Source organism: Apibacter raozihei (assembly GCF_004014855.1).
GTDB lineage: Bacteria > Bacteroidota > Bacteroidia > Flavobacteriales > Weeksellaceae > Apibacter > Apibacter raozihei.
The window spans coordinates 1326444-1384114 of record NZ_CP034930.1 but is presented as its reverse complement, the minus strand read 5'-3'; the positions used below and the strand labels follow the sequence as shown (position 1 = coordinate 1384114).

General features: G+C 31.1%; 58 protein-coding genes (2 of these 58 cut by a window edge). 26 read left to right on the top strand and 32 right to left on the bottom strand.

The features are described 5' to 3' along the window. A protein-coding gene (locus tag EOV51_RS06275) for a M1 family metallopeptidase (RefSeq protein ID WP_128150995.1) crosses the window boundary here: on the top strand, positions 1-266 show its end. 2212 nt of this gene lie to the left of the window's left edge; 266 of the gene's 2478 nt are visible here — the last part of the coding sequence; the start codon falls outside the window, past its left edge; its stop codon occupies positions 264-266. Positions 267-360: 94 nt separating this feature from the next. Next, positions 361-855, top strand: a complete 495-nt coding sequence (locus EOV51_RS06270) for a dihydrofolate reductase (protein WP_128150992.1) — start codon at positions 361-363, stop codon at positions 853-855. Between the two features lie 26 nt (positions 856-881). On the opposite strand, the gene EOV51_RS06265 is transcribed toward EOV51_RS06270, so the two are convergent. From EOV51_RS06265 to EOV51_RS06250, 4 genes are read right to left on the bottom strand one after another with little or no spacing between them, the layout of a single operon-like run. After that, entirely contained in the window at positions 882-1463 is a 582-nt protein-coding gene (locus EOV51_RS06265; protein WP_128150990.1) for a hypothetical protein, read from the bottom strand. Positions 1464-1517: 54 nt separating this feature from the next. After that, on the bottom strand, positions 1518-1814 hold the full coding sequence (locus EOV51_RS06260; RefSeq protein WP_128150988.1) for a CD225/dispanin family protein: 297 nt from the start codon (positions 1812-1814) through the stop codon (positions 1518-1520). Between the two features lie 50 nt (positions 1815-1864). Continuing rightward, positions 1865-2845 (bottom strand): Gfo/Idh/MocA family protein, encoded by a 981-nt coding sequence (locus EOV51_RS06255; RefSeq protein WP_128150986.1) that lies wholly within the window; start codon positions 2843-2845, stop codon positions 1865-1867. A gap of 33 nt (positions 2846-2878) precedes the next feature. Then, a complete protein-coding gene (locus EOV51_RS06250) occupies positions 2879-3619 on the bottom strand; it encodes an RDD family protein (protein WP_128150985.1) in 741 nt (246 codons plus the stop codon). Positions 3620-3665: 46 nt separating this feature from the next. On the opposite strand from EOV51_RS06250, the gene EOV51_RS06245 reads away from it, so the two are divergent. The 11 genes from EOV51_RS06245 (at position 3666) to EOV51_RS06195 (ending at position 16159) form a co-directional block, all read left to right on the top strand. Continuing rightward, entirely contained in the window at positions 3666-4646 is a 981-nt protein-coding gene (locus tag EOV51_RS06245; RefSeq protein WP_128150983.1) for a stage II sporulation protein M, read from the top strand. Further along, entirely contained in the window at positions 4624-5586 is a 963-nt protein-coding gene (locus EOV51_RS06240; protein WP_128150981.1) for a glycerophosphoryl diester phosphodiesterase membrane domain-containing protein, read from the top strand. The genes EOV51_RS06245 and EOV51_RS06240 overlap by 23 nt, the downstream gene beginning before the upstream one ends. A 15-nt stretch (positions 5587-5601) precedes the next feature. Next, positions 5602-6345 carry a hypothetical protein gene (locus tag EOV51_RS06235; protein ID WP_128150979.1) on the top strand — a complete coding sequence of 248 codons (744 nt, stop codon included), beginning with the start codon at positions 5602-5604 and terminating at the stop codon, positions 6343-6345. Further along, positions 6338-7537 carry a DUF4350 domain-containing protein gene (locus tag EOV51_RS06230; RefSeq protein ID WP_128150977.1) on the top strand — a complete coding sequence of 400 codons (1200 nt, stop codon included), beginning with the start codon at positions 6338-6340 and terminating at the stop codon, positions 7535-7537. Before EOV51_RS06235 ends, EOV51_RS06230 begins: the two co-directional genes overlap by 8 nt. Further along, positions 7538-8521, top strand: coding sequence for an AAA family ATPase (locus EOV51_RS06225; protein ID WP_128150974.1), 984 nt, complete (start codon positions 7538-7540; stop codon positions 8519-8521). Positions 8522-8523: 2 nt separating this feature from the next. After that, complete coding sequence (locus EOV51_RS06220; RefSeq protein ID WP_128150972.1) at positions 8524-9858, top strand: DUF58 domain-containing protein; 1335 nt, start codon at positions 8524-8526, stop codon at positions 9856-9858. Positions 9859-10091: 233 nt separating this feature from the next. Further along, the gene (locus tag EOV51_RS06215) at positions 10092-11324 is read left to right on the top strand and encodes a hypothetical protein (protein WP_128150970.1); all 1233 of its coding nucleotides are present in this window, start codon (positions 10092-10094) and stop codon (positions 11322-11324) included. 164 nt (positions 11325-11488) lie between these two features. Further along, positions 11489-12646, top strand: a complete 1158-nt coding sequence (locus EOV51_RS06210) for an ABC transporter ATP-binding protein (protein WP_128150968.1) — start codon at positions 11489-11491, stop codon at positions 12644-12646. A gap of 23 nt (positions 12647-12669) precedes the next feature. Further along, positions 12670-14004, top strand: a complete 1335-nt coding sequence (locus tag EOV51_RS06205; protein WP_128150966.1) for a hypothetical protein — start codon at positions 12670-12672, stop codon at positions 14002-14004. A 72-nt stretch (positions 14005-14076) separates the two neighbouring features. Beyond that, entirely contained in the window at positions 14077-15471 is a 1395-nt protein-coding gene (locus EOV51_RS06200; RefSeq protein ID WP_164875253.1) for a sensor histidine kinase, read from the top strand. After that, on the top strand, positions 15464-16159 hold the full coding sequence (locus tag EOV51_RS06195; RefSeq protein WP_128150962.1) for a tRNA1(Val) (adenine(37)-N6)-methyltransferase: 696 nt from the start codon (positions 15464-15466) through the stop codon (positions 16157-16159). The genes EOV51_RS06200 and EOV51_RS06195 overlap by 8 nt, the downstream gene beginning before the upstream one ends. Here EOV51_RS06195 and EOV51_RS06190 read toward each other — a convergent pair. Next, the gene (locus tag EOV51_RS06190; protein WP_128150960.1) at positions 16154-16516 is read right to left on the bottom strand and encodes a YraN family protein; all 363 of its coding nucleotides are present in this window, start codon (positions 16514-16516) and stop codon (positions 16154-16156) included. The two genes, EOV51_RS06195 and EOV51_RS06190, sit on opposite strands and share 6 nt — an antisense overlap. An 80-nt stretch (positions 16517-16596) precedes the next feature. Here EOV51_RS06190 and EOV51_RS06185 point away from each other — a divergent pair, with 80 nt between their 5' ends. Further along, positions 16597-17355 carry a hypothetical protein gene (locus EOV51_RS06185; RefSeq protein ID WP_128150958.1) on the top strand — a complete coding sequence of 253 codons (759 nt, stop codon included), beginning with the start codon at positions 16597-16599 and terminating at the stop codon, positions 17353-17355. A 78-nt stretch (positions 17356-17433) separates the two neighbouring features. Here EOV51_RS06185 and EOV51_RS06180 read toward each other — a convergent pair whose 3' ends face one another. The 6 genes from EOV51_RS06180 to EOV51_RS06155 all read right to left on the bottom strand — a co-directional run bounded on the left by EOV51_RS06180 (position 17434) and on the right by EOV51_RS06155 (position 26570). Then, positions 17434-17793: a ribosomal maturation YjgA family protein gene (locus EOV51_RS06180; protein ID WP_228427745.1), complete on the bottom strand. Its 360-nt coding sequence runs from the start codon at positions 17791-17793 to the stop codon at positions 17434-17436. Positions 17794-17817: 24 nt separating this feature from the next. Continuing rightward, a complete protein-coding gene (locus EOV51_RS06175; protein WP_128150954.1) occupies positions 17818-20925 on the bottom strand; it encodes a UvrD-helicase domain-containing protein in 3108 nt (1035 codons plus the stop codon). A gap of 74 nt (positions 20926-20999) precedes the next feature. After that, positions 21000-22007: a cytochrome d ubiquinol oxidase subunit II gene (locus tag EOV51_RS06170; RefSeq protein WP_128150952.1), complete on the bottom strand. Its 1008-nt coding sequence runs from the start codon at positions 22005-22007 to the stop codon at positions 21000-21002. A gap of 1 nt (position 22008) precedes the next feature. Further along, on the bottom strand, positions 22009-23355 hold the full coding sequence (locus EOV51_RS06165) for a cytochrome ubiquinol oxidase subunit I (protein ID WP_128150950.1): 1347 nt from the start codon (positions 23353-23355) through the stop codon (positions 22009-22011). Positions 23356-23512: 157 nt separating this feature from the next. Next, the gene (locus tag EOV51_RS06160) at positions 23513-24928 is read right to left on the bottom strand and encodes a M43 family zinc metalloprotease (protein WP_128150948.1); all 1416 of its coding nucleotides are present in this window, start codon (positions 24926-24928) and stop codon (positions 23513-23515) included. 241 nt (positions 24929-25169) lie between these two features. Further along, complete coding sequence (locus tag EOV51_RS06155) at positions 25170-26570, bottom strand: M43 family zinc metalloprotease (RefSeq protein WP_164875252.1); 1401 nt, start codon at positions 26568-26570, stop codon at positions 25170-25172. Positions 26571-26744: 174 nt separating this feature from the next. Between EOV51_RS06155 and EOV51_RS06150 the strand changes: the two genes are divergently transcribed. Then, on the top strand, positions 26745-27329 hold the full coding sequence (locus EOV51_RS06150) for a glutathione peroxidase (protein WP_128150944.1): 585 nt from the start codon (positions 26745-26747) through the stop codon (positions 27327-27329). A gap of 80 nt (positions 27330-27409) precedes the next feature. Here the strand turns inward: EOV51_RS06150 and EOV51_RS06145 are convergent, their stop codons facing one another. The 12 genes from EOV51_RS06145 to putP all read right to left on the bottom strand — a co-directional run bounded on the left by EOV51_RS06145 (position 27410) and on the right by putP (position 38816). Continuing rightward, positions 27410-28252 (bottom strand): TIGR02452 family protein, encoded by an 843-nt coding sequence (locus EOV51_RS06145; protein WP_128150942.1) that lies wholly within the window; start codon positions 28250-28252, stop codon positions 27410-27412. Further along, on the bottom strand, positions 28249-28764 hold the full coding sequence (locus tag EOV51_RS06140) for an O-acetyl-ADP-ribose deacetylase (protein WP_128150940.1): 516 nt from the start codon (positions 28762-28764) through the stop codon (positions 28249-28251). Before EOV51_RS06140 ends, EOV51_RS06145 begins: the two co-directional genes overlap by 4 nt. A 298-nt stretch (positions 28765-29062) precedes the next feature. Continuing rightward, entirely contained in the window at positions 29063-29944 is an 882-nt protein-coding gene (locus EOV51_RS06135; protein WP_128150938.1) for an ADP-ribosylglycohydrolase family protein, read from the bottom strand. Positions 29945-30060: 116 nt separating this feature from the next. Beyond that, a complete protein-coding gene (locus EOV51_RS06130; RefSeq protein ID WP_128150936.1) occupies positions 30061-31110 on the bottom strand; it encodes a DUF1566 domain-containing protein in 1050 nt (349 codons plus the stop codon). A gap of 416 nt (positions 31111-31526) precedes the next feature. Continuing rightward, on the bottom strand, positions 31527-32825 hold the full coding sequence (locus EOV51_RS06125; RefSeq protein WP_128150933.1) for a hypothetical protein: 1299 nt from the start codon (positions 32823-32825) through the stop codon (positions 31527-31529). 263 nt (positions 32826-33088) lie between these two features. Further along, entirely contained in the window at positions 33089-33640 is a 552-nt protein-coding gene (locus EOV51_RS06120; protein WP_128153303.1) for an RNA 2'-phosphotransferase, read from the bottom strand. Between the two features lie 20 nt (positions 33641-33660). Beyond that, entirely contained in the window at positions 33661-34170 is a 510-nt protein-coding gene (locus tag EOV51_RS06115; protein WP_228427743.1) for a macro domain-containing protein, read from the bottom strand. 44 nt (positions 34171-34214) lie between these two features. Next, positions 34215-35165, bottom strand: a complete 951-nt coding sequence (locus EOV51_RS06110) for an ADP-ribosylglycohydrolase family protein (protein WP_317126980.1) — start codon at positions 35163-35165, stop codon at positions 34215-34217. Further along, positions 35165-35851 (bottom strand): SIR2 family NAD-dependent protein deacylase, encoded by a 687-nt coding sequence (locus EOV51_RS06105; protein WP_128150929.1) that lies wholly within the window; start codon positions 35849-35851, stop codon positions 35165-35167. The genes EOV51_RS06110 and EOV51_RS06105 overlap by 1 nt, the downstream gene beginning before the upstream one ends. Before the next feature lie 20 nt (positions 35852-35871). Further along, complete coding sequence (locus EOV51_RS06100) at positions 35872-36426, bottom strand: NADAR family protein (protein WP_181951014.1); 555 nt, start codon at positions 36424-36426, stop codon at positions 35872-35874. Between the two features lie 11 nt (positions 36427-36437). Beyond that, complete coding sequence (locus EOV51_RS06095; RefSeq protein ID WP_128150927.1) at positions 36438-37139, bottom strand: NUDIX hydrolase; 702 nt, start codon at positions 37137-37139, stop codon at positions 36438-36440. Between the two features lie 165 nt (positions 37140-37304). After that, on the bottom strand, positions 37305-38816 hold the full coding sequence (gene putP / locus EOV51_RS06090; protein ID WP_128150925.1) for a sodium/proline symporter PutP: 1512 nt from the start codon (positions 38814-38816) through the stop codon (positions 37305-37307). 442 nt (positions 38817-39258) lie between these two features. Here putP and EOV51_RS06085 point away from each other — a divergent pair, with 442 nt between their 5' ends. Beyond that, the gene (locus tag EOV51_RS06085) at positions 39259-40539 is read left to right on the top strand and encodes an MFS transporter (protein WP_128150923.1); all 1281 of its coding nucleotides are present in this window, start codon (positions 39259-39261) and stop codon (positions 40537-40539) included. A 157-nt stretch (positions 40540-40696) separates the two neighbouring features. On the opposite strand, the gene EOV51_RS06080 is transcribed toward EOV51_RS06085, so the two are convergent. The 6 genes from EOV51_RS06080 to rsmA form a co-directional block, all read right to left on the bottom strand. Next, entirely contained in the window at positions 40697-41926 is a 1230-nt protein-coding gene (locus EOV51_RS06080; RefSeq protein ID WP_128150921.1) for an MFS transporter, read from the bottom strand. Positions 41927-42313: 387 nt separating this feature from the next. Next, entirely contained in the window at positions 42314-43204 is an 891-nt protein-coding gene (locus EOV51_RS06075; RefSeq protein WP_128150919.1) for a hypothetical protein, read from the bottom strand. Between the two features lie 27 nt (positions 43205-43231). Beyond that, a complete protein-coding gene (locus tag EOV51_RS06070) occupies positions 43232-44341 on the bottom strand; it encodes an adenylosuccinate synthetase (RefSeq protein WP_128150917.1) in 1110 nt (369 codons plus the stop codon). A 62-nt stretch (positions 44342-44403) separates the two neighbouring features. Continuing rightward, on the bottom strand, positions 44404-45333 hold the full coding sequence (locus EOV51_RS06065) for a hypothetical protein (protein WP_128150915.1): 930 nt from the start codon (positions 45331-45333) through the stop codon (positions 44404-44406). A gap of 206 nt (positions 45334-45539) precedes the next feature. Beyond that, entirely contained in the window at positions 45540-45803 is a 264-nt protein-coding gene (locus tag EOV51_RS06060) for a YHS domain-containing protein (protein ID WP_128150913.1), read from the bottom strand. A gap of 28 nt (positions 45804-45831) precedes the next feature. Then, a complete protein-coding gene (rsmA, locus tag EOV51_RS06055; RefSeq protein WP_128150911.1) occupies positions 45832-46593 on the bottom strand; it encodes a 16S rRNA (adenine(1518)-N(6)/adenine(1519)-N(6))-dimethyltransferase RsmA in 762 nt (253 codons plus the stop codon). 91 nt (positions 46594-46684) lie between these two features. Here rsmA and EOV51_RS06050 point away from each other — a divergent pair, with 91 nt between their 5' ends. The 8 genes from EOV51_RS06050 (at position 46685) to EOV51_RS06015 (ending at position 52597) form a co-directional block, all read left to right on the top strand. Next, entirely contained in the window at positions 46685-47584 is a 900-nt protein-coding gene (locus tag EOV51_RS06050) for a cell division protein FtsX (RefSeq protein WP_128150909.1), read from the top strand. Between the two features lie 23 nt (positions 47585-47607). After that, positions 47608-47898 (top strand): DUF3098 domain-containing protein, encoded by a 291-nt coding sequence (locus tag EOV51_RS06045; protein ID WP_128150907.1) that lies wholly within the window; start codon positions 47608-47610, stop codon positions 47896-47898. A 2-nt stretch (positions 47899-47900) separates the two neighbouring features. Continuing rightward, positions 47901-48722 (top strand): undecaprenyl-diphosphate phosphatase, encoded by an 822-nt coding sequence (locus EOV51_RS06040; RefSeq protein WP_128150905.1) that lies wholly within the window; start codon positions 47901-47903, stop codon positions 48720-48722. Between the two features lie 62 nt (positions 48723-48784). Beyond that, on the top strand, positions 48785-49816 hold the full coding sequence (locus tag EOV51_RS06035) for an aminoglycoside phosphotransferase family protein (protein ID WP_128150903.1): 1032 nt from the start codon (positions 48785-48787) through the stop codon (positions 49814-49816). Continuing rightward, the gene (locus EOV51_RS06030) at positions 49813-50238 is read left to right on the top strand and encodes a RapZ C-terminal domain-containing protein (protein ID WP_128150900.1); all 426 of its coding nucleotides are present in this window, start codon (positions 49813-49815) and stop codon (positions 50236-50238) included. The genes EOV51_RS06035 and EOV51_RS06030 overlap by 4 nt, the downstream gene beginning before the upstream one ends. A gap of 16 nt (positions 50239-50254) precedes the next feature. Then, on the top strand, positions 50255-51040 hold the full coding sequence (locus EOV51_RS06025) for a hypothetical protein (protein ID WP_128150898.1): 786 nt from the start codon (positions 50255-50257) through the stop codon (positions 51038-51040). A 28-nt stretch (positions 51041-51068) separates the two neighbouring features. Continuing rightward, positions 51069-51884: a 3-methyl-2-oxobutanoate hydroxymethyltransferase gene (gene panB, locus EOV51_RS06020; protein ID WP_128150896.1), complete on the top strand. Its 816-nt coding sequence runs from the start codon at positions 51069-51071 to the stop codon at positions 51882-51884. A 29-nt stretch (positions 51885-51913) separates the two neighbouring features. Further along, positions 51914-52597: an RluA family pseudouridine synthase gene (locus EOV51_RS06015; RefSeq protein ID WP_128150894.1), complete on the top strand. Its 684-nt coding sequence runs from the start codon at positions 51914-51916 to the stop codon at positions 52595-52597. A 107-nt stretch (positions 52598-52704) separates the two neighbouring features. On the opposite strand, the gene EOV51_RS06010 is transcribed toward EOV51_RS06015, so the two are convergent. Continuing rightward, positions 52705-53955 (bottom strand): oligosaccharide flippase family protein, encoded by a 1251-nt coding sequence (locus tag EOV51_RS06010; RefSeq protein WP_128150892.1) that lies wholly within the window; start codon positions 53953-53955, stop codon positions 52705-52707. 259 nt (positions 53956-54214) lie between these two features. On the opposite strand from EOV51_RS06010, the gene EOV51_RS06005 reads away from it, so the two are divergent. Beyond that, positions 54215-55306, top strand: a complete 1092-nt coding sequence (locus tag EOV51_RS06005; RefSeq protein WP_164875250.1) for a glycosyltransferase — start codon at positions 54215-54217, stop codon at positions 55304-55306. Here the strand turns inward: EOV51_RS06005 and EOV51_RS06000 are convergent. Together EOV51_RS06000 and EOV51_RS05995 are read right to left on the bottom strand one after the other, a co-directional pair. Continuing rightward, the gene (locus tag EOV51_RS06000; RefSeq protein WP_128150887.1) at positions 55276-56166 is read right to left on the bottom strand and encodes a glycosyltransferase family 2 protein; all 891 of its coding nucleotides are present in this window, start codon (positions 56164-56166) and stop codon (positions 55276-55278) included. The genes EOV51_RS06005 and EOV51_RS06000 overlap by 31 nt on opposite strands. Before the next feature lie 33 nt (positions 56167-56199). Continuing rightward, on the bottom strand, positions 56200-56892 hold the full coding sequence (locus tag EOV51_RS05995) for a cell division ATP-binding protein FtsE (protein WP_128150885.1): 693 nt from the start codon (positions 56890-56892) through the stop codon (positions 56200-56202). 149 nt (positions 56893-57041) lie between these two features. Here EOV51_RS05995 and EOV51_RS05990 point away from each other — a divergent pair, with 149 nt between their 5' ends. Beyond that, a protein-coding gene (locus EOV51_RS05990; protein WP_128150883.1) for a M13 family metallopeptidase crosses the window boundary here: on the top strand, positions 57042-57671 show its start. Its footprint extends 1392 nt past the window's final position; only the first 630 of its 2022 coding nucleotides appear in the window; its start codon is at positions 57042-57044; its stop codon lies beyond the right edge, outside the window.

Here is a 57671-nt window from a genome sequence, read left to right as displayed (position 1 = left end):
AATCGCAAGAGGAAGCTAATACTTATTTTGAAATTATCCGAACCATTATGAGCGGAGATTATCCTCAGGAAACAAGAAATGTAATTGATTCTATTGTGAGAATTTATCCACAGGTGAAAAATTACAGCAATTTTACTGAATTATTACGTCATGTTATGGAAGGTGCTTATCAGTTGAAACAACAAGCATTATCCTCAGAACCTGATAATCAAAGTTTAAAAGATCAGGTGGAGTATATTTCAAAAGCAATACCTAAGTTGAAATAATAGCTTTATATTAAATAAAAAATGCAGTAGTTTAAAACTACTGCATTTTTTATTTAGTTTATAGTAACTTTACCGCTGTTAAGTATTAAATAGTATGATAACCATTATTGCAGCAATAGACGAAAATCAAGCCATTGGAAAAGACAATCAGCTTTTATGGCATTTACCTGATGATCTAAAACGTTTTAAGGCTTTAACCCAGAACCATCCTGTCATTATGGGGAGAAATACATTTGAGTCTTTAGGAAGACCTTTACCCAATCGAACTAACATTGTTATTTCTAACAATATGAATTACACTGTTCCGGAGGGGGTTGTTCTTGTTCATTCACTTCAAGAGGCTTTGGATTTAGCAAAAAAGCAGAACCCAAATCCTTACATTATCGGTGGTGGAATCCTATATAATCAAGCGCTGGAATTTGCAGATACCCTAGAACTTACTTTAGTTCATACTAAAGTAAAAGAAGCGGATACTTTTTTCCCAAAGCTTGATTTATCTAAATGGGAAAGTGTGTTTGAAGAATTTCATGCTAAAAATGAAAAGCACTTTTTTGACTTCACATTCCTAACTTATATCCGAAAGAATTAAACATTCTAAACTCTTAAACAAAAATATTATTTATCTTTTGTGACCACCCAGCCTTCTTCTTTTTTATATTTTAAAGTAAATGATTTTGTAATAAATGAACTATGCGGATTTTTATCAGCAGTTAGCTCTGCAAAATCAGTATTAATTTTTTGTAAGGTTACTACAGCATTTCCAGATTTTTTACCTGATAATTCAATTTTTGCTTGTTCTTTTTCGTCCAATTGATATTCGTAGGTTTTAACCTCAACCTTTTCCTTTTTTTGTTTAAAAACAAAAGGTCTGGCTTTATCGGTAAGCTTTACTTCATAAATATAAATACTATCTTTACTTAGAAATTTTTTCTTTTGCTTAGACAATTCAAAATTTATATATCCTTTAGAAGCAAGATTTTTATAGGCAACCAGTTTTTGTTCGTCTCTTTTAATTTTAAAGCGAACTTCTCCAATTTCCATTTCCGTAGTCTCATAAATAGGATACGACTTTAAATATTTTTCAACTGCATTTACAGCTGTGCTTTCAGAAAGTGCTGCCTTATCTCCACAACTCAAAAAACCTGTTAAAACAAAGGCTAAACAAAGTACTTTAGAAATTATATTAAATGTTTTCATATGTTTTTATAATTAAAGTATTAACTCTTAAATCTATCTTTTAGTATATTTATTCTATCTTCTGTATCCAAATATATTATATCCTGTTCCTGCCAGTATACCTATCCAGAAAATAAATCCCAGAATAATGGTCCATACACAAATATGTCGTACGACTACAGACATTCTTCTTGCCTTGGCCTTTTTTCCTTCCTCCCACAATTGGTTTACGCGTAAAGAAAAAAATAATGCAAAAATACCCAAAGGAGCAAAACATACTATAGTACAAACTGTAGCAAATCCTAAATAATTATCCGGAACCTTATCTGCCAAAATCTGCTCATTTTCTTCATTTAAAGTATTCTTATCCATACATTCTAAACTAATTTAACATCAGCAATCATTATTCCAAAATGACATACTTATTTTGCAGACAGTTTATGCTCAATCTGTTCCATTACCTCTAAAGCAACACGTAAAGCCTCCCTACCCTGTTGCAGGGTTACAGGAATCTGTGTATTTTGTTCAATCGAATCAGCTAAAGAATCCAGTTCATCTAAAATAGCATTATTAGAATGTATCTCCGGATATTGAAATAAAATTTGTTTTTTATCCCCTTCTGCATTTTCAATGATCATATCGAAAGGTTGAATTTCTGCGGGAGCATCTTTCATTTTTATTATTTCAGCTTTTTTCTCCATAAAATCTATGGATATATAAGCATCTTTTTGAAAAAAACGACTTTTTCTCATGTTCCTCATAGATATACGGCTGGTAGTTACATTGGCAACACAACCATTTTCAAACTCAATTCTGGCATTTGCTATATCGGGAGTGGTACTAACGACAGCAACTCCACTAGCATGAATTGATTTTACAGGGGATTTTACTACAGAAAGTACTATATCCAAGTCATGAATCATCAAATCCAATACTACCGGAACATCCGTTCCTCTAGGATTAAATTCTGCCAAACGATGAATTTCCAAAAACATAGGATTATCAATAAAAGGCTGACTTGCAATAAAGGCAGGATTAAATCTTTCAACATGCCCCACCTGTCCTTTCACCTGATATTCTTCTGCCCACTGAATAATTTGATCGGCTTCACTCAACGTTCCTGTTATAGGTTTTTCAATAAAAAAATGTTTGTTGGCTTTAATGGCCTTTTCTGCATAATAGAAGTGAGCGAAAGTAGGTGTAACTATATCAAGAACTTCTATTTGAGAAAGTAACTCTTCAAAATTTTCATAAAATTTATACCCTAGTTCTTCCTGTAATTTTTTTCCATTTTCAATATCAGTATCATGAAATCCTATAAAATCATATTTTTCTGATTGATTCAATAATTTTAGATGAATTTTACCCAGATGACCGGCTCCTACTAATCCTGCTTTTAACATATCTATTTTATTGTAAAATTAAAGTTTTCATTTTTATTGTTGCGAAAAGAACTGATAATCTTTAATCACAGTTTCTACATACTCTACATCAGACATTTCAGGTTTATATTCCTGAATAACAGATTCTATTTTCTCTCGTAGCTTCCTGACTAATTGATAATCCGTAGTCGATCTAGCTGTATCCATCGTATTTTTAATCAGATACATATCTTTATCTGAAAGCTGTAAAACCTGAGTGAATTTGGGTTGATAATCTTCTTCTAATTGAGAAAGAATAGTCTGATCTACCTGGTAAGTCTGACGTGTTGATATTACTACAGTTCCGGCTACTAAATCAGCAACCCTCTGTCTGCGGGTATTAGTTGACATAACTATTAATCCTATAACACAGTAAAAACTAGTGTCAACAGGGCTTAGTAACCAACGAATTAGAAAAGTACTGAATTTAGCTTCTGATCCGTCCGCTTTTATAATTTTAAGTTTTAATATTTTTTTACCAAATGTTTGCCCCTGCATAAAATAAGGAGCCCATAAGGCATATGTGAATGCTGGAAGTAATAATAAAACGAGAAGTATTAATAAAAATTCTTCTCCGTCCTGAAAGAATCCATATTCTAACATATCGGTATTTGAAAAGAATAAAACAATTATTATTACTGAATATATCATTACGAATATAGCATCAAGAATATATCCAAATATACGGTTTCCTATATCTGCTAAATTGTAATCGATACTGACGTTTTGCGAAGTATTTATATGAACATTATCCATTCTATTGCATTTTTTTATTATATTGCATCAAAAGTAAGATTTTTTCATGAGAGAAGCTGCTTTCATAAAGAAAAACAAGGAGCGTTGGAGTAATTTTGAAACCGCTCTAAAAAATATTAAACCTCTTGTTCCTGATGAACTCGCTGATTTATATCTGCAGGTAATAAACGATTTAAGTTTCTCGCAGACCTACTATCCGAAGAGTAAAACCACTATATATTTAAATGATTTAGCCAGAAAAGCTCATTTTTCCATCTATAAAAATAAAAAAGAAAATTCCGGACGTATCATAGACTTTTGGAAATATGAACTTCCTTTTCTTTTCAGAGGTTATCAAAAAGATTTATTACTGTCTTTTATAATTTTTTTAGTCTCTGTTGCTATCGGCTTTTTTTCAGTATACCAAAACATGGATTTTACAAGAATTATATTAGGTGATATTTATGTAGACACGACGATTGAAAATATAAAAAATGGAGACCCTGCAGGCATCTATCATTCCTCTTCTGCAATTGAAATGTTTATAACTATAACTATTAATAACATAAGGGTGGGTTTTAACGCATTTGTCAGTGGTATATTAACCCCTGCAGTCCCCATAGCCCTTCTATTTTATAATGGAGTCATGCTAGGTGCTTTTGATGGTTTCTTTATACAGCACGAAGTTGGAATACGGGCAAACTCCATCATCTGGATTCATGGAGTTTTTGAAATTTTCGTTATTGTTGTTTGCGGATCTGCTGGAATAATTCTTGGTAAAAGTGTTTTATTTCCTAAAACTTTTTCTCGTTTGCAATCTATAAAAAAAGGCTTTTACGATGGTATGAAAATTTGTTTTAGCACACTCCCTTTCTTTATTTGTGCTGGTTTTCTTGAAAGTTTTGTTTCACGTTATTCCACCATGTCTTTAGCCGTGGCTTTCTCTATTATAATCGTATCTTTATGCATAATTGTATTTTATTATATTATTTACCCAAGACAAATTGAAAAAAAAATAAATCAATATGATTCCAAAAAAGAAATTTGAATTTTTAAAAATCAGATCGACCACATCGATTATTGGTGACACTTTATCTTTTATACAAGAAAATTTTAAATCTTTATTTTCCGCTTTATTTTATATTTGTGGTCCGTCTTTCTTGGTAACTATTATCGGTTCTGCTCTATTTTTTAAAAATTACTTCGCAATAATTTTCTCAACTATAAACGATCTGAACTATTCAAATGCAGGCCCGGATGTTAATGAATTATTAATGTTGATACCTTATGGCTTGCTGATGTTACTCGGAGTTTATTTTTCCATGTCTTTCGTCATTACAGTTACCTTCTGTTATGTTAAATTATATAAAGATAAAAAAGATTTAACTACATCTTCTGTATGGCGAAGTACGAAAAACTATATTCTAAAAATAATAGGAGGAAATGTTTTAGTTTTAATAGTATTTATAATAGGTTATTTTATCTGTCTTGTTCCTTTATTTATTTTAGCTGGAAGTGATAATTACATTTCAGGTATATTTCTCGTGGTTATTTTAAGTATTGCTTTTATAATTTTCGCCTTTTATCTAAACGTAAAGATCTCTTTTTATCAACATTTCATAGTAGCTGAAGATAAAGGGATCATAGAATCGCTAAAAGCAAGTTATCAATTTACAAAAGGTATCTTCTGGAAATCATTTATAGTTATTCTATTGCTTTCTCTTATAACTTCGGTAATAAGCAATATATTCCAAATGCCCGGCATGCTCCTTATTTATGTAAACCTTATTTTGGGAATGACTAACGGAGAGGAACATTCTCTTCTATCTTCCTTGGGAAATGTATTAACTGGTATTGGGATGACAATGTCTACCCTGGCTTATTGTATTGTCTATATAGGCATATCCCTGACATATTACAGTGTAATGGAAGAAAGATATGGTATTAAAAATTCAGAAGAAATTGATTCAATTGGTAAAGAAGATTAATGTAGAGCAATTCATATGAGAAAAATCGGGTACTTATTACTTATTACAATCAGTAATTTTAGCTTAATTTTAAAAGCTTCCGATTCACTTATATATGACTCTACAAAAATACTTCCTGAATCTTTAGTACAAAGACCTTCAGAAATTTATACCGGTTCTGAGTTTAAATATGAGAAAGCCGTTCAAAATACTTCTGTTATAGAACGTTTTTTTTCATGGATTATAAAAAAAATCATTGAATTCCTTAACGAATTATTTAAACTAAATATAAAAACCAATTCTTCTTCCGGTCTTTCTGCTTTATGGATCAGCTTATCGATAATAGTTATTATTTTACTCGTTATAGGATTTGTTTTTATTTACAGAAAGTATTCTTCAATTATTGAAAGAAAAGATAGCAAAAATATATCTGCTGAAGAAGCAGAAAAAAATATTCATACAGTTAATTTTGAACAATTAATTCAATCAGCACTGGAACAAAAGAATTACCGTTTAGCTCTACGCTTTTATTATCTAAAATTATTAAAAAACCTTTCGGATAAAAACCTCATTGAATATAAGTATCAAAAGACCAACTATGAATATTACTATGAAATACAGCATGAAGAATTAAAAAAGTTATTTAAAGAAGTCTCTTTTGTTTTTGACTATTGTTGGTATGGTGATCACGAAGCACAGGAAAATGATTTTATAATTGCAGAAAATAAATTTAATCAGATTCAGAATTTAATTTTAAAATTAGAGAACAAAGTTGAATAAACGATTATATATATATCTTGGTATTTTTATCTTAGTGATAGGTATAATGGCTTATCTGGATTACTCCAGTCCAAAACCTGTGAACTGGACACAAACTTATTCTACTGAAGACAAGATTCCTTTCGGTTCCTATATTCTTCATAAGGAAATGAAAAAACTATTTCCTGATAAAAATATAGAAATTACTAATTCAACACCCTCTACTTATTTAACAGACGTTGATTATTACTCTCAAGATCAATTATATTTCTTTATAGATAAAAATACAGTTATGTCAGATGTTTCTGCTAATTGGTTATTGGATTTTGTATCTACAGGCAATGATGCCTTTATCATCTCATCTTCATTACCCCAATCATTACAGGATTCTTTACATCTAACCATTAAAACATCCGATTATATACTGAAAGATGAATTCTCGAAAATAAATACATATTTAACTAATCCTGTCTTTAACCATCAAACTTACAATTTCAAAAAAATTCAGGATTATGCATATTTCGAAAAACTGGATAAAGCTAACACTGTAGTTCTTGGAACTTATAAATTAAATAAAGAAAATCATATAAATTTTATCAGGTATAGGTACGGAGAAGGATATTTCTATGTGAATTTACTCCCGGAAGCTTATTCCAACTACTTTTTATTAAATGATTCTGTTTATACTTATGCTATAAGCACTTTAAATTATATAAATAAAAAAAATATTTTTTGGGATGAACGCAACAAATCCGTTAGTACATCACAACCGGGTATTTTGTATTATATATTTAATTCTCCACCTTTACATTGGGCCTGGGTTATACTCATTATAAGCTCTGTTTTTTATGCCGTTTTTTTTGGAAAGCGACTTCAAAGAAAAATCCCGATTATACTTCCGTTAGCCAACACTACTGTTGAATTTACTAAGACCATTGGTAATCTTTATTACAACAAGAAGGAGCATAAGGATATCATCAATAAAAAAATAAAGTATTTTCTATATTTTGTTAAAGAAAAGTATTTTTTGAACATTGACCAGATTGACACAGATTTTTCAAAAAATCTTCATCTTAAATCTGGAGTTTCTCAGGAAATTACTGATAAAATCATATATTTAATACTTAAAAACAGAAATTCCACCCATTCATCTGAAGAAGATTTAAAAATTTTAAATTCAACGATAGATCTATTTTATAAAAATACATATTAAATGGAAAACGAACAGTTCCAATATCAGAACCGAATAGATTTGACTGCATTAAAGAATGTGGCCGAACAAATACGAAATGAAATTAAAAAAGTGATAGTTGGCCAGGACACTTCTATCGATCTTATATTAACAGGACTTTTATCAGATGGTCATATATTGATTGAAGGTGTACCGGGAGTTGCGAAAACAATAACTGCTAAATTAATAGCAAAATGCATTTCCGCCCCTTTTAGCCGTATACAGTTTACTCCCGATTTAATGCCTTCCGATGTGCTTGGAACATCTGTTTTCAATGAAAAATTATCAGAATTTGAATTTAAAAAAGGTCCTGTCTTTTCCTCCATTGTATTAATAGATGAAATAAACAGAGCCCCGGCAAAAACACAGGCAGCCTTATTTGAACTAATGGCGGAAAGACAAATAACTATTGACGGAAATGTTTTCTCATTTGAGCGCCCTTTCATAATTCTTGCCACCCAGAATCCGGTAGAACAGGAAGGCACTTACAGGCTTCCGGAAGCTCAACTTGATAGATTTTTATTTAAAATAGATATCAAATATCCTGTTTTAGAAGAAGAAATAGATATTATAAAAAAACATAATGATTTTCAATCAGAAGATCCTTTAAGATTCATACAACCAGTTGTCTCTGCTCAGGAAATAATGCAGTTACAAAATTTGGTCAAAAGTGTTCATGTTGAAAATTCATTATTTGAATATATTGCCAAAATCGTTGTATCCACACGTACAAATGCCAATCTTTTTTTAGGAGCTTCCCCAAGAGCTTCCATAGCAGTTCTGAATGCAGCAAAATCCTATGCTGCCTTGCAGGGAAAAGACTTTGTTACGCCTGAAGATATAAAGTACATAACTCCTTTTGTTTTACATCACAGAATCATACTAACTCCTGAAAGGGAAATGGAAGGTTTAACACCTATGCATATTATTAAACAAATTATTGACGGAATTGAAATACCCAGATAAACGTGTTAAAATTTTATAAATCTCTTTTTTTAACCGAACGCCTTTTTATAATAATCTTAGGGTTTATAATTGCATTTATAGCCTCTTATTTATCTCTACCGATATTTATCCTGCTAAAATACACTTTCCTTGTATTTCTTTTAGCAATTGTACTGGATGTAATGCTCTTATACCTTACCCCCAAAGGCATAAAATCTCATCGTCTTCTACCTGAAAAATTTAGTAACGGTGATAAAAATCCTGTTCATATCACTTTTGAAAATAATTATAATTTCACTGTTAAACTCAGGGTTATTGATGAAATTCCGTTTCAATTTCAAATCAGGGATTTTCTATTTAAAGTACCTTTACTTTCTCAGGAAGTCAAGGATTATGTTTATCATATACAACCTTTTGAAAGAGGTGTGTATCAATTTGGAAAGCTAAATGTATATGCTGAGAGCCCTTTGGGATTAATTAGAAGAAGATATATATTTTCCGAAGGAAAAAACATTGCCGTATATCCTTCCTTTCTCCAGCTAAAAAAATATGATTTACGTGCTTTCAGTAATCAGTTACGGGAATATGGCTTAAAAAAAATCCGTAGAATAGGAAACACGATAGAATTTGAGCAGATTCGTAACTATATATCTGGTGATGATATCAGGAATATTAACTGGAAAGCCACTGCTAAACATCATCATCTGATGGTTAATCAATATCAGGATGAACGCGCTCAACCTGTATATTCTATTATTGACAAGGGAAGAATTATGAAAATGCCTTTTGATGGACTATCATTGCTTGACTATGCTATAAATTCAAGTTTAGTTATATCTAATATTGCATTACAAAAAAATGATAAAGCCGGTATTTTTACATTTTCCCGTAAAGTTGAAAATCGAGTAGTTGCAGAAAGGAGAAAATTTCAAATGCAACTTATTCTCGAAACTTTATATAATATAAAAACAGATTTTTCTGAAAGTGATTTTGGACGTTTATATGCGGATATTAAACACAAAATAAACCAAAGAAGTCTTTTTCTTCTATATACTAATTTTGAAAATCAGGATTCACTCCACAGACAATTACCTTATCTTAAAGCTATAGCTAAAAATCATTTATTAATAGTCATTTTCTTTAAAAATGTAGAACTACGAAAACTTATTGAAAAACCTTGCCAAAATACCCGGGAAATATATCAGAAAGTAATTGCTGAAAAGTTCGATTTTGATAAAAAATTATTAGTCAGTGAACTAAAAAAACATGGTATTCAGTCTATACTTACAGAGCCCCAAAACCTTACCATTAACACTATTAATAAATATCTTGAGTTGAAAGCAAAGGGTTCCATTTAAATAAAACCTTAATTGCCCGACTGTTCTAATTAATGTAAGGAATATAATAGGTAATTCAAAGAAAATATAAAAAAGACTTAAATATCTTAAATAGATTAATTAAATTTAGGGATTTAAATTAAGATAAATATCAAGATGATTTATTTCTATACATTTATTTATACTAAGAAATATTTAACTTATCTTTTATATTTTCAATTACTAATACAATAATCTATTTAATATAAAAAACTATGATAGCATTACCTCCTCCGGATTCGGTTATGATTGATCAAACCGCCTTTTATTATTTTTTACCGGAAAAACAGGCAGAAATTAAATTTAAGGTAAATGGAAAACGAATCAACGTAAAATGGTTAAATGCAGATATCCCAATTGCTGTTTATTCTGAAAATGAACTTCCTGATTCTTATTTTGGAAGTATGGATATGACCTTAAACACTTTTCATAAGTGGATGGATCCTGAAGCTGCAGATGATATTTACAATATACCAAGTACTAATCATGCCATATTAAAACGTTTCCCTCCTACTTCATCTAAAATAGAAATCGTAAAATATCAGGGCGATTCCACATATTTATTAAAGAATATAGATGTGGCAGTAAAAACAAATGATCTATTAACTGCATTAATAAAAAAGAAATCAGGAAAATCAAACGATAAAGATCTTAAAATCATTAATTACTGGCATCAATTTAAAAACCGTAAGGCAGTATACAATGAATATGACAAATCAAAACTACCAGTATATAAAGTCAAGTATATCAATAAGGAGGGGTATTTTAATGATCGCGAACTGGTAGGTAACCTAAAAGATAAAACCTTTCGCCCACTGCCTTCTCCTTTAACTTTTGAAAAAGAATATTATTACCTGATGAAATATTCCTACGCATTTGCAGTACATTTTCCAGAAAGCAATATCCAAACATACGATGAATTTCATGACGCCTACGGTAAATATGTTTATGCAGTAGAAATACGACGTCCTATACGTTCTTACGGCCTGGAATGGCTTGATTATATATATCACAGGCCCGACCATCATCTGGAAGCCGGTATTGTAGATTACGAACGATTCAAGGGATTCGACCAATGGAATGAAGGAGAGGAACTTGAAGTAAGAGTGCTTGCAGACGGATTTGAAGATGCGATAGTTAAAACCCGCATGAAAAGACCTCTTCAAAAACATGCTTTATTGAGTCCTCCCAAATTAAAGAAAAACGATATTTTAAAAGTTTCTTTGGACGAAGGTCTTATTAACAGAATAAAAGAAAATCCGACAATTTTTGAGATAACATTTAAAGAAAATATTAAAGTATTTTTCGATAGTAAAGAAATGAAATTCGGGATAGACTATATAGAAATACCGGTTCAGGCTTTTGCTAAAGAAGGTAGCGGAAGGTATGGCATATATATAAATGATAATGTTTATGCTTCTTATTTTACAGGATTTACTCTGGAATAAAATTTCTTAAAAAATTCAAAGAGCTTCTAGTATTGTTAAGTAGTTCTTTGAATTTCTTTGTTTCAAACGTCTTATTTTATCTTATTTTTCACTTCTCTGCTAATTTAAAAAAATAATACTAGATTAAGTTTTCAAACGTTTCTAGTATAAACTTATCTTATCATATGAACTTATTCGAAAAACAATATCAGGAGATTTTACACTTTTTACAGTTTGAAGATTATACCTTAACCTTAAAACGTATCATTGATCTTACTCTTGATACTGAAGATATTTCCTTTTATAGGAAAACTTATGAACTTTTACAATGGGTAGACTTTAATGAATCTAACCTGGAAGAAAAAAAAGAAAGATATTCCTCTATTTTGAACGAATTATATCAATTCCTTTCAAAAAAAACGATTCATAATCCAAACCCTTTATTAATTGTAGAAAATATAAAAAATGCATACAGTAAATCTTCCTTTTCTTTAGGTCCTATCAATATCAAAATAGCTGAAGGCGAAATTATAGGTTTAGTTGGTGAAAATGGAAACGGTAAAACAACATTACTCCGAGCTTTATGTGGAGAGCTTCTTCCTACTGAAGGAAAAGTATCCTATTTATTTGATTATAAAGATGATTATGAATTAAGATCCCAACTTATATATATTCCTCAAAGAACCAATACCTGGTATGGCTCTGTATTGGATAACCTTAGATTTACTGCTGCATCATATGATAGCATGGGAGAAGAAAACGAGTTGTTAGTCGACCTCATTATTTCGCGAATGGGATTACGAAACTATCGCAATTATAAATGGAAAAATCTTTCTTCCGGATATAAAATGCGTTTTGAACTTGTCCGTATGCTCCTGAGAAAGCCAAAATTATTACTTATTGACGAACCTCTGGCAAATCTGGATATTCTGGCACAACAAACCGTATTGGATGATTTTAAAGCTATAGCTAAATCTCCATTCAGACCTTTGGGAATTGTATTAAGTTCTCAACAGCTATACGAGGTGGAAAAAACATCTGATCAGGTAATTTTCTTAAAACATGGTGAGCAAAAAAATCTGAAATCTGAAACCACAGGAGATCATGAAACTGAACTACAGGAATTAATTATTGAGTTTGAATCAGAATGGACTCAGGAACAACTATACGCAGTTTTGAAACAATTATCTTTATCAAAATTGCAATATAACGGAGGCTCTTTTATCTCCCATTTTCCTGATACTATATCTATAAATAATTTCCTTCAAATAATTATTGATAATAATGTCCCTATCAAGTATTTCAGAAATATCTCTAATTCTACCCGTCGATTCTTTGTTTAATTCTTCTCTAAAATTTGCTTATCATGTTTAAAAAAATACAAAAAAAATTATTATTAAACTATCCTCTTCTATGGAATATAAAAGTTATCCCTATGGTAATAACCGTAGTAGGATTTAATATTCTTTATTTTTTTTCAGGATTTATCTCAGGAGCTATCGATTTTCAAAAAAGTAATTACTATAATAACGGTAGCTTTACCATTTTTTTCCTCGTCATAATACTTACCAGTATCCTTACATTAATTTTATGGCTTGTTTATTATCTGAAAAATAATGGTTTTAAATCTTTTTATCCTAAAAAAAGTAATTCTCTATATTGGGAATGGCTGCTTACTTTTTTACTACTTTTTGGAATCTGCTCATATCCATTCAGTTACTTTCAAGGAATTCAGGCTAAAGAAAGATCCTATGCTACTAAAGAAGAGGTTTTAGAAACAAAAAAATTTCTCAATAAAATTGATATTTTAATTCCCGAATCCGATACTCATTACTACAACCGAACCATCGTACCTGACTCTGCAAATACCGATAAAACTTCAAATTCCATTAGTATTTCTCTATTAAATTTTGATGATTACTCTGAAAGTTCTGATATACAACAGGTAAAAAGATGGCTCGTAGAAGAAAAACAAGACAGCATAAGAAATTTATTACATCAATATTTTAAGCTCCAGGAAAAATATAAACTTACTTCTAATTTAACGGTTGACAGCTGGATGAAACTAATTTATAATCCGCCAACCTACGAAATATCCCCCTCCAATTACATACTTAAGAATAAAATTAATTTCTCGTATAATAATTCCTCTAATTATTATGTTGAATACTACAACCTTACATCCGGTTATAATAAAATATATAATGCACACTATGATAACGATTCCTTTTATACTTCATTACTTCTAATTTTTTATATAGCTTTAAGCTTATCTCTTTTTCTACTTTCTTTCCGTATAACCAGTGGTAAATCCTGGCTAATCGCACTCGTAGTTATAGGATTACTTGCTTTTATTTACGGAATTGTTTCAGCCATTCATGTAATAATTGGCGGAAGTGGTAATGGACTTTTCTTTTTGACAATTATATATTGGGTGGTCATTTTTTTCATTATGATTTTCTACGTTGGAAGTAAAATTTATTGTAAAAGCCCTAAGGGCAAATCCACTATTTTAATACACTTAATTTTATGGATGCTCCCATATGTATTTATGCTCTTACACTATATGTATATAGAATCAAGAGATTCTCCTGATATTTTTTCAACTTTATTTAACAGTATTAACCTTATATTTGTATGCATTTTATTATTACCGCTTACCATAATTATAAAAAAATGGAAGGCGTTACCCGAAGAGTAAAACAAAATAAATCAGTGTATTAAATACTAAATGTATAAAAGATTCCCCCTCTCACTAAGGATATTCTTAGTAATGATATTAGTTGTAGTGAGTACCATATTTGCTATGGGGCTCATTACTTTTTATCAATATATTAAAATTGCTGAAAATTATAATCAACGACGACTTGAGAGGAAAGAACAACTTATAATTGAAACTTTTGATTATTTGCTTTCCAGTAGAAACACCAAACCTGAAGAAGTTAAAGAAAAAATCGGGAATAAAATTTATGAAATTTCAGATATAAATAATCTGGATATTAATTTTTATTCATTGGACGGCAAATTTTTATTGGGAAATAAAATACCGAATGCTAAAACTGAGTTTGTACCTAAAGAAATTCTTAAAGGACTTAATATTAATAATGATAGGATCGAAATTGTTCAAAAATCGCCCTTAACCGGAGGTAACTACATTGCTGTTTACAGGTACATTTATAATAATGACTACCAACCCATAACCATAATTAACTTTCCCTATTTATATGATGATTACTTTATAAAGAAAGACTTTTTTGGCTTACTGTACCGGTACTTGGCTATAATGCTAATCGTTTTAATTATCAGTGGAATTTTCGCATGGTTCTTTTCCCAAAGCTTAACCAGAAAAATTAAAGAAGTTGCTTTTCGCTTAAGTGATACTGATGCTTTATCATTTAACCGCCCTATTTTATATAATTATATTGACGAAATAAGTCCTCTGATTAAAGCATATAATATTATGCTTACTAAATTTAAAGAACAAACGGATGCTCTGGTTAAAGCAGAAAAAGATAATGCATGGCAGGAAATGGCCAGACAGGTAGCCCATGAAATAAAAAACCCGTTAACTCCCATGAAACTGGAAATACAAAGTTTTCAGTTACGCTTTAATCCGGATGATCCGGAAGTTACCGAGAAATTAAATACACTTACCCGTTCCTTAATTCAACAAATAGATACGATATCTTCCATAGCCGAGGCATTTTCTGATTTTGCTAAAATGCCGGTTAAGAAAGATCAAAAATTAAATATTGTTGAGGTAACCAAAAATTCATTAGAAATTTTCCCTTCTCAGTATATCACTATTGATTGTCCGGAGGAACCTGTATTTTTAACACTCGATCCTAATCTGCTTAACCGTTGTTTAACTAATCTGGTTAAAAACGCATTTCAATCAATTCCTGAAAATAAAGAACCTCGAATTTTGGTTAGAATACGACAGGATTCGCGAATGGTATATTTTTCAATCATAGATAATGGAAGTGGCATTCCTCAGGATGTACAGCCTAAAATTTTCACCCCTCAATTCTCTACAAAAACGAGTGGTAGCGGTTTAGGTTTAGCAATAACTAAAAAGCTTATTGAGGAATACAACGGAACCATCACATTTATATCAGAAGAAGGTAGTGGTTCAATATTTAAATTTGAAATACCTAAAAATGAATAATATTTTCAGGTTCAAGAAATTTCACATTAAACAAAGCAACGAGGTTTTTAAAGTAGGTACTGACGGAGTATTGGCCGGATGCCTTGCCAATATTTCTCAAGCACAAAAAATTCTTGATATTGGTACTGGTACAGGTTTACTAGCTCTAATATGTGCGCAAAGAAATCCAGCTGCTTGTATATCTGCCATAGATTCAGAAATGGAATCTTACCTGCTGGCTCAAGAAAATTTTTCAAATTCTCCTTTCAGCAATCTTTCGGTATCACATAAAAAAATACAGGATTTATCTAATCAAGAATATTTTGACTACATTATTTGTAACCCTCCTTATTTTAAAGTCTCAGAACAATTACATCAAAAATATCCTGTTGCCAGGCATCAGCTAAAAATGGATTATAAAGTTTTACTTATTAAAATGAGTAAATTGCTTACTCCTTCACAAGGCATTGCTGGTCTAATTTTCCCATACGAACAGGAAAATGAAATAATTAAGCTTGCTGAATCGGCTCAGCTTTCGCCCATTCGTGTAGTACACATCTACGGAATAAAAAACGGCAAAGTAAAGCGTTCGTTTATTGAATTTTCTTTGACTCCTGCTGCATGTACCAATGAAAGTCTGTATATTGAAGAAACTCCGCGCATATGGACTTCTGAATACAAAACTTTGACAGAAGATTTTTACCTATAATATTGCATCGAAGGCATCTGTGATATGATTGATTTGCCATGAATTATCAATTTTTAACATAGAAACTACATCAAATCGAACGTCATACTCTATTTGATTGTTTTCGACGTAGTAATCCGCCGCTAAAATCATCAACCTTTTTTTTGAATAATCCACCGCATCCTCCGGCTCCATGACAGAGTTACTGTTTCTAGCCTTAACTTCCACAACAACCAATTCTTCTTTATCTATCATAATAATATCAATTTCAGCTTTTCTGAATCGCCAATTTCTTTCAATTAAAATATATCCTTTACTCTTAAGATATCGGACTGCTTCGGTTTCTGCTTCGTATCCGAAGTCATTATGTTCTGCCATAATTTGTAAATCTCTTAATTTTTATCTCACAATTTGAATATTCAATTTATAAAAATAATATCTTTGCAAAAAATATGGGTATGAAAAAGTTATTGTTCTTGACGTTGGGTATATTTTCTTTAATTTCAATGATATCTTGTGGTGAAGAGAAACTTGATCCTTATACGGATGAGGGGTATGATAAAGCTAAAAAATTACTTCCTGTTGAAATTTCAGAAAAAGTAATTAATGGTAACAATACTTATACCATCTATACAACTACGTTTAAATACGATGATCAAGATAGAATTATTGAATACCGATATCTTTTTGGTTCTACTATATATGTGTATGACATAGCTTACAATGAAACCAACGGAACTATTAAGTCTGCGGGAGTTTATTATAGTACGTCAGATTATTATAACTATACCTATGAATATACAGACGACCGTACGATTCTCGAACATAAATCCCACAACGGAAACGATCCTATTACCAATACTCTCAATTTTGGTGCAGATGGAAAATTATATGAAAAAATAAGCGCTGAAAATGGTACTTCAAATTATACCTATGATTCTAAAGGTAATTTAACCGGAGACGGTACAAATACTTTTACCTTTGATTCTACTAAAGGTATACTTAGCGGTTCTAAAACTCCTGTATGGATTTTTTCATCTCTTTATAAAGAATTTCCATTTAGCCGAAATATTATTAACAACGTTACTCTTGATGAAGAAAATGTTGCATACTCGTATACCGATTTGAATCATAATCTATACCCGACAAAAGTAATTATTGATAATGATGTAAATAACTATCTGGAAATAACTTATAAGTTGTCTACCCGTTTTTAGAACTCATAATTTTCGAAGTTAAGAATTGTTTAAAATCTAATTTTAAACAATTTTACAATTTCTTATTTTTAATTCTGCTTATTTATACCGATTAGGAATTAAGTACAATACAACTCCCGCAAGAGTGTAGGCGCTTATATCTTCCCAGCTAAAGGTTGTACCTACAATAACTCTTAGAACTTTATTTTTTATATGCAATAAATCGGCAATATTAAAATACTGAGCAATCTCAACTGCATAAGCGAAGAGTACTACGAATATAATAAGGTGGCTAGACCTGATTTTAATAAAAGATCTGACTAAATAATAAAGTAAAAATACTACCAAAAAATCCCCAAAAAAAGGTCTTATAAAAGAATCATCTATATAAATTCCTATAAAAATCTCAATACCTAAAATGAGTAGAAAAGTTATAAATGATATTAGATTAAACTGCATTTTCATTACTTGAATTCATAAAATTTATATATACTTGATTTTTATGCCTGAATTATTAATATAAATGACAAGCTTTTCAGCAACAACATATCCGGATGCTTCCAATGCTTTTGAATAACCTTCAATTTGCTTACTGTGCTTAGAAAGTTCATCTCCGGTTTTAAAATCAATAATTGTGAATTGATCATTAATTTTGACCAATCGATCAGGTCTGTAAAATTTTCCTTCAAAGAGAATTTCCTGCTCGCTAAATATTTCTGTTCCTTGTTGAAAATATTTTACGAGTTGAGGATGTGTAACAACCGCTTGCAATATTGAAGTCACAGATGATTCTTCTTTTTTTTGAATTATACCGTTAAGTACCATTTTTTTTATTACTTTCTGTAAATCATCATAAGTATTAACCTGCTCCAATATAGTATGTATACTGTTTCCGTATTGAATGTCTTTGTTTTCTTCAGAATAATATTTATGCATTTCCGTACTAACTCTTATTTTTTTATTCCATCGGTTAGAATTCCAGTTGATTTTTTCTTCATTAGAAATATTTTTTTCATTTTCCGAACCTTTACTTCCGTAATTATCCTGATCATACAATTCTATAGACTTTTCAGAAATGTTGTAGGAATTTGCTGACAAAAATTTTTCTATTAAAGTTTCTTTACTTTTTTCTTTTTTTTCCTGAATCAGAAATAATTGTTGTGAGGCACGAGTAGTTGCAACGTATTGAACGCATAAATCATCAATACTCTTTTCAAATGACTGGTAATCTACTACTTCTTTGATATTTTCATCCACTTCTTCCAAACCGGATTTTGTGGATGTATAGTATTGTTCAAAGCCATTGTATAAGCTTTTATCTAAGGGAAACCAATATTCTTCATTCATGTTTCGCCTGTCCATAATTGGATTAATGACCACCGGAAACTCTAGACCTTTAGATTTATGAATGGTCATGATTTGAACTGCATTCATATTTTCAGGAAACCGGATGGATAAACCCGGGCTTTTTAGCTCCCAACTTTCTAAAAATTCTTTTAAACTGATGGCTCCGGATTTTTCCATCTGTAGAATTAAATCAAGTAAAGCTGATAAATACATATTTTCTTTACTACCAAAACCTAAAGATTGAATCAATTCCTCGGCAAAATCAAAAAAACTGAGACTGTTATTTTGCTGGTATCTTACATTAATTCCCAACTGATTTTGTAAATAAACAATAGATTCATCAAAATTCAGATTTTTTATTATCAGCATTTCTGCCGTATAATCTTTAATGATGATTTTATCCAGCTTCCAGAGATAGTAAAGCATAATAACCAGCTGTTCTTTATCATGAACCTGATTTAGCCATCGAAAAGCGGCAATAATAGATTTTACAGCAGGAGATGAAGCCACCAAAAGGGCTTCTTCCGTTAAAATAGGTATATCATTTTCTGCCAAGAGCTCTACGATAGGATAACTATGCTTTTTATTACGTACCAGCACAGCAATATCTTTATACGAAAATCCATTTTCTATTGCTTCCTTAATAATATCCAAAACTGTGGAAGCTAAATAATTACCTTCTTCATCCGAAGGTTTTACAAAAGATACCTGAACTCTTCCTCCCTTTTCCTGTTTTGGAACCTGATATGAATTATCACCAAAAAGTACACGATATTCTTTTGAATCCAATTCTGTTTCTGCCAGAAATTTATAAAATTTATTATTAAAATCTACAATGTTGGGTAAACTCCTATAATTATTTCCCAAGGTAATTACCGTTATATTTTGCTGCTCCGAAGAAGAAATCAGATTCATCAAAATTTCAGGTTTCCCTGATCTGAAACGATATATAGCTTGCTTAGGATCACCCACCAAAGTTATGGAAGTGCCATTCGAAACCCTAGCATTGTCTATAAGCGGAGTCAGATTATTCCATTGTAACTGTGAAGTATCCTGAAACTCATCTATAAAGTAATGATTGTACCTTCCTCCTAACTTTTCATATATAAAAGCTACGGGTTCGTCTTTAAGATGCTTACTTATAATAGGATTTACATCGGAAAGAAAAAGTATGTCTTGTTCTTCTTTTTTTCCATTAAGGAATCTTCCGATTTCAGACTGTAATTCAATAGTAATTAAATTTCTTCTTACGGATTCATCAATTTTTATACGATTGATTTTCTTTTTTATATCAGAAAATATAGATATTAGTTCGGGAGCTATTTCACGGATATCGTTTTCACGAAGTGATTTGGATTTTGCGTATTTTTCGTTTTCGCAAAAGTCAATATAATAGGTTGAATTTGTTTTTATGGAATGATAATTATTAATACTATTTTCAGGTACCGTTAATTTGTAAAAAAAACCTGCCATTCCTCTAGCTCCCTGATAAAAATCATACACTTCCAGATGATTATTTTCAATTAAATGAATCGCTCTTTTAGCCAGAAACTGTATATCTTCATTATTATCTTTAATACGATTAATCAAAAGTTGAGTTAATTTTCTAAAGTCGTCGAAGTCTTTTTCGGAAACAGAGGTTATTTTATCCAAATGCATTTCCTTTAAAAAGTTCTGGGATGAAACAAGTAATTCTTTTCTTATCTCTGTTGAAGATTCGTTTTCAAACTTCCAAAATACATAATTTAATATAACTTCTGCAAAAGGGTTATCTGTTCCTAACTGATCTATTAATTCATCAATTGATTGTTTCAGATAATCTGATGAATCTAGTTCAACAGCAAATGAATAGGATAAACCCAATTCCTTAGTAAAAGATTTCATCAGCCTTAAGTTAAATTTATCAATGGTACTGATACTTAACAGGGAATAATGATGTAAAATATAGGAAAGTGCCTTTTTAGCTCTTAGCTTGACCTCTTTTAGATTGAGTCCCAACTCAAGAGAAATTTCTTTTAAAACAGGATGTTCGGTAGATGATTCAGATTCTGAAAAAGCTTTTAACCACGAAAGTATTCTGTTTTTCATTTCATTAGCTGCTTTGTTTGTAAAAGTTACAGCCAATATAGATCGAACAGATTCCGGATTCTCATTTTTCAATAAAATGGTAAGAAAATTCTTAACCAATGTATAGGTCTTTCCTGCTCCGGCAGATGCATTATATATGGTATAGCTAGACCCCATCTATTTATAAAAAAAGGATATGACAAAAATAGCCAAATCCTTTATATTTTATACACATTGTTAATACGTAAGTTTTATTTTTTCTTGGACTGAAAGGAATATATTAAGTGAAATGCTCCGGGAAGAATAAAAATACTTCCTAACATAAGCGCCCAGGCCAATGATGCTATAGATTTGGAATCACTGCCACTTTCCAGTAATGAAAGATAACCGTTTTTAAACACCACCAGATTAGGGTAATGCTGGTAGGTAACTGCCAGCAAAATCATGACTACCTGAAATCCGGCAAAAATTCTTAATGTTTTAAACCATTTATTTTTTAGTCCGTAAAATACTCCGCCTAATGAAAGAGTAGCCAGTAAAACAGCTATCTGACCGATTGTTTCGCCAAATATCCATTGAATTAGCGGAATTCCTGAATAATGAGCCGCCAGGAAGACCATACCTCCAAATAATACAACAACAAAAGTAAAAACCTTAACTTTTCTGGATAAAAAGTCTTGATCTTCTTTGTCTTTAACCTGTGCCAATGCATAACAGGAAGATAAATATCCACAGATAGCTATGGTAAAAAAGCCTATAGCACAGCCGAAAGGTGTGAGCCAGCTAAAAATATAGGCTTGTAAAAACCCGGTAGCTTCCAAATCTATACTTCCGGCTACTGTGGCTCCTGCTATGATTCCCAAAAAAAACGGTGTGAATAAACTTGATATCGTAAAAATAGCATCATATACATTTTGCCAATCATCCTTTACTGCATCATAATTTCTAAAAGCAAAGGCTGTACCTCTTGCAATAATTCCTACCAGCATTAAAAGCAAAGGAATATGTAAATGGGTGGAAAGTGTGGAATATATTTTAGGAAATCCTACGAAAAGAATTACTATAACAATGATTAGCCACATATGGTTGGTTTCCCAAACTGGCCCCATACCGTTGTACATGATTCTTCTAACTCTTTTTTTGTTTTTCGGACCTGTAAAAAACTCTACTATTCCGGCTCCAAAATCTGCACCTCCTAATAAAATGTATAATCCGATGGCTGTCCACAAAAAAAAGATAACTACGTATAGGTAAAACATTTTATAAGATTTTATTGATTTTAGTATTAAAATTTTCGTCTGTCGGATCGTATAACTTGGGAACCATTTTAATCTGTCTGTAAATTAAAAATGTAACAATTAAAGACAAAGAAATAAATATTCCGGTAAACAAATAGAATGAATATGCTATACCCGGCATAGGGGTTACTGCATCTGCTGTTCTCATAACCCGATAAATAATCCAGGGTTGTCTTCCTACTTCAGTCACGACCCAGCCTGCTTCTAATGCTATATATCCTAGCGGGATTGCAAAAACAAAAAGCTTAAACAACCATTTTTTTTGTAACCAGGATCTTTTCTTTATCAGAGCAATTATATATAATCCCCCTATAATCATTAGCAAAACTCCGAGAGTTATCATAATCTGAAAGGAATAATGGACAATGGAAACCGGAGGTCTGTCTTGCTTAGGAAACTCGTTAAGACCTTTGACAGGAGTCTTGAAATCACCATGTGCTAAAAAGCTAAGCATTCCAGGAATTTTAAGAGCATAATCCACCTTTTCATTTTTTTCATCTACAATTCCCCCTACAATAAAAGGCGTTGAAGGTTCCGTATTAAAGTGAGCTTCCATAGCTGCGAGTTTTTCAGGCTGTCTTTTAGTTACATCCTTAGCTGAAATATCTCCGCTTAAAGGTTGTAATAATGCTGCTATTGAAGCGCATATAGCAGCTATTTTAAACGCTTTTGTATGAAAAAGTACATTTTTTTTCTTTAGGATCATTAAAGCATGTATTCCGGCAATAGCAAACCCGGTAGCTACAAAGGCTGCAAGAATCATATGAAGAGCCTGAGAAAACCAGGCATCGTTAAACATCGCTTTTATGGGATCTATATTTAAATACTGTCCGTTAATGTAATCAAACCCTGCCGGACTATTCATCCACGCATTGGCTGCAACAACCAAAACCCCCGAAGCTAAACCACTTATTCCTACTAACAGGCCTGTAAACCAGTGAAACCAAGGATTAAATCTCCCCCATCCGTATAAGTAAAATCCTAACGCTATAGCTTCAACAAAAAAAGCAGTACCTTCCAATGAAAAAGGCATACCAAATATGGGACCTGCATGCTCCATAAATTTAGGCCACAAAAGACCCAATTCAAATGAAAGCATGGTTCCGGAAACTGCCCCAGTAGCAAAAAGAATAGCTATTCCTTTGCTCCAGGCTTTGGTAATACCCTTATATATTTCATTTTTAGTTCTTAAATATTTGAAATGTGATATTGCCATGAAAATGGGTAAAACCATTCCTATGCAGGCAAAAATAATATGAAACCCTAATGAAAGGGCCATTTGCGAGCGAGCTGCTATAAAATCATCCATCTGTTATTGTAAATATGAGTGCAAAATTATAAAAAGAATATTTTTTTCTCTCTGTATACCTATATAAAAATATTATACCCTCATGAAAAATAAAATATAATTTTGTCCACCAGACAGATAGTTTAATAGTTGATAATTTAATTAAAGGTACTACTTTTTATTTAACTATTATGAATTTAATCTTTTTTGTTTTTTTATTAGTTGATAATTTGATAAAATAAAGACCTGGTGAAAAAGAAGACGTATTGACGGTGAAGCGAGTAGATGCATTTACTTCTTCTTTTTTAATTAATTGCCCTAAACCGGTAAATATCTCATACGTTTTAACCGTTTCATTTTCTTGAGAAATAACAACCTCAAATTTATCTTTCGCCGGATTAGGATATATAAGTATATCACCAGAGGTATCTTTTACTTCCGTATCATTAACATCTAACCACACCTTGGATGTCAGAAGAGAGGCTCTTCTGGGTGAATTAGCTAAAACAGTCAACATTCTTGCTTTTTGATCTTCCGTAAATGTATTCGTACAGGCATCATAGCTATAATCCATATAATTTTCTGTCATATCATTTCCGGGAGCCAACGGACATGAATCTACAATCTGATCACACTCCCAGTTTGCATGAGATGCTGCCGGAGTATCTAAACAATAGTCATTATGACTATCCTTTTCATCCAGCTCACAAGATTCATTATCTCCCCAAATATGTCTTAATCCTAAAAAATGTCCCGTTTCATGGGTTAAAGTACGTCCCTTGTCTAATCTTTCACGATAATTTCCTTCAACTGTATCTGATGAACCAAAAGCTTCCGGATTAATAACTACTCCGTCTCTGTTTGCAATAAATTCAATACCTTTAAGATCCTCAAGACCATCCAGGCCCGAAGCATGTGGAAAGGAGGAATATCCAATGGGAGCCGAGACATACTGAGGAATAATATAAATCACCCAGATATTCATATATTTTTCAGGATCCCATTGTGTTTGAGGTTTTATAGTTTCTTCTATTTGTTGCTTGTTTAAATATTTTCCTACTAAAGGAATTCGATTGATACCATTGGTAGGATTTCCATTCGGATCTATTTTTGCTAACCGAAATTCAATACCTGTATCTACACCTATAGGATTAGTGTTAAATCCACGAGATCCCGGCATTCTTCTAAAATCCTGATTCAACACCTCAATCTGGGAATTAATCCTTTCATCAGAAAGATTACCTCCTTCTCCTATCTTTTCATGTTCTGGTGCCACTACGTGAACAATCACAGGTATGATCTTTACTTCGTCCTTATATCGAGCTGATTTTAATTTTAATTTTGTATTAAGAACTTTTGGAGCCAACCATTCTTCGAATTTTTTTACAGAGGGTTTATAATTGTATTTTTCTTCTAAATACTTTTCGTATTCCTCATTACCACAAAAACTAATTCTAGGCTCAGGATTATTTTTGTTTACATCATTTTTTTCATCTTGATCGATAGTATGATTTTGTGCATTACCATACAAAAAAACAAAACTGCTTGCAACAATAAAGATCTTTTTAACTTCAGCAGTAAATTTATGTTTCATATTTTTTTATTTTAGAACGATTATTAATTATAATTTATATATAATATAATATTACTTGAAAAGTATTATACTTAGCAACCAAATATACAACAATATCAATAAAAAAATACCTATTTTATAAACAAAAGTTAAATTAATCTTTGTTAGCTATTTATAAAAAAAAATGATCTGATTAGTATATAATCAGATCATTTTTTTTAGGATATTAACTTTAACAAAAAGTTACTTTTTTTATTTCGTTTTATCTAATAACCATAAATCTTATTTTTTTATTCCTTTTATCTGTTGAAAGCTTTAAAACATAAATTCCAGGCTCAAAACTGCTGGTAATTATTCTAAAACCGGATTTTGCATTAACTTCTTCATTTTTTGCCATGATTTGACCTACGCTATTATATATTTTATAGCTTAAAGCTGTTTCTTCAGCATCCGGAATTCTCACTTCTAAATTTTCTTTTGCCGGATTAGGGTAAATATAAATGTCTTCATGAGTATCATTTGTTTCTGTTCCACTTTTCCATACTTCGGATTTGGTAAGATTTACTCTTCTAGGAGAATTGGTTAAAACAGTAAGAATTCTTGCTTTTTGATCTTCCGTAAATGTGTTCATACAGGTATCATTGGTATAATCCATGTAATTTTCGGTCATATCGTTTCCCGGATCAGACGGACAAGAATCTACTATTTGAGTGCAATAATAGTTTGCCTGAGATGATGCCGGAGTATCTAAACAATAGTCATTATAACTATCGGTTTCATCGACTATACAAGAAGAATTATCTCCCCAGATATGTCTTAACCCTAATGCATGACCAATTTCGTGGGTTAAGGTACGCCCCTTGTCATAGGGTGAACTGTAACTTCCGGAAACTATATCCGAAGTTCCAAAAGCGGACCAACGAATAATTACTCCGTCAGTATTAGCTGTAAATGGAGCTTCCATTCCTTGTAATCCTGAATTTGCAGGAAACTGTGCATATCCTAAAGTTCTGTCCAAATCACCTCCAAACTCACAAACCCAGATATTGAAATATTTTTCAGGGTCCCATTGGGTTCTTGGCTTTAAAACATTTTCAATATTACTTGAATTCCAAACATATCCGGGAATCTGTACTCTGTTAATACCATTAGTTTCTTTACCGTAAGGATCTACTTTTGCCAGACGAAATTCAATTTCCATATCTGCTCCTACCGGATTATCATTATACCCTCGTGTGTTCAGCATTTTCCTGTAATCCTGATTTAACACAGTGATTTGAGAAATTACCCGTTCATCAGAAATATTTGCTCCTTCTCCTACTACAGTACCATTATGAACCACATGAACTACTACAGGTATAATAAAAACTTCTCCGTCTGTTTTACCAGTAGATAATAATCGCTTCATATTTTTAGCTTTTGGAGCTATCCACTTTTCAAATTCTGAATCAGACAACCGTTTGTCTTCTTTGTTTTGCAAGTACTTTTCATATTCAACGGTTGCACATCGAATATAGCCTGTTTGCGGATCCTCTCCGAACTCCGGCACAGAGGATCCAAATATTTTATTTTTTTGCTGAGCCTGTATGTTTATTGAACATACAACGACCAGAATATATATACATAATTGCCTGATAATCCCAATAAGCGCTTGTTCTTTCATAATCATAATCATTGAATTTACAAAAATACTACTTATTTGTTAGACACACTTTATCCTTTAGCTATTTTACTATCCTATTTATTACTTTATAAATTTAAAAAACTTCTAAACTAATCAGAACTAATTAACTATTAAAAGGATAAAGTGCTTACCTTTGTAATAAAGAACTTAAAAATGAAAATTAAATTATTAATTACCGTTTCTATTCTAGCATCTGTTTTATACATAAGCTGTACTCAAAAAAATAAATCTTCTGACAATCAGACGGCAACGCCTATATCAAAATCTTTATATGATTTTAAAGTTAATGATATTAATGGGAAAATTTTTGATTTGTCTGAACTAAAAGGTAAAAAAGTGATGATAGTCAATGTGGCTTCGAAATGTGGAAACACACCTCAATATGCTGATCTGGAAAAGCTTTACCAAGATTATAAGGAAAAAAACTTTGTGATTTTAGGTTTTCCTGCTAATAATTTCTTAGAACAGGAACCTGGTACAAATGAAGATATTAAGAAATTTTGCACTTTGAATTACGGTGTAACTTTTCCTATGATGTCAAAAATATCAGTTAAAGGATCCGATATGGCTCCCCTTTATCAATGGTTAACCCAAAAGAAGGAGAACGGAAAATTAGATTCTGAAGTTGAATGGAACTTTCAAAAATACTTAATTGATGAAAATGGTCAATTGGTAGAAGTTATTCATCCTAAAGAATCTGTTTTATCGGATAAAGTTTATAACTGGCTAAATAAATAGTAGTAACCATTTAATTATTACTATTACTGCTTATATATAAAACTTTATAAAAAAATAAACTGAGGGTATTTATCTGTTTGTTATTCCAGTATTTTTTGGAAGGCAGAAATGTTTTCTTGTGATTTACTTCTGTCGTAAACAGCAAATATTATTTTTTTAAAACATTGAGAATATTTTCCTCCTTCCTTAACGTAATTACAGAAATAACGGGCTACATCTTCCGGATTATTCCGAAATACGCCACAGCCCCAAGCGCCCAATACAATAGCATCTGCTCTGTTTACTACAAAAACAGATAATATTTTATCCAGTCGCTCTCTCATGGTTTGTTCTGCATATTTTAATTCTCCCGGGTTATTCTTTGCTGCTGCGCCCAGATTAACTGCCGGACTGGTAAGTATATCTGCAAAATAAGGATCTTGCAATAGATATTCATCACTATCTTTAAAAAATATAACTTCGGGGCTGTAGATCATGTAATCTGAATATAAGTAGGTTTTCCTGCTCCGGTTAAACTCATACATTTCTTTATAATATTTAGTCAATGTAGGATACAAAGTAGATGCTCTTGTTAAGCTTTCTTCCTGAGCTTTTGCATTTCCTAAAAATCCTCCACCTGGATTTTTTGCGGATGCAAAATTCAGAGCAGCAATTTTCATATTCTTATCAATTAAATCTTCAATTGCCTGCTGTGTAGTTTTATTAACTACTGATATTTTAGTAGAATATTTTTTTTCGCAAATACTCCTTTCGAAATCATTTTTAAATTTTGAAAAAGATTCCGGCGTATATAAAATGGATGCATCTACAGATAATCTGATTTTCTCTTTAATATCAATTATTTTGTTCTCTAAGGTATAATGCCCTTCATCTATAATTTTCAATGCCTGCTGTCCTGTCTTTATCTTTATTTTTCCTTTCATCTTAATTTGTTTTTGTACAGTTGTTCATTTTCCTCGTCATAACAAACAAACAGGATTGTTTCAATATATTTATTTTCTTTTTTAAAAAAATATTGCACAGTATTAATTGCTATTTCAGAAGCTTCATTTTTAGGAAAGTGATATATTCCGGTGCTTATATTTGGGAAGGCAACTGATTTAAGCTCTAATTTATCAGCGATTCTAAGTGAATTTATATAACATTGCCTTAACAAATCTTTTTCATTTTTATTTCCTCCATTCCAAACCGGTCCTACTGTATGAATAACATAGCGAGCAGGAAGGCAACCTGCGGCTGTATAAACAGCTTCTCCTGTATTGCATTTACCTTGTCTTGCCCTGATTTTTTGGCATTCTTCTAAAATTTGCTTTCCTCCTGCCCTATGTATAGCACCATCAACTCCACCACCACCTAACAGCGAAGAATTGGCTGCATTCACAATTGCATCAACATTTATTCGCGTTATATCACCTTTTATAATCTGTATTCCCATATCGTATTGTGTAATATTTACGCAAATATAATTCTTTTTTTTGATTTATCTCAATATTATGCAAAGAGACTTACAACATTATTTTTGAGAGTATTTAAAAGTAGCTAAAGAAATTTATAAAAATACCATCAGGATATACAAAAAATTATCAAGTTATATAATTTCTTATTACCTTATATAAAGAGCCTAAAAGGAAATACACTGAATGTTTCATTATAAAAAATATCAATAAAGTAAAGACTGACTAGCTTCTCTAATTAAAGTGATTATTTTCTAATAAAATATTGAATTAATAAAACTAAAATTTCCAATTACAAACTAGATTTTCAATAATTTCACTTGCGTATAGTCTTTTATATTTTTCTATCCAGTGTTCTGGTATACCATTAGTTCCTTTTAATGCTCCGATAATTTGCGAACAGATGGAACAAACAGTATCAGTATCTCCGCCTAAGGCTGTTAAATTTAAAATTATTTCTTCTAAAGAAGACTCATGTATTTTCTGAGCAGCAAATAAAGCAACTGGAACGGAATCTACAACATACCCTGTAGGTCGTGGCACAGTTTTTAAATATTGTAAAGGTTCATTTTTAAACTTTTGAAATTCAAGTAATTTATCTCTTATTAAAGTATCTGGTAATAAAGGAATAATCTTTTCTATTAAGTCGGAATATCCACACCATTTACCTCCAATAGCATATTTTATAGCATAGTAAACAGCTAGCGCACCAATATATGCTTCATCATTTTTATGTGTTATATTACAAATATCTTTTATGATGAAATTTTCTGAAACATTTTTAAATGCGAGGGGAGCTATTCTCATTGCAGCTCCGTTTCCTGCTGCAAATTCACCTGACCTTCCAACTAAAGCCCAATGTCCTCCCACCTGAAGTTCACGTAAAGCTTTCAATGTAGCAGAACCCACACCCGTTATCCGCCCTTTATTATACCAGTTTAAAAAAGAATTTGCTACCTCTTCGGGCTTGATTATCTTTTTATCATATATTGCTTCACAGGTTGCCAAAGTCATTTGAGTGTCATCGGAAATTTGCCAATTAAAATCCCATTCAATTATATCTCCAGGTTCAGACCCCTCATATCTGTTTCCTATACAATCTCCTATAGTACCAGCTATCAGGCTGCCTCTCAAACGTTCAATTAAATTTATACTATTCATTTACTATCTTTTACACATATTAAACCTTCATTGCGACAAGTTGATGCAAGATAAAAAATAAAAAGGCAATTATTCAAATGAATAATTGCCTTTTGAGAAGTATAATTATCAGTTGTCTATTGTATAGGTTTTACGCATATTACCCTATAAGGAGTATTGCTATTAAAAACTGCCTGAGCACCCGCATTTTGATCAGAAGTAGTAACACCATCTGAAAATAAAACCGTTCTACCAAAGGAAGTATTATATTTGGTTGATGACCAATAATAATTTCCTGAAACAAATCCATAATTAGCTACTGGAGCATTACCATTCATTTTAATTATTGCAAAAGCAGATGCGAGCTCATATAAGTTAGGAACACGCCAAGTTCCTGCGGGACTAAGATTTGCACAATATGTTGTAGCACCAGATTGTGAACTAGCCTGAGGCCCTCCGCCAAATACAACATTTAGCTCTGGAAAATAATAGCCGTTAGCTGTTTGTTTTAAATCAAAAGTAATTGTTTCTACTACTTGTGGGTTCGTAACACTTGTAAAAGTTATAGTAGCACTGCTATTTAAATCTTTTGCAGGATTTATTCCTGCTAGATTAAATAGGAACTCAGTTTTCCCACTTGGACCAGATGTTGTAATTAATGAAATTAAATTATTGGGGTCATCGGTTACACTTGCAACCCATTCGGCATTGGAAGAAACAGTAGCTTTTATTTGAGCTTGCTGAGTATCTACATAATAAACCGAAGCAAAGACAGGAACTATAAAATTAGTTGTCTGTCCGTTATTCTTTTTTTTACCGGCTTTCCACTGGGTTCCATCCCAAATATAAACACCTTCCTCTAATGCTAAGGACGCATCTGGATTGGGTACAACATTCACATTAAAAACAACCAGCCCTGTATGCTTTTGTTTTTCTCCTTCATTTTCTTCAGAAGCTTTTAAAGTAGGAACTAATGAAGTCCTAGAAACTAAATTGACTCTGGGAAGTAAAATCCCTTTACTGGAATTTGCTTCACTTCCTGAGGTCTTAAGCTCTTTAATCTGTAGTAGTGCACCTGATTCAGGAATTTCATCCATCCCTATAGTTACTTGTGCATAAAGTGAGGATAACCATAAAGGTGTAAAAAAGATAATAGTTAGCTTTAAAATGTTCTCAATTTTCATCATTTTTTTCAAATATTAATTCTGCAATTTTAAAAAAAATTAAAAGTATTAAAAAACAGAAACGACTGTTATTGAGAAATTTAACGCATATTCATTCTGTTTGAATAAATTTTTTTACAATCAGAAAACAAATAAAAAATACCGGATAAACATTTTTTTCATTTTTTTAACATTAATTCTTGAATAAAGTATCAATTCAGCTAAATTTTTCAATATGTTTTTACATTATATTTATCTTAAACTGAAAGTCATTCCCAAGTAACTAATGAATAATATATCGTGTTATTTATGATTAAAATGATGAATTTTTTTATTTTATAAATAAGCTGAACCTAATTACAAATGCCTGATTTTTTATAATCAGGCATTTATACATATTTAAGAATTTTATTTTATTATTTTAAAATTAAATTTATTTATCAATATAATCTTTGAATGGATATATATATACGTCTAAAATTATCACTATTATCTGCTGTATCATTATTATCGACATTAGGGAAATAATAAACTCTATACCATTTCTCATCCAATGAGATGTCCATAGTTAATACTTCCTGACTTGTACTTCCTGTATCGGTAGTGGAGGCTGAGCCTCCATCACTTGTCAATTGATTCACACCATAGTTAAGATATATACCATTGTCCAAATTTATCCAACCTCCATTTGCAGCCATCACTATATTAGCCCCATTAGATCTATCCACATTAGTTAAAGCTGAAAACCAAATTTTTACTGGAGAACTTGAAATATTTACTAATCGAGGATTGAATGAAACCGTTCCGGGGCCACCGTTACTACTATCTGTAAAGTAGCCGTCTAATCTGATTTTTCCTCCGATTATAGGTAAATCAGAAGCAAAATTATTAAGCCAATTGGTTGCAATAGTGCCATTCGCACCCCCACCGCCTATGGACGCATCTATATTAGGACTTTTATAATATACAAGCTCTCCCAGAGAAATTCCATCTCCGGCACCCACTATGGCACTACAGGTCTGACCTCCTATGGATATCTCAAAAGTGGTTGTTTGCGGAGAAGTTACTGTTGGAGTTCCAGATATTGTATAATTTAGGGTACCTGAACCAGTAGCAAAGTTACCTGCAGCTAAAGTAGCTGTTAATCCATTAACCGGCCCAACGGTCTGAGCATCATATGTACCTCCGTTTCCCCCTGTGTAAGGAATATCCATAACGCCAGTATACGCCGTACCTGATGTATAGGTTGTAGGAGTTAAAGTTACTTTATTACAAACAATGGAACTAATAGTACCGGCAGAAAGGGAACGCCCATCCAGAGCTCTCCATTCTGTTCCATTCCAGAAAACGTACCCAACATAATTCAGTGTTGATACTTCGCCCAGATTAAAAACCAATAGACCTAAAGCTGGATTGTTTATAGTTGTTTTATCTGTAATAGACGATAAGGATACCCGCGGACCTAAAAATCCTCGTTTACTTCCACTTGCCAGTTCTTTCACATTGATTTCCAAAATAGAAGACGCATCTGGCGTCATTGTCCCTATCCCTACACTTCCAGCAGAAGTAACCACAAAATCATTAGATTGCTGAACTGCTGTTGGAACATCGGCTGTGGGGTTATCTTTCGCTCCATCTATGTGTAAAACAGCCTGCGGATTTAAGGTATTTACACCTACCTGACCTGACAAAATTGTAATAGAGGAAATAAAACCTAATAAATGTAATTTAATTTTCATGTTATAATTGTTGTTAAAGTTTTTTTATGTTAAAAAAAAGATTTTAATTTAGTGTTTACTGAAGTATCTTTTAATTCTTGTCTAATTTAGTGCATTTATTTAAATTAACCTAACCTATTCATCATAAAAACAACTTTTACTATACAATTATTCAATAAAGAACTATAAAAAATCATAAGCAATTGATTATCTATTAAATAAATACAACAAACATATCATACTATCATTTAATAAATTATTTGAGCAATATATCAATACCTGTTTTATTTACTGCTCTCCTCTATATAAACGGGATGTACATATTCGGTTAACCAAACCCCATTCACTGATTTATGAAATATTATACCTTCTTTATACATTTTTCCTGAATGTATGGTTAATACTACAGATTTCCCATGTCTTGCCCCGACTTTATTTGCAGTTTCTTTAGTACTGCTTAAATGTACATGCTGTCTACTCATTTTAGTAATACCCTGTTCTCTAATTGAGGATAAAAAACGTTCTGCCGTTCCATGAAATAAAAATTCCGGAGGTTCAACAGGTTCAAATTCCATATCTATAGGGATTGAATGTCCCTGATTAGCCCTTATTTTGGTTTTATCATTATTAAATGAATATCTTTTTTTATCATTAGATTCTACAATTAGTTCTAATTCTTTTTTAGTAAAGTAGATTTTATGTATGCTTGATTTTCGTATTAATTCCTCTACATCCGCCCACCCGTTTCTATCTAAGTCTAAATCTATTTTCTTGGGTTCGTGACGAAGGATAAGGCTTATAAATTTGCCTATGTTCTTTCTTTCTATATCATCCATCATATTTTGTTTTTTCTTTTTTAATCGAAATCATATATGTATGTATTAATGTCCATTTTAATCAGAGTATTTATAATTAAAGGCTCTATCATTTCCCATTTACCTCCGGCTAATCCACAACCTATACGAGGCATGTGTACACTGGCTTGTAAATCTTTTGCCTGTTGAGCTAATTTTGTAAGACAAGATTCTACTGCTTCGTAACGGATGGGTACTCCATTACTTCCTGTTTTTGTACCTCTTTGTCCAATCATATTAGCTACGTAAATATACTTTTCTACTTGAATAAGCTCTATCTCTCCTAACTTGAAATTATTCTTATTTCTTTCTCTATGCCATAGGCAATAGGATTTTTCGGGCTCCGCCCATCTTTTAGATATAGCTAAAACAAATCCTTTCCCCCAGCCCCCGATATCGTTACAAATATGTGCTATAATTTTTACTCCTCCTGCTTGCGGAGAGGTAGCATCTCCTTTTAAATAATTAATAGCTTTAATTTTTTCTTTATTATCCATCAGTTTTAATCTCATAATTATTCAAATTCATTTAATTTTCATCCTTTATCTCTAAAAGTTTACTTCTTTATTTTATGTATGTTTCTTTCCAACCTATCGCAAAGATTTTTAATATCTTCAGCCCTAGCTAAACGGTTTATCCAGTGTTGAGGTATTGCATCAAATCCGTAAAGTAACCCGGCCAGCCCTCCGGCAATTGCAGCCGTTGTATCCGTATCACCACCTAAATTTACTGCTTTTAAAACCGTACTTTGAAAAGTATCCTCTTTTAAAAGACACCAAATAGACGCTTCCAGGCTGTCTAAGACATATCCTGAAGAGCCTATTCTGTCTTCTTCTAAATTTGCAATATTGTTATTTAGAATCCTATTAAACAGCTTTACTTCCTGAGTATCAAATTCATTATCGCTCAGAAAAGCACTTACTTTATCTTGCATTTCATAATATGCCTGAATTTTGTCTTTTCCTTGTGCTATCTCTATTGCATACTGCACATATATAAAGCATGAAAAAACCGATCTGAAGTGTGCATGGGTAATACCTGAAACTTCTTTTACTGTGTTAAAAATTTCTTTTACTTCCCGATCTTTAAGATAAAATACCAGAGGAATAATTCTCATTAGTGAACCATTTCCATTATCTTCTTCGAAAAAATTTCCTGAAAACTTAGGTGATTCTCCTTTGATAAGTCTCAAAATTGAGTTACGGGTGCTTCCACCTACATCGAAAACCTTTCCATGAGCTGCCCAATGTCCATATTTATACCATTTCACAAAACGTTTGGCAATAGAATTTAAATCATACCGGTAAGTTAAGCTATCTGCTAAACAAAATGTTAAGGAACTATCATCAGACCAGGTTCCTGGTGGTTGATTCCAACACATAAAACCCATCATATCTACTACAGGATTTACTTTTAAATACTCCCTGCTTTTAAATTCAACCGGAACCCCTAAAGCATCTCCAATAGCAACTCCAAATAATGTACTATGTATTGGCTTATTCATCATTATATAACTGTCTTTAGCACATGCTCTAAAAATTCCTTCATCCCCTCTGAAGCACTTTTCCTGATGTAATTTACTGATTCTAAAGTTTCTTCTTCAGGATTGGGATCGATCAAATATACAGGAATACCTTTTCGTGCATAAAAAACAAGAAAAGCAGCCGGATAGACCTGTAGGGAAGTTCCTACTATAAGTAAAATATCAGCACTTTCAACTTTTTTCTTTGCCTCTTCAATCATGGGTACTTCTTCACCAAACCAGACTACGTTAGGACGCAACTGAAAGCCATCGGATGCTAAATCACCTATAACTAAATCTTTATCAAATATTGACACTAAATCAGGATTTTTTTCACTTCTCATTTCTGTTAGTTTCCCGTGAAGGTGTAGCACGTTTGTTGAACCGGCTTTTTCATGTAAATCGTCTACATTTTGTGTAATAACTTGAACACTCAATGTATTTTCTAAATCTTTGACCAACTTATGTGCCTTGTTGGGTTGTATGTCTTTCAATTTATTTCTACATAAGTTATAAAAATCCAACATTTTTTGCGGTTCCCTTTCCCAACTTTTAATTGAAGCTACTTCTTTTGGGTTATAATTTCCCCATAATCCATCTAGATCTCTGTAAGTACTAATCCCACTTTCCGCGCTGATACCAGCTCCTGTCAATACAACTAAATTTTTCACCTGATGCTTTTCTATTTATATTATTTTAAACGTTCTCTCACTTCCATAAGGGCAAATCCTAATAGGTTCTTTCCCTTCCATAATCTTGGATTTTCAGCTGAATCATTATCCTGCGCCATACCTATTCCCCATATTTTATCTACCGAACTAGCTTCCACCAATACTCTATCTTTAGTATTCACTAAAAATTCTTTCAGCTCTTCATGTTGAGAAAATTTGTAAAAATTTCCTTCACAAACTAAATCAAAGCTATTTTTTTCCCATATAACAGGATCAAAATTTCTAACTTTTCTTCCTAACTTTTTAGCTTCAGCCGGAGATTTCGCAATCAGAATTTTTTCAAGTATTTCTTTATCATAAAAAAGCTCGGCTTTTTTTGCCATCATCCAGTGTTCTGCGGAAGCATAGCTAACTCCGTTAACCATAAATTTACTTTTCCACCACTGGCTGAAACATGATTTTGTTATTGTACCGTCTTTTGAAGGTGCATGTCCCCAAAAGAAAAGATATTTAACTTTTTCCTTTTTTTCAACTGTATTGAGCAACCATTGTATGTTATAGGTAGTGTGTTTCATCTTTAATTGTTTTAAATTTCAAAATAAAATCCATTTTTAGATAATTCTTCATATTTATTTTTATCAAAGCTATATACTTTTGCTGCTCTATGGGGAGAGCCACTCACTAACTCATTTTGATCTATAAGTAAATGAGTACTCAATATTTTTTTTCGAAAATTTCTTCTATCCAATTCTGTTTGAAGAACTGTTTCATATAATTTATGTAAATCAGGCATTGTGAATTTTTCCGGTAATAATTCGAATCCTATAGGTTTGTACTTTATTTTACCTTTTAACCTTTCTTTTGCAGAGTCAACAATCGTTTTATGATCAAAGGCCAACTCGGGAATTTCAGAAACCGGAAACCATTGAACTTTTGAGGTAAATAAACCAGCTTCTGCCTTATAGTCTGATAGCTTAACTAATGCATAATACCCAATACTAATCACCCTAAACCTGGGATCTCTCTCAACTTTTGTAAATGTATACAACTGTTCCATAAAAATATTTTCCAACAAAGTTTCTTGTTTTAATATTCTTCTGGCACAATCATCAGCATCCTCATTCATATCAATAAACCCTCCGGGCAATGCCCACTTACCTAAAAATGGCTCGATGGCTCTTTCAATCAGTAAGATTTTTAATTCTCCCTCATCAAATCCGAAAATTACACAATCTGCGGTAACTGCAGGACGGGGATATTCATAAATATACTTGCCTCTTTTTTCCATGTTTTATATGCGTGATTTATACACAAATGTACTACATTTTATTTATGAGAAAAAACTTTTTTGCGTTAATTTTACACATTTACTTTAATACCAAAAAAAATCCCTTTATTAAGGGATTTTTTTATATTTTGCTGCGGCCGATATATTTTAAATACTATAGCAAACTTATAATCTATAATTTTCGTCCATTTCTTTTTTCATTTTATCAAATGTATCTATAACTTCCTGCTCTGGTTTTTTTGTAAGAAGACTAAAAATAATAATCATCAGGAAAGATAATGAGAATGCAGGTATCATCTCATAAATTCCAGTACTGTTATATAATCCTGCATACGTCCAGACTAATACTGTTATACCTCCGGATAACATACCAGCAACAGCTCCAGCAACCGTCATTCGTTTCCAATACAAACATAAAATAATTACCGGCCCAAATGCTGAACCAAAACCAGCCCATGCATTCCCTACCAGATTAAGAATACTGTCTTTGGGTGTTAAGGATAATAATAATGCAATAATAGCTACCCCTAATACAGCAAGACGACTTACCAAAAGAGCCTCTTTCTCGGATGGCTTTTTATTTATAAATGCTTTATAAATATCTTCAGTTACAGAGCTGGAAGTAACCAACAGCTGAGAAGAAATTGTACTCATAACAGCAGCTAAGATGGCAGAGAGGAGAAACCCTGTAATTAACGGATGAAATAATACCCTTGTAAAATAGATAAAGATAGTTTCTGCTTTTTCTTTAGAAGAATCAAATTCAATCATAACTGCAGAATCAAATTTACCTATATAAGCAATCCCAATTAATCCTACTAATAAAGCTCCACCAACAGTAAAGATCATCCATCCTATCCCTATCCCTGTAGCTTTTATCAAATCTTTTACTGAATCAATAGCCATAAAGCGAACTAAAATGTGCGGTTGTCCGCAATAACCTAATCCCCATGCTAATAATGAAAAAATACCAACTACAGAAATATTTGAAAATAAGTTTAAATAATCAGGACCTTTTGCTTCTATTTCATGTATAGTTTCAATAGGTCCGCCTAAAACTATTATAGCTACAGTTGGTACAACTACTAAGGCCAAAACCATAATAGCTCCCTGAACAAAATCCGTAAGACTCACGGCAAGAAAGCCACCTAAAAAAGTATATATTACTACAACCAAGCTGGTTACTATTAGTCCTATATTATAATCTATACCAAATGAAGATTCAAATAACCTTCCTCCAGCTACCATTCCCGTTGAGGTGTATAAGGTAAAAAATACCAATATTAAAATGGAAGAAATAATTTTAAGAATTTTAGACTTATCATTAAAACGGTTTTCAAAAAATACAGGCAGTGTAATTGAGTTTTTAGCTACTTCAGTATATACACGTAAGCGTGGAGCTACAAAAATATAATTTAAAAAAGCTCCAATAGTCAAACCTACAGCTATCCATGAAGCAGATAAACCTACCATATACATAGCTCCTGGCAATCCCATCAATAACCATCCGCTCATATCGGCTGCCCCAGCTGATAAAGCTGTTACGGCTGCCCCCATTTTTCTTCCTCCCAAAAGGAACTCCTCGGTATTGCTGGTTGCTTTTTTATAGGCATAAAAACCTATCGCTAACATTAAGAGAAAATAAGCACCAATAGAAATTAGTTCGTATACATTCATATTTTATAATTATAGTTAAAATTTTATTTCGCGCCCTAAGATAGTAAATAATACAAAAATGAGTAAAAAAAAGTCAAGATAAAATAAAATTAATAACAATTATGTTTGTTATTAATATTTTCAGCATTTTAATTACATCTTATTAATTTCATAACTTTAACCCTAATAGTTAGTTATGATTTTTATCATGTGCAGTAAATGTAAGATTTTTATATTACTTATTGTTTATTATTTTATTGAATAACCTGACCTCAGCACTTTTTTTATCTAATATTTAAAGAAAAAACTTAAAGAAAAAACAGTGTTAAGGTCTAATTTTTAAAATTAATCTAAAATATATATATTAATCTATTGAATAAAAAACCTATTTAATTTATCTATTATCTACTGTTAATAGCTAATTTTGCATTTCTATTAATTATAATACTTAGATTTAACACATATGATAATTTCCGGAGTAAAAAAAAACTTAACAAACCAAGACTATAGAATACTAGGTTTATCAGCGCTAGGTGGCGCTCTTGAGTTTTATGATTTTATTATATATGTATTTTTTGCCAAACAAATTGAAATGCTGTTTTTTCCTCCGGAAATACCGAGGTGGCTTTCTCAGGTGCAAACTTATGGGATTTTTGCTGCCGGCTACTTGGCACGTCCTTTTGGAGGAATTATCATGGCACATTTCGGAGATCGATTGGGTAGAAAAAAAATGTTCGCCTTTAGTATATTTTTAATGTCGGCACCTACGTTACTCATCGGTTTTTTACCTCCTTTTCATACAGCAGGAATTTTAGCTCCATTCTTACTATTATTTATGCGGATTTGTCAGGGTGCTGCCGTTGGTGGTGAAATTCCAGGTGCCTGGGTATTTGTTTCGGAACACGTACCTACTCAGAAAATAGGCCTGGCTTGTGGAATTTTAACGGGAGGCTTAACATTAGGTATTCTTTTAGGTTCTTTAGTTTCTACTTTGATCAACACTTTTTATTCAGCTTCAGAAGTTTTATCTTATGGATGGAGGCTTGCTTTCATATTGGGTGGTATTTTCGGATTAATTTCTATGTTCCTCCGGAGATGGTTAAAAGAAACTCCTATATTTTCGGAAATGGCAAAAAGAAAAAAACTGGATAAAAATGTTCCAGTTAAAACGGTCATTTCTAAACATAAACATTCAGTAATAGTATGTATGCTTTTAACCTGGGTGTTATCGGCAGGTATAATGGTTGTGATATTACTAGCTCCTAGTTATTTACAATCTGTATATAAATTTCCTGTTATTATTTCTCAAGAAGCAAACAGCATAGCTATTGCCGGGGTTACCCTAGGCTGTATTCTTTCAGGATTAGCTGCAGATAAGATTGGCTTTAGCAAAACTCTTATTGCGGGTTCTTTATTTTGCATTGTTAGTACCTATATATTTTATACTACTTTGTCTTCACACCCAGAACTACTTTTTCTAACTTATGGCCTGGCTGGTTTGGGCGTAGGAGTTGTAGGTTGTTTTGCCTTTTATATGGTCAGAAGTTTTCCGGTTGAGATACGATATTCAGGAGTTTCATTTTCATTTAATATTGCCTATGCTTTTGCCGGCGGTCTTACTCCTTTATTAATTTCTCTTCTTACAAATTTTGTAAGTGTACTGGCCCCTGCATATTATGTTATAGTTCTATTCTCCATCGGTTTGCTTTTAGGAATATATTTATTACGGATTGAAAAAAAATAATTTTTATTTACCTAATCTGAAGAACTCTTAACATATATTGAGATTTAAATAAAAAAACAACAGTTTAATCTTATACTTTTTGATTTAATTTTTGAACAAAAAATTAATTATAGATTAATGAAATATTTTTATTCTCAATCAGTAAAAATAAAACTATTTAATGTGTTGCAGATTTTTTTATCAATTTTATGGAAAGAAGAAATGAAACAACAGTCAATCCTAATAAGGTAAAAACAAAATAATCCCAACCTTTCTGCGCATAAATAATACCTGTTCCTGTACCAATAATACTAGAACCCACATAATAAAATAACCAATATATGGAGGTTGCTGTACTTTTCCCTTCTTTGGCATGTTGTGATACCATACGACTGGCTAAAGTATGTGTAGCAAAAAAACTAAAGGTAAAAAGTCCTAAACCTATGATTATAAATACTAAATTGTTCGGTAGCATCAATAATAATCCTACTATTATTAATGAGCCCGGAATTCTTATCAGCTTGTAAGGGGGATGTGCATCTGACCATTTCCCAATAGTTATAGAACCTATAACGCCTGTAACATACATTAGGAAAATAAAGGCTATCAGGTAATGCGGCAGGGAGAATGGAGGTCTTTCTAAATGTATACCCAGGTAATTGTATAAAGCAATAAAACTTCCCATTAACAATCCTGCTACCAAATATAAACGAATCATCATTCGATCGTTCAGAAAACTTTTCATTAATTTTAGTTTTTCATTTACGGATGTATTTTTTGGATTAAAAAAACGCGAATCCGGAAATAAAATTGCGAATAGAATTCCTAAAATTAATGTAAAAATTCCCATAATAACCACTGTATCTCTCCAGCCTATCCATCCGGATAAAAGACCTGCAATTACCCTACCGCACATACCTCCTGTAGTATTCCCACTTAGGTACATACTTATCGCAAATCCTAATGTTTTAATATCCACCTCTTCTGATAAATAAGCTAATGCTACTGAGGAAACACCCGCTAAAACTATTCCTTTTATTAAATTCAGAATAATCAATAATGAAAAATTAAAAACAAAACCAGATAAAATAGTCAACAATGAGGAAATAATAAGAGAAAATACCATTACATTTTTTCTAGATATTGAATCTGCTTTGAATGCTAGGAAAAACAAGCCAATTGCCATTCCCATTGTAGAGGATGATACTGTCCAGCTACTTTTCGCCGGTGAGACTATAAACTCTCCTCCGACTAATGAAAGCATAGGCTGAAAAATATACAATTGTGCAAAAACACATATTCCTGAAAGAAAAATGCAAAACTCGATCCTGTTAAATCTTTTACTGTTCTTCTTTGCTTTATCTACAGATTCGTTGTGCACCAAAAATTCATTATCGGATCTTTCCATCTTTAAATCTTAAAAAGCTACACGTTGATTTTAATTAAAAAATGATTAAATTATGCTTAGCGAATTTATGCAATTCATTTTATCTGTAAATTACAAATTATAGTTTTCAACTACATTTACATTAAATACCTACAATCGAGAATAAACTTGAATTTAATTGTAAAAATCCTAGATTACGTATTTTATATTTACTTTTTATTGGTGTATTAAGATCAATTGCCAATTCTTATCTAAGGCACAACGAGATAACAAAGAAATTTTATTGTTATAATTCTATCTATTTTTAAATTTATATAAAATTAAATTATTATTTTTTTGAATCTTTCTATTAAAATCCGGATATACTCTATTTAAAAAGTACTGATATAAATCAGGCAATTAGTTTCTTTATATTTTAAGTTCTACAAATTCTTTACTAAAATTTGAATCAAGTATTTTTCTCCATTTTTTCATGGAGTTGAAAGCATTCGCTTCCGGATATAAAAAATAATCAAGTACTGTTGGATTTATTAAAGAATCTGAACGAAGTTTTACTCCTGAGCCACTCATGTCTCCTAATCCAACAATTGCTGTTTTTTTAATCAAACTCAGATCAATATAAGAACCTGCAATCTTCGTTTTAAATACCTGAGCAGGATAAAACAGTTTATATTTGGCTGAAATTGTTGAAAGCTCACCGGCACACATATGATAAAAACTTGTAATCTTAATTCCATGTATTTCTGGAACAACGAATACAGAGTCGGGGTTAAAACCGGCATGAGTAATTCCCAGTGATTCCAATAAAACAAGACTTTCAATCATACGGGAATAAATCCAGTTTATATGTTTTACTTTCTCATTTGCCTCAATTTTTTTTATAACAGTGCTTAATGGAATACATTTATACTGGGAAATATATTGTAATTCGCTTCCTTCAAACTCCAGATTTGAGGGAAAGTAATTCATAAAATGTAAAAATGAGTCTTTATCAAAATTTGTTTTAGCAATATGAATAAGTTTATCATAATTACTTTTTGATTTTTTCAATAATTGAATATCCCCTTTCCACCTGTGTAATCTATAATTAGTATTAAATTTCCCGGATTCATCATTATATTCTTCTCCTTTTTCATAAAAATTTTTCAACATATTTAAATGTGTTACTATTTTTTGAGAATCCAAGTCTTTATTTAAATCCGGATGAAACAATTTAACTAATTGTTTATATTCTAATTCCGATTTACATATATCCGGATACCAAGTACTAGATAATATATTTTTGATGTAAGTTTTCATTTTAATATATAAATTTATTGTTAGTGACTATAACCAGTCTGGCTGACTTTTAAAATATATTTTTTCGACTGAATCCTGTAATAAGCTATCTCCCAGCTCTTTCATAAACAACTCTTTTTCAATCAACTGATCCATACAAGTGAAAATAAGATTTTTTCTACTACTCATATTGTATATTTTATCGCAGGTTAATGAATGTTTAATAAGGGAAAAATCTAACTTTGATATACTAAAGTTTCCCTGCCAATTATTTGCCTGATTAGTCTCTTCTGAGGTATTTTTAAGTTTTATAGAATCACTGTCTGAGAATGGACCGTTTCCGTGCCTTGTCTGATAGCATCTACTAACGTACCATGTGCTAATTTCTTTATTATGAAACTGATTTTCACCTATAATTTTCAAAGCATTTTTAGAGGTAGTATTTGACCGGGTTACGTGAGGAAAAAAGCCAAAATTCTGATCTAATAAAATCCCTTGTGAACCCTCAAACACCATGTGTTTATACTTGAGATGGATTTCACTTAAAACATGTATTTTACAAAATTGCTGAAAAAACTCTATACTTTCTTTCCACCCATCCATTGCATGACACACTTCTTGTTCATAAATAATCTGCGAGCTCATATTTAATTTCCTAACCTTTTCTTTATAATATTTTTCGATTAATGAAAATTTAGTATTATAAATGTAAGGGGTAAACAAATCATTGGCATATAAATTATAAAACTCTTCACTTCTTTCAAGTGTCGCTCCAAAGCCTACTCCGCAGGTACCATGACCATTGATCATTGAGATAGTTCTATTATACGCTAAATCAAAAGGAGTAGTAATATTTACCATCGGATGAACATACATCTTTAACTCTGAGCTTAGTTTATTTTTTAAAGTATTATATTCTTCAAATAATCCTATGGGGTACATAGTACAAAATTCACTTATATAGGTAGATGCATTACGAAAAGACCCTGAACCAAACTGTGAAAATATATGTCGTTTTCCTGATTCGGTAATAACTGTATGCCCACATTGGTGCCCACCTGAAAATCTAATAACCAATGTATTTTTATCTGAGAGAGAATGGACACACTGTCCTTTACCCTCATCCCCAAAACCTGTTCCTAAAACTATATGTATCATACTATTTTTTTTATAACATCCGGGGTTTTATTATGTATAATAATCCCCCGGATATTTTGTAATTAAAGTGTTATTATAGAAGAGCCTTCGTCATTCTTATCTGGAAGAAATGATTGAATCTTTGCTAACGTATTTGAAATATCTTTAGCGGCGTGATCACTTAAAGTATTTAATACGGAATTCATATTTGCTCCGTTAATTACGGAAACCGTTGTTCCTATCAGTTCTGCTATTGAATTGCTGTTACGTAAGACTAAGAAATTTTCGTTCAACAATTGAATCCACTCATTTTTAATATAATTAGTATCATAACTTCTATCTTCTACGTGAACATGAAATACATGGTATTTCTCAGATGCTTTTTCATACAATTGTTCCGCAGTAAAGTCACCCAAACTTTCAGCTGTTCCCATCATCCTTTTAATAAAATCGCTGCTGTATTGAGAATGGAAGGATTCATCCCCAATGGTAAAAAGATAACCTTTAGCTCCTCTTTTTTCATAAGCATCTGTAGATGTATGATATCCGGCTAAATACCATGCTAATGGATAAGATTCCATACATTGACCTCCTCCTCCTCCCTCAATATATATATTTGAAAGGTCATCTATCAACTTGGTTGTTTCTTGCTCAAATTGGCCAATTTGAAGAGGTACACTATCTGTTATATGATCTCCGATAGCACCGAAACATATTTGAGCATCTTCAACACCATGTGAAACCAAGGTATTCATCATTTTCGGAAAGTTATTTTGAATAAGATTATAAGGAATTCTTCCCATTGATCCTGTCACATCAACAAAAACCATAATTGGTATGCTCACCGGATGATCCAAAGAATCTCTACATTCCCTTATTCCGTTTTTAAGATTAGCTGGATTCATGGTTAATTTTAAAGAATCTGAAAATATTTGATCTGCAGATTTGGATTGGTAGTTGCGAGAGTTTGTAACTGCCTGGTATGTTTTTGAAGAATAATGTCCTGTTCCCATAATTTAAATTTTAATCGTTACTAAAAAATTTTACCTTACTATTGTCGACACTATAAGTTAAAATTATATTTGCGTATTTTTTACACAAACAAATTAACGAAATCAAATTTATACAAACAAATAATATTGTGTATTTTTTACACAAAAAACAAAAAAAGCATTCTTTAGCCAAAGAATGCTTTTTTTGTTTTTTTAAGAAAAAAGGTTTATTTATTCAAAAATTTTTCAGGATTAGCTTTAAACTCTTCTTTACAATTTTCGCTACAAAAGCCATATAGTTTCCCTTGATAAGTCAATGTATCCTTTAAATGTTCTGATGTAGACATTTCACAAACCGGATCTAATTCATTCACTACTTTTACATCTGAAAGTTTAACAGATCCGCCTTCGTGCTTTTTTTCACTAGGTTGACAAGAAACCAAAAACGCAATTACTATTGCACCTATTAATTTATTTATACTATTTATCATGTTAATATTTATTTATTAAAACTAATTGCTACTGATGCCATAAACGGGCCAATAAAATAAAATCATCTACAGATAATTGTTCTGCTCTAAGACTCATAAATTCATGAGAATTGAGATTTTCTGGAATTTCTAAAACTTTCAGTGCATTTCTTAAGGTTTTCCTGCGCTGATTAAAACCTGCTTTCACTATTTTAATGAACAATGCTTCATCTACGTCTTCAATAGTATTTCTAAATCGCTTGAGACGAATTACAGCTGATTTAACTTTAGGTGGAGGGGTAAACACATTCTCATGAACAGTAAACAAATATTCCGCTTCATAATATGCTTGAGTTAAAACTGACAATATACCATATATTTTATTTCCCTTACCGGATACAATTCGTTCGGCAACTTCTTTTTGAAACATACCTACACTCTCTGGTATATGCGATCTGTTTTCAAGAATTTTAAAAACTATCTGAGAAGAAATGTTATAGGGAAAATTACCTATAACCGCTAATTGCCCATTATTAAATTCATTCAGATTTAACTTTAAAAAATCACCAACTATGTTGTTTTTAAGTTTAGGGAAATTTATTTCTAAATATTCAACGGATTCCTGATCAATCTCTGCGGCATAAACATCTACACTTTTGTCAAGTAAAAATTGTGTTAACACCCCCATACCCGGTCCTACTTCCAAAACCGTAGAATAATTTTTATATGATAATGAATCAACTATACGAGAAGCAATATTCTTATCATTTAAAAAATGCTGTCCCAGATGTTTTTTTGGTTTTACTTTCAATATTATGAGATTTATTTTAACAATAATTTATATTCAAAATTACATCAAAATATACTAAGATTTTATACTTTAGCGAATATTTTCAAAAAATATGGCAGCAAAAACAGATAAACTTAACAAAGGAAGATTACGATCTTCTAACATAACTGTAGTCATTAGTATTTCTTTAGTTTTATTCTTAATAGGCATCATAGGAATGATAGCTATAAATGCAAATTCTTATATTGACTATTTAAAAGAACAAATGGTTATTGAGGTTTTCTTTAAAAATGATCGGAACAAGGAAAATCTGGTTAAAAACCAAAAGTTACAGTTACAATATCTGGACAGTGTAAAAGTAAATCCTTATGTAAAATCTGCCAAATATATATCTAAAGAAGATGCTACTAAGACAGCAAAAAGAGACCTGGGAGTAGATTCTCAGGACTTATTTGAAGAAGATATTTTTCCGGCATCCATAACAGTTGCACTTAAATCCGAATATATTGATTCTCTGCATATTGAAACCATAAAAAAACAGCTTCAAAAAAACAACTTGGTTGATGAAGTTAAATCAGATAGCAATTTGTTATCTGAAATGAACAAGGGCGTTAGAAAAATGACTATTGGTATTTCTGTTTTAGCTATTATTATCTTATTGATAGCCGTCTCTCTTATCAATAATTCCATTAGATTAAAAATTTACGCCAAACGATTTATTATAAAAACAATGCAACTAGTTGGAGCGAAACAGCTATTTATTATGAAACCTTTCTTACTTCAGGCTCTTATCTTTGGGTTGTTAGGGGGTATTATAGCCTTACTTATGTTATATGGCGTTAATTATGCACTGGTTGTAAATAATATTCTACCTCCTATTGTAGACTATACCAATTACATCTTATTATCTTTATTTATAATAGTTTTAGGTGCTTTAATCACGACAGCTAGCACATGGTTTGCTACCTGGAGATTTCTACGTTTAAAGCTGGATGATTTATATTATTCATAAATTTGCATAAATTTAATTTTTTAATGAAAAAAAATATACTTAAAAATACTGATTCCGAATCTAAAAAAACATTGCTTTTCGGAAAAAAGAATTATACATATATGTTGGTCGGTATTATTTTTATTGCTTTAGGACTTATATTAATGACCGGCCCTGATGCAAATACAAGACCTGACGGTGTATATGACAAGAATTACTGGAACAATGATATATTCAGTTTCCGAAGAATTCGTTTAGCTCCTATACTGATTGTTGTAGGCTTCATCATTGAAATATATGCTATTATGATTAATTCCGTAAAAAAAGATAATTAAGAATGAGTACTTTAGAGGCAATTATTATAGCAATTGTTGAGGGACTAACTGAATATTTACCGGTTTCTTCTACTGCACATATGATATTCACCAGTTCTATACTGGGAATGGAAGATGACAATTTCCTAAAAATGTTTCAATATTGCATACAGTTTGGTGCAATCATGGCTGTTGTTGCACTTTACTGGAGAAAATTTTTTGATTTTAAACGAGTTAACTTTTATGTAAAATTAGTATGTGCTGTAATTCCTGCTCTGATACTAGGAAAATTGTTTAGCGACAAAATAGATGATGTTTTAGAAAAGCCAATACCAATTGCAGTGGTACTTGTAATCGGTGGGATAATTCTTCTTTTTGTTGATCGTTTATTTAAAAATCCTACCATTTTAAAAGAGGAAGATATATCAATAAAGCAAGCTGTCATCATAGGATTCTGGCAATGTTTAGCAATGATGCCCGGAACCAGTAGATCTGCCGCCTCAATTATTGGTGGAATGCAACAAAAATTAAGTCGTGAAGTGGCAGCAGAATTTTCTTTTTTTCTTGCTGTACCTACCATGCTTGCAGTAACTGTATATTCGCTAACACTTAAAAACTGGGAGGAAAACGGTATTGATATGAAAGGTTATGAATTACTTGCAGCAAATAGTGATAAGCTTGAAATGTTTTTACTCGGCAATCTGATTGCATTTATTGTTTCCATATTTGCTATTAAATTTTTTGTTGGTGTAATAAAAAAATATGGTTTTAAAATATGGGGCTGGTATAGAATTATTGTGGGTAGCCTTTTATTAATCTATTTTTGTTTTTTTCAAAAGCCATAATCATATAATAGTTTAACTCAAAAATAACCTATAATTCCTATCTTGCATATTAATTATATCCTATGCGTAAGGAAAATGAAACGGATCGAATTCAGGAATTTGTAAAAAATTATCTAAAATCCGATAATTTTTCAATAGAACCGATCACAAACAGTGCATCTGAAAGAAAATATTTTAGAGTAAAAACTCTTGAGAACTCAATTATTTTGACTTTTAGTTCCCATATAGCTGAAAATAAAACTTTTCTTTATTTCTCTAAAATTTTCAAGGACAACAATGTACCGGTTCCTTCAATCTTAAACATTGACAGAGATAATGAAATGTATTTACAGGAAGATATGGGAGATTTTTCCCTCTTAGAAGTACTTTTACATAATGGTGAAGATACAACTTCGGAAAATCTTTATAAAAAATCTTTGAAACATTTATTGAATCTTCAATTTAACATATCAGATAAAATTGATTATTCAAAATGTTTTGATTTTAAATCTTTTAATAAAGACATAATAAATAATGACTTAAATTATTTTAAATTTTATTTTTTTCAACCACTTGAAATACCTTACTCAAATAGCGATTTACTCAAAGAATTTATGCAAATCGGTGAAACTATTGAGAGTATGGAGCCTAGGGGATTTATGTTTAGAGATTTTCAGGCAAGAAATATTATTGTAAAAAATAATGAACCTTATTTCATAGATTACCAGGGAGGTATGCTAGGTAACCCATTTTACGATTTGGTATCTCTTTTATGGCAGGCAAAAGCACAACTTTCTGAAAATTTTAAAGAAAATTTAAAAAATTATTATTTTTCTGAAGTAAGGAAAGTTCATTCGATTACAGATAAATCTATGGAAATCTCCTATCAATATTGCCTGTTAATACGACTGCTTCAAGTTCTTGGGGCTTATGGATTCCGAGGAATTCTTCAGAAAAAAAAGCATTTTAAAGAAAGCTTAATTTTAGGCATTAACAATCTGAAAATTTTACATAAAGAAAGCTTAATTTTGCATAAGTACCCTGAATTAAAAAGAATTATCCAGATTTTAATTAGTAATAAAACTGAAATAAAAATAAATCAAATAATTAAATGACCATGAACAAACCTTTAGAAATAACTGTACAAAGCTTTTCTTATAGAAAAGGATACCCTGAAGATTCTACAGGTAATGGTGGAGGTTATGTATTTGACTGTAGAGGGATATTAAATCCTTATCGGTTTGGAGAACTAAGATATCTTACAGGAAAGGATCAAGAGATTAAAGAGTTTTTTCAGGAAAAAACTGTTATGTCTTCTTTTTTAGATTGTATACAAAATATAATTTCAATTTCAATTGATAATTATGTAGAAAGAAATTTCTCATCTTTACAAATAAACTTTGGCTGTACAGGAGGACAACATCGTTCTGTATATGCTGCTGAACAGATCGCTAAATATATCAAATCAAATTATCCTAGTGTAAATGTTCAATTAAATCATACCAATTCTGAAAATTGGGAACTTAAAAAACAATAATTTAAATTTTATCTTTATGAAAGTTTTACCCTATTTCTTCATACCTATTTTCCTTTTGAGTCTCAATGGTATTGCCCAAATGGATAGCTTAGATTTGATTATTAAGTATAAACCTTCAACAACATATACTAAAGAAGAAAAAACGTTTTTTTCTATAGAAATTCAAAGCCTAGGCAAAAAAAAATCTAAGAAAGAATCCAATACTCAAAAAATTGAGGAAAAAACCAAATATATACTGCGTACTGAAAAAGAGTCTGAAGATTTCACGATTCCATTTACCTTAAAATTAGTAAATGCACAGGAATCCACTATCAATGATATTATTTTTAAAGGTAAATATAAGCAGGGAGAGTATCCACAGATTTTGTCCGTTGAAAATTCATCACTGGATATTCAAAAAAAGGAAACGTTGAAAAAACTTATTCAGGAATCTCTTAAACAAAGTCTCTTAATTAATAAAAAGATAAAAATCGGTGATAGTTTTTCTACGACTATTCCTTTCCGGTACCCTGGAAATAATTTGTCTGAAATGACTTTAACTACCACTTACTCTTTACGTGAAATAAAAGAAGGAAAAGCATTTTTTGATTATATTCAGGATTATAAGTTAAATATGAACACTTACGATACTAATGCTTCCGGAGCTGGTACCGGAAAAGGTAAATTCATTTATGATATTTCCCACCAATATTATATTTCAGACAATGTTGACTCTGTTCTAGAAGTTGAAACTATGATTGACGGTCAACCTGTAAAACTTAAAATGAATGTCCACACTGAAACAAAAAATACAATTTTATAAACTTAGTAAAAAATTTTAATTCAAACTTATGTCCATACATTCCGATATAAAAAAAGTAACTGTTGAAACTTTCAAAAAAATGAAGGCCTCAGGAGAAAAAATATCTATTTTAACAGCTTATGATTATTCTATAGCCCGCCTGGCGGATGAAGGCGGAGTTGAGGCAATTTTGGTTGGTGATTCCGCAGCTAATGTAATGGCTGGCTATGAAACTACGTTGCCTATTACACTGGATCATATGATTTATCATGCACAATCTGTGAGCCGAGCTCTACAACGAGCCATGCTGATTGTTGATCTACCCTTTGGTACTTATACAGCAAACTCTTCTCAAGCACATGATTCTGCTGTTAGAGTAATGAAAGAATCAGGGGCTGCTGCTGTAAAAATTGAGGGTGGAATGGAAATACAAAATTCAATTAAAGCTATACTTGATGCAGGAATACCTGTAATGGGACATTTAGGCCTGACTCCTCAATCTATTAATCAATTCGGTTCATTTAAGCTCAGAGCTAAAGAAGAATCTGAAGCTGAAAAACTTATTAATGATGCTAAACTATTGGAGGAACTAGGATGTTTTTCAATTGTATTAGAAAAAATTCCTGCTGCATTAGGTGAAAAAGTCAGTAAAGAAATATCTATACCTACTATTGGAATAGGAGCTGGAAACAAAACGGATGGACAAGTATTAGTAATTCACGATATATTAGGTCTTAACAAAAATTTTAAACCTAAATTTGCAAGAAAATATTTAAATCTTCACGAACAAATAGTCGGAGCTGTTTCCGATTATGTAAATGATGTTAAAAATCAAAGTTTTCCAAGTTCCGAAGAAAGTTTTTAAGTTTAATGTATAAGTCAAATTTGTAATTTATGTTTCTGGAAAATCAAATTCTTTTTGAAGATAATCATATTCTTATTATCAATAAAAAAGCAGGTCAGATCGTTCAGGGCGATAAAACCGGAGATGTTCCACTGATAGACGAAATTAAAGCTTATATAAAGAAGAAATATTTCAAGCCGGGCAATGTTTTTGCCGGATTAGTTCACAGAATAGACCGTCCTACCTCTGGAATTGTGGTTTTTGCCAAAACCAGTAAAGCATTAAGCCGTTTGACAGAAATGTTAAAAAAGAGGGAAATAAAAAAAACGTATTGGGCTGTAGTTAAAAAAGGTGAAATACCAAATTCTCAAAGGCTTGTACATTATTTAAAAAAGAATGAAAAAAATAATAAATCTATTATTTTTAAACACGAAACACAGGGTGCTAAAGAGGCTATACTCACTTATAAAATTATTAAAACTTCAGATCACTATCAACTTTTAGAAGTTGATCTGGAAACCGGAAGACATCACCAGATACGCGCTCAACTTAGTTCGATTAAAGCTCCCATTAAAGGAGATTTGAAATACGGATTTGATCGATCAAATCCTGATGGCAGCATACATCTATTGGCCCGAAAAATAGAATTTTGTCATCCTGTTACCAAGAAAATAATAAGTTTGGAAGCTCCGGTTCCTGATAATGATAATCTATGGAAGAGTTTTATAGATTAATTATCTAATAATCAGCTATACACAATTAATATTTACTGCATTAAAATCATTATCGGATAATATTCAAATTGGTATTTATAAACTGTAATTTTCATAAAAAAGTTAAGTTATAATAAACTATATTTTTTTGTCAAATATTTACAAAAGAATATTTCACACACTCCGGATAATGACAATGCAAAACTTATTACAATAATATTTTTGTGAACAAAAAGTAAAGAACAAGCTAGAATAAAGATAATTAAAGCAATACTCTGGTTCAACGTGATAAAATAAGAGTGACCACTTGGTATAAAAATAAAATTAGTATACGCTCCAACAACTAACCATGATAGTATTGTAAAACTTAAAATAATTGATACAGGATAAGAAAAGTTCATGTTTTCTCCTCCTAAAAATATCACAATCCAATATCCAAAAATACTGATTAATAAGACTATACTAAATCCTATTATTGTTTCAAAAAAAATGATTTTTTTAATTTTAGATTTATTATTTTCGGCAATAATTTTAGGATAAAGAGCACTGTTTATATTTGCAGTAACAATTCTTGGAGTTATTATGATTTTTTTAGCTAAATCGTATATAGCTACTTCGGACATTCCTAAAAATGTACCAGCTATAATGGTCGCTGCCTGATCTTTAACAGCCTCAATACAATTAGTCCAGAAAAAAGGTGAAGCTTCTTTAAAGAAAGTCTTTAAAGATTTTATAGAAATGAGTTTTAATCTTAATTTATATTTTTTTAGTATAATATACATGGATACTAACCCTCCAAAGATAATTGATAAGGACATTATTAAAGCATAAATCCACAAATTTTCTGGAGCTTTAATAAATATTAAAATAAAAGGTACAGTCATTAAACGAAAAAAAAGTTGTATGTAGGTAACGATTTTCATTTTCTGTATCGCTCTGAAATACCACACCGGAAAAAATAATTCGCCAAGAATCTGCGAAAAGCAAATTGAAAATATAATCGGACTTATATCTTCATTTCTAAATAAATATAATAAAAGACCAAAAAGAATAATTGAAATAAATAATAAATATAACTTTGACGTAAACACACCAGATAATATAAAACTTTTTGTTTTTAAGTTATCTTTATTTTCAACAATTTTTTTTGTATTTGGAAGATCAAAACCAAAAGATACTAAAATTATAAAAAAAGATGTTATTGCTTGAGCGAAAATATATTTTCCATATGTTTCCATTCCTAATGTACTTATTAAATATGGATATAATAATAAGCCTAAGAAAGTTGATATCAACTTTAATACAGTCATGAAAAAGTAATTTTCAAAAACCTTATTGTGCAGAATAAAATCTTTAATTATATTTAAATTTATTTTCATTACAAATTAGTGTAACAAGTAACAAAAATACTCATAGATATTAAACAAACAGCTTGTTTTCATTTGATATTTTATTTTAACTCATCGGCTGTATAGTTTCTAAGATAGTTCTATAACTTTTTTTAGTGCTAAATATATTTTTTGATTTTAAACGAAGTAAAAATAACAACTTAAATTTTCTGAAATATAATATTTATTATTAATACTATTGAAATTAAATATTAGTATTTTTGAATAAATATTTTAAATTATCATTTTTTTGAAAATCCTAATTTCGGTAATTAATAACATTTCCACAGATCAAAGAGTAAGTAAAGTTTGTTCTTCCTTAAAAAAACATAATTTTAATATAAATATAATTGGTACTAATCTTTATGGCTCTCCTCCTCTAAAAAAGGAATATCCAGCTTATAGAATTCCCTTGATATTTAATAAAAGTTTTTTATTATTTGCTGAATTTAATATTAAACTTTTTTGGAGATTATTGTTACGAACTGACAAAAACACGATACTTGCATCAAATGATTTAGACTCTTTACTTCCTAATTACCTTGTCTCAAAAATAAAGAAAGTACCTTTGGTATTTGATAGTCATGAAATATACTCCGAGCTTCCCTCTATACAAGGAAGATATTCGCAAAAAGTTTGGAAACTATTAGAAAAATTTTTAATTCCCCGTATTAATTCTTTTTATACCGTAAGTAACGGTTATGCTTCTTATTTTTACAAAACATATAATAAAAAACCTACAGTGATAAATAATGCTCCTTACTTCTACTACAAAGAATTAAATGAGTGCAATGCTTCTAAGATTATTATTTATCAAGGCGTATTAAAAGAAGGGCGTGGCCTTATTCACTTGATACATGCAATGGCTCTTCTTCCACAATTTAAACTTTGGATAGTGGGAACCGGTTTATATGAAAATCGTTTAAAAACATTAGTACGTGACTTAAAATTAAATAATATTGATTTTTTAGGACATAAATTGCCGGAAGAATTAAAAATTATAACTCCACAAGCATCTTTAGGTGTAAGCCTTGAAGAGAACTGCGGGTTAAGTTATTATTATTCTTTACCTAATAAAGTATTTGATTATATACACTCTGGAATACCTATTGTAGGAACATTTCTTCCGGAAATAAAATCTGTAATTGAAGAAAACCAGATAGGTGAAGTAATAATAAATCATGAAGCATCGGAAATCGCAAAAAAAATTAGACTAGTAATGCAAAATGGTAAAAAATTTTATCAGTACAATCTCAGAAAAGCAGCTGAAAAATATTGCTGGGAAAATCAGGAAAATAAACTAATTGATATTTATTTACGAGCAAGTAATTCTGACAAATAACCTAATTTATAAAACTGAAATAATAAAATTGAAGGGGATTTAGATAGCAGATTTTTTCTTATATAAAAATATGATATTTTATATAAATAACGAAGAACTATATCCAGATAAAGGCGTTTAATTTTTATATAAAACAATGCTAATTTAATTAGTGATATATCCTTTCCTTCGTGCATAGCATGAGCCAAATTCCGTACAGCCTTTTCTGTTTTAAATAAAAATTTCTCATTACTCTCCAGACCTAAATGATACATAGGATTCTCAATATGCCTGACAGTTATACCATTTTTTTTTAATTGAGACGAATAAAAAATATCTGTATAACCATAAGTCTCGTTTAGCTCCGGAAAAGGATATTTTAAATAAATATCTTTTTTTATCATAAAACAATTTAAGCGAAACATAAGATGAGGATTTTTTATTCTGGAATTAAAATCTACCTGCTCATGAGTTCTTCCATACTTCCATCGTAATATTCCCTCAGAAGGAACTTCATTCTTATAAACTACATCCCCACAAATGACGTCTTCAAGTAACAATGTAGATTCTATATATTTAAATAAAAAATCCTTATTTACAGGAAACATATCCGCATCTATAAATAAAAGCCAGGAAAAAGTGGATTTAGCAACTAAAAAATTTCTAGCTTTTGCATTACCCACATTTTGCTCTGATAATACATAAGAAACTTCATAAACTTCGCAAGTTTCTTTGTTCAGCAAACTTATATCTTCGTCTGTTGAGCAATCGTCAAACACTAATATTTCAATGGGTAAATCAGATTCAATTGCTTGTTTTTTTAACTCAATAATAAGATCTTTTACAGAGTAATTAAAAACAGGTATGAGAATGGATATCATTAAAATTTAACTCATGTAGAATAAGCGTTAATGTTAAGCGAAAAGATCTTCCGAGTCACCATGATAAACTTTTCCATCTTCACATTTTACAGTTTTAGCCGGAAAATTTTTAATCATAGAATAATCATGTGTAGCCATGAGAATAGCACAATGATTTTTTTCAGCAATACCTTTTAATAACAACATAATCTCATTTGAGGTTTCAGGGTCTAAATTACCTGTTGGCTCATCAGCTAAAATTAAAGCCGGATGATTAAGAAGTGCACGGGCAATAGCTATACGCTGCTGTTCTCCTCCCGATAATTCATGAGGCATTTTATGTTTTTTAGTAGACATGCCTACACTTTCCAAAACTTCATTAATTCTTTCATCAATCGCATATTTATCTTTCCAGCCAGTTGCTTTTAAAACAAATAAGAGATTTTTCTCAACCGTCCTGTCTGTTAATAACTGAAAATCCTGAAAAACTATACCTAGTTTTCGCCTCAAAGCCGGAACCTCATTAGACTTAAGAGAAACAAGATCCATATCAACAACCTTACCGCTACCTTCTATCAAAGGAATATCTCCATATAAAACCTTTAATAAAGAACTTTTACCACTTCCTGTTTTTCCTATTAGGTACGAAAATTCACCTTTCTCTAATATTAAGTTTACATGATTTAATACTAAAAAATTTTTCTGGTAAATACTTGCATTTTTTAAGTATAAGATTGGTTCATTCATTTTAAAGATATTCTGTAATTGAGAATTAATGAAAACAAAAATACTAATTTTAAATATTATTATTTAGAAAGTGGTCTTTAAATTTTTGTTAAAATGAAGGTTATATATGTTTTTTATTTAAATTTGGTTTGAAATACTTAACCCTGAACATGAGAAAATTAATTTTACAAATTCTTTCGTTTATTTCTCTCCCTTTAACCGGAGTTATTGCTCAGAATCATTCAATAAATACCAGTTATATGGATAAAAAAATGAGACCTCAAGACGACTTTTACAATTATGTAAATGGAAATTGGATGAAAACTACACATATTCCGTCTGATAGATCCAGATGGGGTAGTTTTGATCAACTTCGTGAATCTACAGATTCAATTTCTCTAACAATCTTGAAAAAATCACTTTCACAATCTTACCCTAAAGGCAGTGAAGGTCAAAAAATTGCAGATATTTACACTTCTTTTATAGACTTGAAAGCAAGGAATAAACAAGGCATATCTCCAGTAAAACCTTACTTAAATAAGGTTGATAAAGTAAAAACGTTTGAACAATTCAAATCGCTGCTCGAAGAATTTACACCTCTAAATATGAATCCGTTTTACGGATTTTCCGTAGATTCTGATTTTAGTGATAGTAACAAAAATGCTGTTTATTTAAGTGATGCTAGCTTAGGACTCGGGAGAGACTATTACCATAAAGATGATGAAAGATCTAAACAAGTTATTGCTCAATATACTAATTATTTATCTAAACTTCTAAAAGTATTTGGATACACTAATACT

Excerpts from the sequence above, each read along its gene's own strand:
- EOV51_RS06270 (WP_128150992.1), top strand. The coding sequence starts at position 361 with ATGATAACCATTATTGCAGCAATAGACGAAAATCAAGCCATTGGAAAA.
- EOV51_RS06265 (WP_128150990.1), bottom strand. The coding sequence starts at position 1,463 with ATGAAAACATTTAATATAATTTCTAAAGTACTTTGTTTAGCCTTTGTT.
- EOV51_RS06260 (WP_128150988.1), bottom strand. The coding sequence starts at position 1,814 with ATGGATAAGAATACTTTAAATGAAGAAAATGAGCAGATTTTGGCAGAT.
- EOV51_RS06255 (WP_128150986.1), bottom strand. The coding sequence starts at position 2,845 with ATGTTAAAAGCAGGATTAGTAGGAGCCGGTCATCTGGGTAAAATTCAT.
- EOV51_RS06250 (WP_128150985.1), bottom strand. The coding sequence starts at position 3,619 with ATGGATAATGTTCATATAAATACTTCGCAAAACGTCAGTATCGATTAC.
- EOV51_RS06245 (WP_128150983.1), top strand. The coding sequence starts at position 3,666 with ATGAGAGAAGCTGCTTTCATAAAGAAAAACAAGGAGCGTTGGAGTAAT.
- EOV51_RS06240 (WP_128150981.1), top strand. The coding sequence starts at position 4,624 with ATGATTCCAAAAAAGAAATTTGAATTTTTAAAAATCAGATCGACCACA.
- EOV51_RS06235 (WP_128150979.1), top strand. The coding sequence starts at position 5,602 with ATGAGAAAAATCGGGTACTTATTACTTATTACAATCAGTAATTTTAGC.
- EOV51_RS06225 (WP_128150974.1), top strand. The coding sequence starts at position 7,538 with ATGGAAAACGAACAGTTCCAATATCAGAACCGAATAGATTTGACTGCA.
- EOV51_RS06215 (WP_128150970.1), top strand. The coding sequence starts at position 10,092 with ATGATAGCATTACCTCCTCCGGATTCGGTTATGATTGATCAAACCGCC.
- EOV51_RS06210 (WP_128150968.1), top strand. The coding sequence starts at position 11,489 with ATGAACTTATTCGAAAAACAATATCAGGAGATTTTACACTTTTTACAG.
- EOV51_RS06205 (WP_128150966.1), top strand. The coding sequence starts at position 12,670 with ATGTTTAAAAAAATACAAAAAAAATTATTATTAAACTATCCTCTTCTA.
- EOV51_RS06200 (WP_164875253.1), top strand. The coding sequence starts at position 14,077 with ATGATATTAGTTGTAGTGAGTACCATATTTGCTATGGGGCTCATTACT.
- EOV51_RS06195 (WP_128150962.1), top strand. The coding sequence starts at position 15,464 with ATGAATAATATTTTCAGGTTCAAGAAATTTCACATTAAACAAAGCAAC.
- EOV51_RS06190 (WP_128150960.1), bottom strand. The coding sequence starts at position 16,516 with ATGGCAGAACATAATGACTTCGGATACGAAGCAGAAACCGAAGCAGTC.
- EOV51_RS06185 (WP_128150958.1), top strand. The coding sequence starts at position 16,597 with ATGAAAAAGTTATTGTTCTTGACGTTGGGTATATTTTCTTTAATTTCA.
- EOV51_RS06180 (WP_228427745.1), bottom strand. The coding sequence starts at position 17,793 with ATGCAGTTTAATCTAATATCATTTATAACTTTTCTACTCATTTTAGGT.
- EOV51_RS06175 (WP_128150954.1), bottom strand. The coding sequence starts at position 20,925 with ATGGGGTCTAGCTATACCATATATAATGCATCTGCCGGAGCAGGAAAG.
- EOV51_RS06170 (WP_128150952.1), bottom strand. The coding sequence starts at position 22,007 with ATGTTTTACCTATACGTAGTTATCTTTTTTTTGTGGACAGCCATCGGA.
- EOV51_RS06165 (WP_128150950.1), bottom strand. The coding sequence starts at position 23,355 with ATGGATGATTTTATAGCAGCTCGCTCGCAAATGGCCCTTTCATTAGGG.
- EOV51_RS06160 (WP_128150948.1), bottom strand. The coding sequence starts at position 24,928 with ATGAAACATAAATTTACTGCTGAAGTTAAAAAGATCTTTATTGTTGCA.
- EOV51_RS06155 (WP_164875252.1), bottom strand. The coding sequence starts at position 26,570 with ATGAAAGAACAAGCGCTTATTGGGATTATCAGGCAATTATGTATATAT.
- EOV51_RS06150 (WP_128150944.1), top strand. The coding sequence starts at position 26,745 with ATGAAAATTAAATTATTAATTACCGTTTCTATTCTAGCATCTGTTTTA.
- EOV51_RS06145 (WP_128150942.1), bottom strand. The coding sequence starts at position 28,252 with ATGAAAGGAAAAATAAAGATAAAGACAGGACAGCAGGCATTGAAAATT.
- EOV51_RS06140 (WP_128150940.1), bottom strand. The coding sequence starts at position 28,764 with ATGGGAATACAGATTATAAAAGGTGATATAACGCGAATAAATGTTGAT.
- EOV51_RS06135 (WP_128150938.1), bottom strand. The coding sequence starts at position 29,944 with ATGAATAGTATAAATTTAATTGAACGTTTGAGAGGCAGCCTGATAGCT.
- EOV51_RS06130 (WP_128150936.1), bottom strand. The coding sequence starts at position 31,110 with ATGATGAAAATTGAGAACATTTTAAAGCTAACTATTATCTTTTTTACA.
- EOV51_RS06125 (WP_128150933.1), bottom strand. The coding sequence starts at position 32,825 with ATGAAAATTAAATTACATTTATTAGGTTTTATTTCCTCTATTACAATT.
- EOV51_RS06120 (WP_128153303.1), bottom strand. The coding sequence starts at position 33,640 with ATGGATGATATAGAAAGAAAGAACATAGGCAAATTTATAAGCCTTATC.
- EOV51_RS06115 (WP_228427743.1), bottom strand. The coding sequence starts at position 34,170 with ATGAGATTAAAACTGATGGATAATAAAGAAAAAATTAAAGCTATTAAT.
- EOV51_RS06110 (WP_317126980.1), bottom strand. The coding sequence starts at position 35,165 with ATGATGAATAAGCCAATACATAGTACATTATTTGGAGTTGCTATTGGA.
- EOV51_RS06100 (WP_181951014.1), bottom strand. The coding sequence starts at position 36,426 with ATGAAACACACTACCTATAACATACAATGGTTGCTCAATACAGTTGAA.
- EOV51_RS06095 (WP_128150927.1), bottom strand. The coding sequence starts at position 37,139 with ATGGAAAAAAGAGGCAAGTATATTTATGAATATCCCCGTCCTGCAGTT.
- putP (WP_128150925.1), bottom strand. The coding sequence starts at position 38,816 with ATGAATGTATACGAACTAATTTCTATTGGTGCTTATTTTCTCTTAATG.
- EOV51_RS06085 (WP_128150923.1), top strand. The coding sequence starts at position 39,259 with ATGATAATTTCCGGAGTAAAAAAAAACTTAACAAACCAAGACTATAGA.
- EOV51_RS06080 (WP_128150921.1), bottom strand. The coding sequence starts at position 41,926 with ATGGAAAGATCCGATAATGAATTTTTGGTGCACAACGAATCTGTAGAT.
- EOV51_RS06075 (WP_128150919.1), bottom strand. The coding sequence starts at position 43,204 with ATGAAAACTTACATCAAAAATATATTATCTAGTACTTGGTATCCGGAT.
- EOV51_RS06070 (WP_128150917.1), bottom strand. The coding sequence starts at position 44,341 with ATGATACATATAGTTTTAGGAACAGGTTTTGGGGATGAGGGTAAAGGA.
- EOV51_RS06065 (WP_128150915.1), bottom strand. The coding sequence starts at position 45,333 with ATGGGAACAGGACATTATTCTTCAAAAACATACCAGGCAGTTACAAAC.
- EOV51_RS06060 (WP_128150913.1), bottom strand. The coding sequence starts at position 45,803 with ATGATAAATAGTATAAATAAATTAATAGGTGCAATAGTAATTGCGTTT.
- EOV51_RS06050 (WP_128150909.1), top strand. The coding sequence starts at position 46,685 with ATGGCAGCAAAAACAGATAAACTTAACAAAGGAAGATTACGATCTTCT.
- EOV51_RS06045 (WP_128150907.1), top strand. The coding sequence starts at position 47,608 with ATGAAAAAAAATATACTTAAAAATACTGATTCCGAATCTAAAAAAACA.
- EOV51_RS06040 (WP_128150905.1), top strand. The coding sequence starts at position 47,901 with ATGAGTACTTTAGAGGCAATTATTATAGCAATTGTTGAGGGACTAACT.
- EOV51_RS06035 (WP_128150903.1), top strand. The coding sequence starts at position 48,785 with ATGCGTAAGGAAAATGAAACGGATCGAATTCAGGAATTTGTAAAAAAT.
- EOV51_RS06030 (WP_128150900.1), top strand. The coding sequence starts at position 49,813 with ATGACCATGAACAAACCTTTAGAAATAACTGTACAAAGCTTTTCTTAT.
- EOV51_RS06025 (WP_128150898.1), top strand. The coding sequence starts at position 50,255 with ATGAAAGTTTTACCCTATTTCTTCATACCTATTTTCCTTTTGAGTCTC.
- panB (WP_128150896.1), top strand. The coding sequence starts at position 51,069 with ATGTCCATACATTCCGATATAAAAAAAGTAACTGTTGAAACTTTCAAA.
- EOV51_RS06015 (WP_128150894.1), top strand. The coding sequence starts at position 51,914 with ATGTTTCTGGAAAATCAAATTCTTTTTGAAGATAATCATATTCTTATT.
- EOV51_RS06010 (WP_128150892.1), bottom strand. The coding sequence starts at position 53,955 with ATGAAAATAAATTTAAATATAATTAAAGATTTTATTCTGCACAATAAG.
- EOV51_RS06000 (WP_128150887.1), bottom strand. The coding sequence starts at position 56,166 with ATGATATCCATTCTCATACCTGTTTTTAATTACTCTGTAAAAGATCTT.
- EOV51_RS05995 (WP_128150885.1), bottom strand. The coding sequence starts at position 56,892 with ATGAATGAACCAATCTTATACTTAAAAAATGCAAGTATTTACCAGAAA.